We start from the raw sequence: 56,377 nt of genomic DNA, 5'->3' as shown, positions 1-56,377 counted from the left end.
GAGGACGAGCTCCGCGTTCGAGGCGTTCGCGATGACCGAGTACTCGCCGGGAGCGAGGTGGTAGACGATCAGGTCGTCGAGCACGCTGCCGTCCTCGGCGCAGATCATCGAGTAGCGCGCACCCATCTCGCGGACCTTGGAGATGTACCCGACGAGCGCATGGTCGAGGAACGCGGCGGCGTCGGGACCGGTCACGTTGATGTTGCCCATGTGCGACAGGTCGAACAGGCCCGCGGCCTCGCGCACGGCGCGGTGCTCGGCCAGGTCGGACGTGTACCGCAGCGGCATGAGCCAGCCGCCGAACGGCGTCATCGAAGCTCCGAGCGCTACGTGCTCGTGGTGAAGCGGGGTGGTCTTGTCAGCCACGGTCACTCCTTGGTTGTCGGTCACTCGGCGTACGCCTCGACCGGCGGGCACGAGCAGACCAGGTTGCGGTCGCCCTTGGCACCGTCGATGCGGCGCACCGGCGGCCAGTACTTCCCGGCCCGCAGGCTCGCCACGGGGAACGCCGCGAGCTCGCGCGAGTACTGCTTGTCCCACACGTCGGTCATGAGCGACGCCGCGGTGTGCGGCGCCCCGCGCAGCGGCGAGTCCTCGGCGCTCCACCGGCCCGCCGCGACGGCGTCGATCTCGCCGCGGATGGCGATCATCGCGGCGATGAAGCGGTCCAGCTCCGCCAGGTCCTCCGACTCGGTCGGCTCCACCATCAGCGTGCCGGGCACCGGGAACGCCAGGGTGGGCGCGTGGAAGCCGTAGTCCATGAGCCGCTTCGAGACGTCCTCCGCGGTCACGCCGGTCTCGGCGGTGATCTTGCGGAGGTCGAGGATGCACTCGTGCGCGACCAGGCCGTTCGGGCCCGTGTACAGCACTGGGAAGTACGGGTTCAGGCGGCTCGCCACGTAGTTGGCGGTGAGGACGGCGGCCTTGGTCGCCTCGGTCAGCCCGTCCGGCCCCATGAGCGCCACGTAGGCGTACGAGATCGGGAGGATGCCGGCGGAGCCGTACCGCGTCGAGGCCACGGGGATGCCCGCCACACCGCCGCTGGCACTGGTCGAGACCCCCGGCGTCGGGTCGCCGGGAAGGAACGGCACCAGGTGCTCCGCCACCGCGACCGGGCCCACGCCCGGACCGCCGCCGCCGTGCGGGATGCAGAACGTCTTGTGCAGGTTCAGGTGCGAGACGTCGCCGCCGAACTCGCCCGGCCGGGCGAGCCCCACCAGCGCGTTGAGGTTGGCGCCGTCGATGTACACCTGGCCGCCGGCGTCGTGCACCAGGTCGCAGACCTCGCGCACGTGCTCCTCGTACACGCCGTGCGTGGACGGGTACGTGATCATGATGCCCGCCACCTGGGGGCCGTGCTGGTCCAGCTTGGCGCGCAGGTCGTCGAGCAGGATCTCGCCGTCGTCCGCCGTCGACACCACCACGACCCGCAGGCCCGCGAGCGCCGCCGAGGCAGCGTTCGTGCCGTGGGCCGACGCCGGGATCAGCACGATGTCGCGACCCCCTTCGCCGCGCGACGCGTGGTAGCCCTTGATCGCGAGCAGGCCCGCGAACTCGCCCTGGCTGCCCGCGTTGGGCTGGAGGGAGACGGCCGCGTAGCCCGTGATCTCTGCGAGCTGCTGCTCCAGCGCGGTGACCAGCTCCGTGTAGCCCTGGGTCTGGTCGACGGGCGCGTACGGGTGGATGTCCGCGAAGCCGGGCCAGGAGATGGCCTCCATCTCGGCGGTGGCGTTGAGCTTCATGGTGCAGGAGCCCAGCGGGATCATCGTGCGGTCCAGTGCGAGGTCCTTGTCGGAGAGCTTGCGCAGGTACCGGAGCATGCTCGTCTCGGAGCGGTGGGTGTGGAAGATCGGGTGCTGGAGGAACTTGGTCGTCCGGGTCACGTCCGCGGGCAGGTCTGCACCGGTGGTCGAGCCTGTCGGGACTCCACCCAGCAGCTGAGCGACGGCGACGACGTCCTGGGCGGTCGTCGTCTCGTCGAAGCTGATCTGGAGGTGGTCCTCGTCCGGGACGAAGAGGTTGTAGCCCGCCTCTGCTGCGGCGCGCGCGAGCTCCTGGGCCTTGCCGGGGACGACCGCGCGGACCGTGTCGAAGAAGGTGTAGTGCTCTATCTCCACGCCCGCTGACCGCAGCGCTCCCGCCAGGCTGGCCGCGTGCTGGTGGACGCGGGTCGCTATCGCCTTCAGGCCGTCCGGGCCGTGGTAGACCGCGTACATGCTGGCCACGATGGCCAGCAGGGCCTGGGCCGTGCAGATGTTGCTCGTGGCCTTCTCGCGACGGATGTGCTGCTCGCGGGTGGCCAGGGCGAGTCGGTAGCCGGGGGCGCCGTCGACGTCGATCGAGACGCCGACGAGACGGCCGGGGAGCTGGCGTTCCAGACCCTTCTTGACCGCCATGTAGGCGGCGTGCGGGCCGCCGTAGAAGAGGGGGACGCCGAAGCGCTGCGCCGAACCGACCGAGATGTCGGCGCCGAGCTCACCCGGGCTCACCAGGAGCGTGAGGGCGAGCATGTCGGTCGCGACGGTCACGAGCGCACCGGCGGCCTTGGCCTCGGCGATCACGCCGCGCGCGTCGAGCACGCGGCCCGATGCACCGGCCTGCTGGACCACGAGACCGACCAGCTCGCCCGGCGGAAGCTCGGCCGGAAGGCCGGCGCGCAGGCCATCGGTGAGGTCGGCCACGACTACCGGGAGGCCTATCGCCTCGGCGCGACCCCGGGCCACCGCGAGCGACTGCCCGAACAGGTCGGCGTCGAGGACCACGTACCCCTCCTTGGCCCGCGACGCGCGCCACATCAGGGCGACGGCCTCGGCGACGGCGCTCGCCTCGTCGAGCAGGGAGGCGTTCGCGATCTCGAGCCCGGTGAGGTCCTCGACGGCGGTCTGGAAGTTGAGGAGCGCCTCGAGCCGGCCCTGGCTGATCTCCGGCTGGTAGGGCGTGTAGGCCGTGTACCAGGCGGGCGACTCGAGCACGTTGCGGCGGATGACGGCGGGCGTGTGCGTTCCGTAGAAGCCCTGGCCGATCATCTGGGTCTTCACCTGGTTCTTGCCGGCCAGCTCACGCAGGTGGGCGAGCACCTCGGGCTCCGTGCGGGCGGCCGGCAGGTTCAGCGGCACCTGGCTGCGGATCGCCTTGGGCACGGCCCGGTCGACGAGCGTGTCCATGGTGTCGATGCCCAGCTGGTCCAGCATGGTGCTGACCTCGCGGCCGCGAGGGCCGAGATGCCGGTCGGCAAAGACGTCGGGGTGGTAAGGCGTGCTCACGGCGGGCTCCTGGCTGTCCGAGGGCGTGGGGACGACTGCGGTCCCTCCCCGCTCTGTCATCCGACACCCTGCCCACCCGGGGCGTGCGTCTACCTGAGAGTTTTGCCGGTCCGTCGTGCTCCGCCCGGAATCCGGGAGGAGGGCGGGACGCGCCGGCTTGCACCGTCGGTGGAGCCCCTCTGCCTGACGGCGGAGCGGCTCGCTTTCCAGAGTTGCCTCACCGTGGCGGTACGGGGGCCTGAGAGATTCCCGGGGAGGAAATTGCTCCTTCGGCGCCGGTTCTCCGGAGGCACCTCTGCCCGACGGCGGAGGCGCACGCCCGGCCGGACTCTCCCGTCACGGTTCTGGCGGCACGGTCCTGGTGATCGAGCTCGTCGAGGCCCGGGACCGTTGAAGATCTTCAGTTATGCGGACATCCTAGCGGCGCGGATCGCGCCCCGGTATCGGCGTACGAGGCCGGGGCGCCCCGCGCAGCCGGCCCGCGGGACCTATCCCAGGTCGATCTCGCGTGCCGCCGCGACCATCTCGTCCACGACCGCCCCTACCGCGGGTCCCGGCTCGTGCCGGTTCTGGCGGTGCCGCACCACCATGCGCCGCGAGCCGAGACCAGGGAGCGCCACCACGGCGACGCTGTCGGGTATCTCCTGCTGCAGGGCCAGCGCGGGCAGCATGGCAACGCCCTGGCCCGCGGCGACGAGCGAGATCGCCGTGTCGAAGTCGTTGTAGGCGTGCCGGGTCTCGAAGGCCGTGCCGAGCTGGGCGGCGAGACGACCGAGCGCGCGGTCCGCGGCCGATCCCGCCTGCGGGCCCACCCACATGAGCCCGGCGAGATCGTCTATGCGTTCCGGCGCGGGCAGGCTGGTCGGCACGACTATGCGCCACGGTTCGTCGAGCAGCGGGACGTCATGGGCGCCACGCGGGGCAGGGGCGTCGACGTCGACGTCGCGCTCCAGGACTATCGCGTCCAGGTCGCCGGCACGCAGGCGACGGGTCGCGTCCGGAGGGTCGTACTCCTGCACGTCCACCTCGATGTGCGGGTGGCGTTCGGCGAGCGAGACGAGCATCGGCGCGACGACCGTGCGGATGGCGGTCTGGATGGACCCCACGGACACCCGGCCCGTGAGCTCTCCGCCCAGGGCGGCGATGGCCTGGCGCGCCTGGACCATCTCCGCCTCGATGCTCTCCGCGGCATCGGCGAGCACACGGCCGGCCGGTGTGAGAGTTACGCCACGAGGCCCCCGGTCCAGCACGTCGATACCCTCTTCGGCCTCCAGCCGGGAGATCTGCTGCGAGACGGCGGAGGGCGTGACATGCAAGAGATCAGCGGCCGCGAGCACTCCGCCTGCACGGTGCACGGCGAGGAGAAAAGCGAGTCTTCGCGGGTCCGTCGGCATGTAGCGATGCTACATCCCGGAGTCACGAACGTTCGATTGTGCTGAAGGCAAATCTGGCTCATGCTTGGTCATGGCGGCGGTCGTGCCCAGCTCTCCCGGGCCCCACGCCACACCCCCCGAAGGATTCCCGCGCACGGACTCCTCACCTCATCGAATCGTTTCGATTCTTTCTCGGACCTCAAGCACCAGATCTCAAGCACCAGGAGTATTGCCATGACCCTCATGATGGTTGCCACCGCTCTCGGCTGGGTTGGCGCAGTTGCCGGCCTCGTGGCCTACGCCATGGTCAGCCGCGGGCGTTGGGACGCCGACTCTCTCGCGTTCCAGGGCACCAACATGCTGGCCGGCGTGACCATGCTGACGGTCGCGGCGTCGAACGGCGTCTGGCCGTCCGCCGCCGCGAACATCGCCGCCATCCTGATCGGCGTGCACGCGGTGACGACCGTGCTCCGCGCGAAGAGGCGGAAGGCGCAGGGCACGCCGACCCTCGCGATCGTCGAGGACATCGCGCAGGACGACCGGGAGTCCGCGGCGCAGCCCGCCGTCAGCCACCGGGCGTACGCCGAAGCCGCCTGACGGTCCACTCCTCCTGGGATCCTCCGCGAGGTCCGGCGCTGCGTGCGCCGGGCCTCGCGGAGGTAGTTCACGGCCGAGCCCCGAGTTGCGGGTGACCCGACCTGTGATGCGCTGTCGTGATGAACCCGCGCATCCGACAGGTGGTGCTCGACACCACGGACGCCCGTGCCCTCGCAGAGTTCTACCGGCAGCTCTTCGGGCTCTCGTACGCCCCCGGCGACGAGCCGCCGCCGGCCGGCGAGCCGGACCCGAAGGGCCGCGACTGGCTGAACTTGCAGAACGACGGCGGCGTGCCCCTCGCGTTCCAGCAGGTCGATGAGCTACCCAGGTCGACCTGGCCGGAGCCCGGTGTACCGCAGCAGCTGCACCTGGACACCAGCGTGCCCGACGTCGCCACGCTCGCCGAGGCACGCGACCGCGCTCTCGAGCTCGGCGCGACCCTGCGCTACGACCGGTCGGACGACCCCGAAGAGCCGCTCTATGCGCTCGCCGACCCGGACGGCCACACGTTCTGCATCTTCGTGGGATAACCGGACGGACCGCTACCCGGCCGACCGTGTGAACGACAGGTCCACCAGGAGCGCCCGGTGATCCGAGACCCCGGTGTCCACCGCCCGGCCGACGGCCTCGGGCGGGCCGGCGTCCGCACCGCCGTCCCACAAGACGTGGTCGATCTGGAACCGCGGATCGTGCCGGGGGAAGGTGTCGTCGGTCGCGAGCGGGCGCCAGCCCGTGCGGTCGGCCGGCACCGACCCTCGAAGGTTGAAGTCCCCCAGCAGCACCAGCGGCCGGGGTAGCCCAGCGAGCCGACGCCGGAGGTGGTCGACCTGCCGTTCCGCATGCCGTTCCCCGGGCGTGCCACGGCGGTATCCGGCCGTACGCCGTGCGATCCCACCCGCCCAGGTCACCGTCGGGAACCGGTAGACGCTGAGGTGGGTGCACACGACGGTGAGCGGCCCCGACGGGGCGTCGACCTCGGCCACGAGCGCCACCCGGGGCTCGTCGGTGCCGAGCTGGACCCGGCCCCACACCCACGGGGTGGCGGGCGGCAGGAGCACCGTGTGCCAGCTCCGCACGGGATACCGGGAGAGCAGCGCGATGCCGTAGCCGGGAACGTCGGGCCGTTCCGCGCGGCGGGCACGACGCCGGACGCCGGGGTAGCGGAACGGTCCCGCCAACGCCGCCCGGAACCGGTGGTCGGCCGCACCCATCGCCTCCGCGCAGAGCCGCGCCTGGTCCGCGCCCCCGGACCGAGCCTGCCGCAGGTCGACCTCCTGCAGGCCCACGACATCGGCGTCGAGCGCCGCGACCGCGTCGGCCAGTCGGTGGTTGTCGACGCGGCCGTCGGGGCCGAGGCCGTGCTGGACGTTGAACGTGGCTATACGCACGTCCCGATCTTGGGCCCAACCGGCTCGCTGCCGCTACCGCACCGCGGTCATGACACCCCGGCCGACGTGCGTCAGAGGTCTTCCGGCAGGACCGGCTTCTGCAGGAACCCGTCGATCGCCTCGCGGGTCGGGAACACCGTGACGCCGGGCCCCGAGAACAGCTCCACCAGCGAGTAGGCGATGTCCCGCACCGCGACGTTCGCCAGGTTCGAGGCCTGCCGCAGCAGGTCGAACGCGGCCTCCTCGTCGATGCCGTAGATCACCATGAGCACGCCCTTGGCCTGCTCGATGACCGCCCGACGCTCGGCAGAGGCCTGGATGGAGGCCGTCGCGTCACGTGCCGCCGCCTCGCGGTGCGACTCGGTGACGTCGATGAAGTAGCCGAACAGCTCGGTCACCCGGCCTGTCGCGGGGTCGCGCCGCCCCTGGCCCGTGACGGCCAGCGTGCGGGTCTTGCCCTGGGCGTCGCGGATGCGGTGCACCGAGCTGAACGGCTGCCCGGTCTCCGCGGCCCGGCGCAGCAGGCCGTCGACCCGAGCCCGGTCGTCAGGGAGCTTGTGGGAGAGCATGAGCGGCGTCGTCGGCACGATCTGGCCCGGCTCGAAGCCGTGCATCACGTACACCTCGTCGGACCACGCCCACTGGCCGGTCGCCAGCTCCAGCCGGTATCGGCCGACAGGCGGGCGAGCGCCCCCTGCGAGCACTTGCTCCAGTGTTTCATCGAGCGGTGGCTCGCTGGGAGTCGTTGGGGAGGACACGACGCTCCTTCCAGAACGGATACGCAGGACCGGTGCTCCGAGCGTACGGGATATGCGACCCCCCAGCGCACGGACCAGCGCGTTCTGGTCGCCCGGGACGGCGTCCTACGTGACGGGCCGCGCCTGCAGGACGAACGGCCGGCCGTGGTCCACCGCCCACTCGACGTCCACCGGGGCCCCGTAAAGCTCCTCGATGCGGGCACCGACCGCGGCGAGGTGAGCGGCCTGCGCGTCGGTGAGTGACGGACGACGCCGCAGCTCGGCGGGAACCGGCTCGTTCCGGGTCCCGTCGTCGGTCCGCACCGTGCGCACCTCCTTGGTGCTCACCGTGGCCCGGACGGCGTCGCCCACACGGGCCACCAGAAAGGTGTCCGGGTTGACCTGCCCGCCGACGACGGCCTCCCCCAGCCCCCACGCCGAGTTGATCACCACCCAGTCGCGCGAGCCGGTCATCGGGTCGACGGTGAACAGGATGCCCGCGGCGTCGGCGAGGACCAGCAGCTGCACCACTACCGCGAGGCTCACCTCGTCGGCGGGGATGCCGTGCCTGGCGCGGTAGCCGATGGCGCGCGCCGTCCACAGGGAGGCCCAGCAGTCTCGGACCGCGCGCAGCAGCGCCTCCTCGCCGCTGATGTTGAGGTACGAGTCCTGCTGGCCCGCGAACGACATACCCGGCAGGTCCTCGGCGGTCGCCGAGGAGCGCACGGCGACGGCCGGGTCGCTCGCGCCGAGGCGGCTCGGGTCCGGGACGCGCAGGCTCGAGTAGCCGGCCCGGACGGCGTCGGCCACCTGCGTCGGGATCTCCAGGTCCGCGAACACCTCGGCGATACGGGCTGCTGCGGCTTCGTGAGTCTCGGGCCGGTCCGGGGCCACCTGCGCCGCGGCCTCGACGATCGCCCGCTGCGGGGCGCCTGTCACCGCGGCACGGTAGGCGCGGGTGGTGACGTGGAAGCCTTCGGGAACCGGCAGGCCGGCCGCAGCCAGGCGCGCCAAGGACGAGCCCTTGCCGCCGGTCGTCGCGAGGTCGGTGGCTGCGGGATCCGCCAGGTCGAGCACGAACGGCTGCGGGACATCAGTGCGCACGAGGTTCTCCTTCGTCCGGGGGCACCCAAGGCTGACACCGCGGGCCCCGAGTAGCTGACAGCAAAAGGTCCGCCTCTACCAAGCCCCTTCGCATGCTCTCTCGCAAGAATGCATGCCGGATGGCTTGGTAGAGGCGGACCTTTCCGCCAACGAGCTGGCTAGTTGACCGTGATGGCCACCGTCGCCTGCGACGAAGCCTGCAGGGTGGTGCCCGCGTACTTCGCGATCCACGTGCCAGAGGTGCTCGTCAGGGCCGTCGTCGAGTACGTCCCGTTCGCGCCGGTGGTGACGGTCTTCTGGAGGGTCGCCCCCGCTGATCCAGCCGGGTCGAAGTACAGACCCACCGACGTGTTGGGCGCCGGCTTGTCCGCAGCGCCGCCGCCGCTCACGAGCTGCACCTTGCGCACCTCACCGCTGAGCGTGATGGTCTTCGGTCCGGTGAACGACGTGTCCGAGGCCGCGATGGTGGTGGTGCTGGCCCGCTTCACCACGATGGTCGTGACTGTGTCGTCCTGGACCAGGACGTCGTGCGTGCAGTTGCTGATGCCGCTGGCTGCGTCGTTCGCGTCCCAGTCCGGTGCGGAACAGGCCTTCATCGCGTCCCGGATGCCGATGTCGTAGATGCCGGCAGGCATGGTCGGGTTGAAGACAAGGTTCACGGCGCTCGTGCCGACACCGGCGTGCGTCATCTCGCGCTCCACGCGGTACCCGTCGGGGAAGCTGCCCTCGCCACGACGGCTGTCGGCGCTGACGAAGCCCGACTTGCCGCCGACGGTGAAGCCCAGGCTGCCGACGTCTACCCGCCGCTGCACGGGGGCCAGGCCGACGACGACGTCGTGCGTCATCAGGTGGTCACCCGCGGTGTGGCCGTTCTGGGTAGCGCTGACCTGACCCTGGCGCAGCGTCGTGGTGCGCTCCCGCTCCGAGTAGGTGATCGTCCACACCGTCTTCGCGCCCGCGTCGGTCATCGGCATCTCGGCCCGCCACTTGCCGGACCCGACCGGCTTCTGGCGCGTCGTGAAGAAGCCCCGCGAGTCGGTGGTGAGGGTGGCGCGCAGGGTTTCCGGTGCGTCGCCGGTCGGGTCGAAGTACACCTTCACTTCCTGACCGGTCGCCGGGTGGTAGTCGCCGGTTGCCAGGCTTCGCATGTTCGCGGCGCCCGATACCGAGATCGTGGAGCCGGCGGGCGCGCTCGACGGGGACGTCCAGATCGCTGGGATGTTCCGCTGCGCCCGGAACGGCACCAGGGCCGGGTTCTCGGTGCGGATCGGCACGTTGACCACGCCGTTGGACGTGGTGACCGCGATCTCCGCGGCCACGCTGACCTGATAGATGCCCGACTTCGCGTCCGCGGACAGCGGCACCCTCGAGGTCCAGGTATTCGCCGCGCTGGTGGCGGCGAACTGCGCGCCCACGAGGCTCCGGCCGTCCGGGTCGACCATCGTCATGCGCCCCGACCGCATCGCCGCGGACGTCCCGTTGTGCGTGATGCTGAGGGTCCCGAGGATCGAGCCCTGCACCTCCGAACCCGGCGGCAAGGAGATCTTGGCGGTGACGACGACGTCAGCCACCCGCATGGTCATGGACTGGGTCTGCCCTGCGGAAGGTCCGGGCGAAGCCGCACCGTCAGGTGTCACGGCCCCGCTCGATGCCGCTACGCCGGTCATCATCAGTGCCGCGCCGAGCGCCATGCTCAGCGGCACACGCATCTTGGTTTTCATCAGTCCACGCCCCTCATCCCGGGGACGCGGACGCGTCCCGCCCCAGCCGCATGTTCTCCCGGGTGAAACTTGTGGGCCACGGGAGACAGTGATGTGAGCGGGTGAAATTTTTTCATCCGCTCCCACGTACCCGACAGTTGCGACAATGGGGTCGTGGAAGCCGACGGACGCAAGGAATCACCGAACGAACGCGCTGATCGGAACTGGAACGAGCTGCTCCAGGAACTGCGCGTGATGCAGACCGGCGTGCAGATCCTGACGGGGTTTCTGCTCACGCTGCCGTTCCAGCCGGCGTTCGCCGATCTCGACGACTACCAGCGCACGGTCTACCTGGCGCTGGTCGTGACCTCGGTGATCGCCACGGCGCTCATCGTGGCCCCGGTGAGCGTGCACCGGTCGCTGTTCCGCCGGCAGATGAAGCGCCACATCGTCACCCTGGCCGACCGGCTCACCCGGGTAGCGCTCGCCGTGCTCGCCCTCGTGATGACCGGCGCGAGCCTGCTGGTGTTCGACGTCGTCGTCGGGCGGACCGAGGGCATCGTCGTCGGCGCGAGCGTGCTCGTGGTGCTGGCGATCGTGTGGGTGGTCCTGCCGGAGGTACTGCGCCGGCGCCAGTGACGCCGCGGCGGTGCCTGGGACTGGTCAGAGCGTCTTGTGCCAGGCCACTATCCGGTCGACGGCTCGCGACACCGTGTCCAGGGAGGACGCGAACGACAGCCGGACCCAGTCGTGCCCCCGCACGCCGTCGAAGTCGGTGCCGGGCGTGATCGCCACGTCGGCCTCGGCGAGGAGCCGCGCGCAGTAGGTGACCGAGTCGAGCCCGAACTCGGCGACGTTGCCGTACAGGTAGAACGCGCCGTCGGCCGGTGCGACGGGTCGCCAGCCGAGCTCGCCCAGCCGCTCCAGGAGCAGGGTGCGCGACGCCGCGTACCGGGCCACGTTCTCCGCCGCAGCCGCGTACCCCTCGGGCGTGAACGCGGCGATACCGGCCTGCTGCGCGAGCGCGGGCGGCGAGAGCGCGACATTGCCGGCGAGCGCGTCGACCGGCCCGACCAGCTCGTCGGGCAGCACCAGCCAGCCGAGCCGCCAGCCGGTCATCGCCCAGTACTTCGAGAACGAGTTCACGACTATCGCGCCCTGGCCGACGAACGTCGCCGCCGTCGCCTGCGCCACCTCGTCCGAGTACGCGATGCCGTGGTAGATCTCGTCGCTGATCAGCCGCACGTCGTGGTCGGCGCACCACTCGGCGATCGCAGCGAGCTCGGCCGGAGTGATCATCGTGCCCGTCGGGTTCGCGGGCGAGGCGACCATGACGCCGTCGAGGCCCCCGCCGTAGTAGGCCTCGTTGAGCTGCGACACCGTGGGCTGGTAGCGGGTCTCGGGGCCGCAGTCGAGCTCCACGACCTCGCATCCCAGGGCCGAGAGGATGTTCTTGTAGGCCGGGTATCCGGGCCGGGCGAGGGCCACCCGGTCGCCGACGTCGAACGACGCGAGGAAAGCGAGCACGAACCCGCCGCTCGAGCCCGTGGTGACGGCGATCCGCGCGGGGTCGAGGTCGACGTCGTACCAGCGCTTGTAGTGGCCGGCGATCTCCGCGCGCAGAGCCGGGACGCCCATCGCCTCGGTGTAACCGAGGGTGCCGTCCTTCAGGATGGCGATGGCCCGGTCCCGCACGACGTCGGACGCGCCGGTGGACGGCTCCCCCGCGCAGAGGTTGAGCACGTCCGCCCCGGTGGCGCGCCGCGCGTTCGCGGCGGCGAGCACCTCCATGACGGCGAACGGGGGCACGTGAGACCGGCGAGAGACCTTCATGCGGCCATCATCGCCCACCAAGCCGCTCGGCGGGTGGAGCGAGGCTTCCCTTCCCGCCCGCTTGTGAAAGTTGTAACATGCTGCCATGGCGCCAGGTTCGCGCGATGACGCAGACAACGACCCTCTCCGTCGGGCCGCGCAGTACCGCGTGGACCGGGAGGCCGGGAGTGCCGAGGAACCGGCAGGCTCCCCCGGCAGCACCGACCCGGACGAGCGCGACGAAGCCAAGAAGTCGCCCGGCAGCATGACCGTCGAGGAGCGCTCCCGCTACGTCGACACGGTGGTCGACCAGGCGATGCGCCGCGGCGAGTTCGACAACCTGCCTCTGCAGGGCAAGCCGATCCCCGGCCTGACCGGGACGCACGACCCCGACTGGTGGATCAAGGGCCTGATCGAGCGCGAGAACATCACGGGCGTCCTGCCGTCCGCCCAGCTGCGCAAGGACGACGCCGAGCTGGACGCCAAGCTGGACCTCGAGGCGATGGAAGCCCGGGTCCGGGAGATCGTGACGGACTTCAACGCGCGCGTCATCGACGCCCGGCGTCAGCTCCAGGGCGGGCCGCCCGTCGTCACGCCCACCAGGGACGTGGAGGAGGAGGTCGCGCGGTGGCAGGCCCGGCGCATGGCGCGGCGGACGGCGGCGTCCGGTCCGTCACCGGCTCCGCGACGCGATCCGACGACGTCGGAGGGCCGCCCGTGGTGGAGGTTCTGGTGACCGACCCGCTACCGGTCAGAAGCCGTACGCGCCCACGATGACCACGGCGGTCACGAGCCAGTAGGGCACGGAACCGGCCACGAAGCCCAGCCCTCCCGCCACGGCCATGCGCCCCCAGCGGGCGCCGAACCTGCCGAACAGCGCTCCGGCTGCCATGGCGAGACAGCCGACGATCGTCACCCCCTCGGCGGCTCCCTGCGAGATGAGCATCCCGAGGATCAGCGCAGCGATCGCGACGGCGGTCTCGCTGCGAGCGAGATATGGCCCGCCCCGGCGAGCCCGGGGGTGGGTCTCCTGGTGCGTTGTCATGGCGCATCGCCCCTCGTGCCCGACGGCGGTATATGGGCACCTGCTCTCCAGGGTCTCACCATGGTTCCCGGCTCGCCAGATGCCGCCGGAACCGAGCGAACAGGCGGCCTCGGCGTCAGTCCCGCCTGGTCACGTAGCCGCGGAACCAGCGCCGCGTCTCGCGCCAGACCTGCTCACGTACGGGCTCCGCCGAGAGGGTCACGTCGTGCAGACCGCCGGCGATGCGGACGAGGGTGGTGAGGGAGCCGACGTCGGGCACCCGGCGGGCGATCCCGACCACGTCCAGGACCGAGTCCGTGCTCTTCATGTCCTCGCTCCACCGCGTCGGGATGGTGCTGCGCGTGCTGAGCAGCACCAGGACCGGCACCTCGATGCCGAGCCCGCGCGCCACCTGGTCCTGGCCGCGGAAGATCGCCGCGAGCCAGGCAGGGGTGGCGCGCCAGCCGGCATCGGGGCGCCAGGCGACGTCGTAGTCCCAGTCCCCGTCGAACCGTGCGGAGATGGCACGGGCGTACAGGCCGCGGTCCAGGTTGACGAGCTGGCTGCGCGGTACGAGCGCGGACTGCACCCGGATGCCGGGCTCCATGATCTTGCGCACCGCCTCGCGGGGCTGGAACTCCAGCCAGGGCGAGTTCAGCACGAGCCCGGCCACACGCTCCTGGTTGTGCGCCGTCCACAGGCTGACCGTGAGGCCACCGGTGGAGTGGCCCATGAGCACCAGCTTGCGCTCGGGCTCCGCGGCCCTGCCGTGCCCCATGGCCGTGAGCGCGGCCTCGATGTCCTCGTCGTAGGTGGTCAGGCTGCGCACGTAGCCGGGGGTCTGGCCCTCGCGCAGGCTCCGCCCGTAGCGCCGCAGGTCAAGGGCATGGAACCGGACACCGAGCGACTCCCAGAAGTCCGCGAGATGGGTCTGGAAGAAGTAGTCGAGCCAGCCGTGCACGTACAGCACGTCCACCCCGGCGTCGGGCACTACGGCCTGTTGCTCGTCGTCGGCCGCTGAGGGCGCATCGGGGTGTGCGCGTCCCGCGCCGCCCAGGTGCAGCCTCCGCCCCAGCTCGGACAGCTCGTCCCAGAGGCGCGCCACCTGTGGGTTGTCGGCGCCTACCCGGCGGATGCCCCGGCGGTGCTCGTCCCCGTGTCGGTCCCCCGGCGACTCGGGCGCCGCCGGCCGGATGCGACGCACCAGCGTCGCCACGACCTCGGACTCCTCCTCGTCGGGCTGCAGGGGCAGCGTCAGGCGTTCGAAGCCCGGCAGCACGTCCGGCTCCCACGCCTGCTCGGGCGTCGTTCCGTCTTCCACACCCAGGGAGAGGCTCGTCATCTGACCGACGGTAATCGCAGGTGCCCCCACTCCGTCGGATAGTCGTCGAGCCACGCCTCCAGCGACCGTGCCTCCCGCCCCGCCAGGTGCCTGACGTCCGGGCTCACCGTCGCGAGGACGCCCGCCTCGATCGCCTGGCACTGCGAGATCCAGTCCTCCACCTCTCCGGCTGTCGACCGGTAGAACAGGGCACGCGCCTGGTCCACGGTCTGCGGCGCGTACCTGATCGCCCGGCGCGCGGCGCCCGACAGCACCGCGGCCACCTCGTCGAGGCGCAGCGCCTCCGGCCCTGTCACGTGGTAGATCCGGCCCGCGTGGCGGTTCCGGTCCTCGTCGAGGAGGACCGCGGTGGCGACGTCGGCCACGTCGTCGTGCGACACGGAGGCGACCCGGCCGTCTCCCGCCGGCGCCCGGAGCACCGAGTCCCGCGCCGATCCGTACGACTCGTCGTAGACCGCGAGGGTAAGAGTGCGGTGGAACATGGCGATCCGCAGCATCGTCCACCTGAGGTCCGTGCCGCGCAGGTACTCCTCGGTGAGCCAGTCGTCACGGGCCGCCGACGAGATGGCGTCCGGGCCCGCGCCCACTGAAGACACGTAGACCACGTGCCGCACCCCGGCGAGCACCGCCGCGTCGATCGCCGCGCGGTGCTTGCCGACCCGCCACGGACGCTCCTTGCCAGGCACCAGGAAGACCGCGTAGGCACCGGCGAAGGCGCTGGTCAGCGCCCTGGAGTCGACGTCGGGCGGCACGGCGACGACCTCGGCCTCCGGCAACGGGGCGCCGTCGGGCAGGTGGGGCGCCGTACCCTCGCCGCTGACCAGCAGCCGCTGCCGACCGCCCGCCGCTGCCACGCGGAAGGCGAGCCTGGAACCCAGGCGGCCGTCGGCCCCGGTGAGGACCACCAGCCGGTCGGACGACGCGGAGGTCATCCCCTCACCGTAATCGGCAGACGGTCACCGGGCCGGGCGTGGTGGAGTGAAACGTCCGCCGGTCACGCACCGGAGGACACACCGAGCTCCCCCCGGACGAAGTCGACGACGCCGTCCGCGGCCGCCTCGATCTGGGCGAGGCAGACCTCGAAGTCGTGCGGACCGCCGTACCAGGGGTCGGCGATGTCGAGCTCGTTCTCCGGGAGCCCGTGGCCTGCCGGGTCGAACGAGCGGTACATCCGGATCACGGGGTCGCCCTGCTCGGCAAGGTCCCGCAGGCCGCGCGCGTGCCGGGTGGTCATGGCGAGCACCAGGTCCCGCGAGCCGACGTCGGCGGCGGTCACCTGGCGCGCGTGGTGTCCGCCACCAGTGAGGTAGCCGTGCTCGGCCAGGACCGCGCGGGCCCGCGGGTCCACCAGGTTGCCGTGCTCCTCGTCGCTCACGCCGGAGGAGTCGACGACCACGAAGTCTCCGAGGCCCGCGGCCTCGAAACGATCACGGAGCACGATCTCGGCCATCGGGGACCGGCAGATGTTTCCCGTGCAGACAGTCATCACGCGGTAGGCAGTCACGCGATCATTCTCCCCGGCCGGAGGCGCGGGAAAGCCCGCGGGGCGACTGTCGTCAGCCGTGCTGGACGAGGGCACGGCACCCGCGGGCTCCGGTGGTCGCGAGAAACTCGCCACCTTGTCCCGTGCGCCTAACAGATCAGGAAGCCCCGTGCTGAGCCCCCGACCTGCGTCGGCGCGAAACGCTTGCGCGTCACGCGACTAGCGCGCGACCACCTCATGGGTCCGATGTGAAATCACTGCGTCGGATCACCTCCTTTTCTCATGTGCCCACGAACTTACGCCTCTGGGCGGCGGCCGCCCAGGTTTTTTCCTCGCGGCGAAATCCGGCGCGAGATCGATAGCCTCGAGCATCTGCCGGAGCGACGACTTTTGGGGCGCCGATCCGTCTGCCCTGCATGACGACCATCACCGTCGACTCCTTCACGACGTCGGCAGACGGCACCCGCATCGCGTACGACCTGACCGGACCGACCCCCGGTCTGGCGCCCGCGATAGTGGTGGTCGACGGTGTGCTCGCCCACCGCCTGCCCGCCACGCTCGCCGTGGCGTCCGCACTGGGCGACCGGGCGACGACGCTGCGCTACGACCGCCGCGGGCGCGGCGGGAGCGGGGACACGCCCCCGTACAGCGTGGACCGGGAGATCGACGACATCGCCGCCCTGCTGGAAATCACAGGTCCGGCGGCACTGCTCGGTATCTCCACCGGCGCGTTCCTCGCGCTGCGCGCGGCGGCCGACCTGGGGGCCGGCGTCACGGGCGTGCTCTGCTACGAGCCGACGTACGACATCGCGAGCGGCGAGCCGCCCACCGATCCCCGGGTGATCGCCGGGGTCGAGATCTGCGTCGAGGTGGGCGACCCCGGCAGCGCCGTCGAGCTGTTCCTCGACGTGGTCGGGATGCCGTGCGGACTCCTGCCGCGCATGCGGGAGTCACCCTCATGGGCCGGCCTCGAGGCGATGGCTCCGACCATCGCCTACGACGGCCGGATACTCGCGGGCATCACCCTGGGCCACCGGGCCCTCATGGGCCGGTGGCACCAGATCATCCAGCCGGTCCTGGTGGCAGACGGCGCCGCGAGCGCCGCGTCCGTCAAACGCGCGGCGGAGTCGCTGGCGGAGGCGCTGCCGGCGGCACGTCGGGTGACCCTGCCCGGGCACGGGACGGACGTGCCACCGGAGGCGATGGCCGAGGCGATGTCGAGTCTGCTCAGAACGGCCGGCGCGCCGTGACCAGGATGCGCGGGGCCTCGTCGACGAGCTCGTTACCCGTCGCGAAGTGCATGTGCAGCGCACGCAGCCCTGCCTCGTGCCGCGCGACGGCGGACCGGCTGAGGCTCGCGAGATCCGGGACCTGCCATGCCGCGCTCCGCAGGTACCAGAGCACGGAGGACAGGTCGGTGAACGTGCGCGTGCCCGCGTACTCGGTGGCCTCGACGATCTCAAGACCCGAGGCGACCATCCCGTCGGAGATCACGTCGACGGTGACGGCGTCCGGGTCCCAGCCGAGCGGCACGCCGAGTGCCCGGTTGAGGACTATGCCGTCGCGCGTGTCCACCTGCTCGGTGAGGAACGTACCGCCGGGCTCCAGCACGCGGCCCACCTCGTCGGGGTCGATGGTGCTGAACCGGCTGAGCACCACGCTGTACTGACCGTCGAAGAAGGGCAGCAGCATGTCGCCGTTCCAGGACGCCTCCGCCCGGCGGACGTCGACGCCGAGCGGTTCCAGTCGGCGGCGCGCGGTGAGGAAGGCGGGGCCGGTCTCCGTGGCGGCCGAACCCCTCGGGAGCGGGCCGAGACCTGCGAAGAAGTCGCCACTTCCGGTGCCGATGTCGAGCACGGCACCTCGCGACCTGAGCACGACCTCGCGAGCGAGGGCCGGGTAGTCCCACTTCGGTGCGTCGATCGTGAGACGGTCGCCGACGGGGGTGTCGGCAAGCCCGTCGGTAAACAGCGCCGCGGGGGTCGAAGGAGTCGCAGGGGCGTTGCGCGCCCATTCGATGTGGTCCTCGAACGGCGCATCCGGCGCCGGAGCTGGGGCGATCGAGACGTCAAGCATGGTGGAGATTGTGACGCAAAGTGGGACCAAGGGGCTAACACGGGCGTAAACCCGACCGGAGGAGTCGATCTGATGGTGGAGCCGTTGCCTGAAAACCAGGTTTCACCTGGGGATACATCTACTGCTCTGCGCGTGGCCGGGCTCATGTGCGGCACGTCCCACGACGCGGTGGACGCCGCCGCGTGCGAGCTCCGGCTCGCCGGCGACACGCTGACGCTCACGCCGCTCGGACACCTCTCGGTGCCCTACCCGCCGGCCCTCCGAGCCGACCTCGTGGCGGCGCTTCCCCCGGCCCGCACCACGCTGGAGACGGTGTGCCCCCGCTGGTCGAGCCACTCGAGGCTCACACCTTCGACACCGGACCGGCCTGCGCCCTGCTGGACGCCGCGACGCGCCACGTCACGAACGGCCGGCTCACCTTCGACGCCGACGGCGCGCTCGCTGCCCGCGGGCAGGTGATCCCCGATCTCCTCGCACGCCTGCTCGACGAGCCGTACTACGCGCGCCCGGCACCGAAGTCGACGGGCAAGGAGCTGTTCCACCTCGACTACCTGCTGGCTCGACTCGGCCCCACACCGCCGACGCCGGAGGACCTGCTCGCCACCCTCGTCGCACTCACCGCTCGCACCGTGGCGGACGCCGTCCGGCACACCGCCACCGAGGTCGTCGCCTCGGGCGGCGGCACCCGCAACCCGGTTCTGCTGGCCGCGCTCCGGGCGGAGCTGCCCGGTGTCACCGTCCGCACGTCCGACGAGCTGGGCGTCCCGAGCCAGGCCAAGGAGGCGCTGGCGTTCGCGGTGCTGGGCTGGCACACCTGGCACGGGCTGCCCGGTGTGCTGCCCGGCGCCACGGGTGCGCGGCGGCCGAGCGTGCTGGGTTCGGTGACCCCGGGCGCGGACGGCCGCTACCCGCCGGGCCGGGCAGCCGCCGTCGGGCAGCCCAGGCAGCTGGAGATCTCCCACTCGGCCTGATTCCGCAGGCAACACCGGACAGGACGGCTCATCGCAGGGTGATAAACGGCTGAGCGCCCGATTTCTGGCGGAAACGCGAGTTTGACACCGATAAAGTCACGCGACTTGTCGTTCCGCGCATGGAGCATGCGCCACTTCTGCTGGAGCACTCGATGCCGACCTCAGTATCCCGACAGTTCCTTTCCTTCCTGCCCTCGGCCCGGCGGGCCTGCGTGACGCTGATGGCCTCCGGGCTCGCACTAGGTGTCACCATGACGACCGCCGGTGCCGCGCCCGCCTTGGGCGCGACGACGTCAGCAAGCCCTCCGGCTGCAGTGGCCGGGGCGGCCACCGAGTCCCTTGACCCCACCTTCGTCCAGGAGGGGATGCCGACACTGCACGGCGGTCAGGTGGCCGCATGGGGCTACCCGGGCGGCAGCGCGCCGCGGGCGCTCCCAGACGGGGTGTATGCCACAGCAATCGCCGCCGATACCTTTGACCTGGTGGTGCTCCGAAGCGACGGGCACGTCGATTCGCACGATTACATTTCTTCTGACGGATTGACGCATCACCTGCACGCCCCGCCAAACATGAAGTACACGGCAGTGTCGGCGGACGGCAAGGTGCTCCGCTCGGACGGCGTCGTCGTGTCCCTGACTGGTCGGCTCTTGATGACGCCTCCCGAGGGCTTGGCGTACACGGCGATCTCCCATGACCTCGCACTGCGGTCGGACGGTGTGCTCAGGTCCTCGGTGGGCGTGAACTGTCCTGACGCGCTTGATCCGGACACTGGGCTGCGTTACACGGCGGTCTCCTCCCCAGGCAGCTACCACCGCTGGGTTGCGCTCCGGAGCGACGGCGCGCTCGTGTATTGCTCAGCCGGTGTCGACGGGTCCAGTGCGTCGGTGATCGAGCCGCCGGCAGGCACTCGGTTCGTCGGTGCTCAGATGGGCTCGGGCGAAGCTGTCGCCGCCACTGCGGACGGCCGGGTGATCTCGGTGGAAGCCGGGCAGCTCGCGGTCGCGCCGACGGGACGGTCGATCGTCTCGCTTGCCACGATGGGCTACGGCCAGGGTGCCGCTGCCCTCGACGACGGAACGATCCTCAGCTGGGGTCTCAGCAGCAGAAACACGACACCGCCTGCGCTCCCTTCCGGCCGGGATGTCTTCTCGGTCGTCGCCAGCGGCGACTACGACGCCGCCCCGCACTGGGCGATCATGGTCGGCGACCCTGTCCCGGTGGAGGTGTCCGTGAAGCCGTCCTTGCCCGCGGACCGTCCGTTGCGCGTCACGGACACCGTCCGACTCGACGTGAGCGCCGCTCTGACGGACGAGACACCCGTCATCGGTCGAGCAGAGACCACGATGCGGGCACCCGACGGGCAGATACGCAAGCTCGAACCGAGGAGCACCTGGCCCGACTCCGCGGCGGTCCATCTGATGACCAACGACCACGAGCAGGCCGGAACTCACATCGCAGCCGTGACCTTTGCCGGGTCGCCGTATGTCACGACCACCATCAAGACCCCCTTCGATTTCACCGCGCCGAGCCCCGTCGCGCTCACCACCTCAGGTCCGATGACCTGGCACCGGGGCGCCGATGACACGCTCTGCTTCACGCTTGCCACGGAGGACGGCTCGCCCTACTGGTGGAGGGGGGACGGCCAGGCCACCATCAGTGTGGAAGGCGATTCGAGCCAGATCCACAAGCTGTACGGCTACTCGGGTGATACGCGAGATACATGGTGCATATCGGAGCTGTCTCCACTGCTACGGCCAGGGACCTACGCGGTCAGGTTCGACTACGAGGGCTGGGGCGAGGCCGACTCAGCAGTGTTGAGCAGTCAGATCGTCGTCCTCCCTGCGACCAGGACGCGTATCGAGAGCGACCTGCCGTCGTCGTGGCACTACGGGGAGATGCCTGTCTTCATCGAGGTCGATGTGCTGTCCGACTCCCGCGTCCCAGCCGGAGAGGTCGGGCTGTATCTGAATGAGCATTCGCTGTCCGCGTTTGGGTACCGCGATGATCTCGACGGGAACGGTCACGGCCGGATCGCGACCTACGACGAGGGCGAACTGGTACCTGGGACCTATCCCACGGTCCTGAGATTCCGCGCCGATGGCGGTTTCCTCGACTCCCGCCTCGACCGAACGGTCACTGTCAAGCCAGCCGTCTTCACCACGACGGAGGCGGCGATCACCGGAACCGCGAAGGTCGGCTCGACCCTGACCGCCGTGCCCGGTACGTGGTCGCCGGCGCCTACCAGCTACCGATACGTGTGGAAGGTCGACGACGTGGCCGTCCCGGATGCGACGTCGAGCACATTCACTGTTCCCGCATCGGCGGCGGGCAAGACGGTCACCGTCACGGTCACGGGACTCAAGCAGTACTACGAGTCGTCAGCGACCAGTGCTCCTACCGCCGCTGTCGCGCCCGGCACCTTCGTGGCCCCGCTGCCGGCGGTCACCGGCACGGCGAAGGTCGGCATGACGCTGACGGTAAACCGCGGGACGTGGTCGCCGGTGCCGTCGGCGGTGCAATACGTGTGGAAGGCGGACGGCGTCACGATCGCGACACAGGCAACCTCTGCGTTCGTGGTGCCGGCGTCGGCGAGCGGAAAGCGGCTGACGGTCACGGTCGTCGGTTCCGGGACGGGCTACACGACCAAGTCGGTGACGAGCGGTCAGACGGCGACGATCGCTCCGGGGACGTTCACGGCCCCGCGCCCGACGATCAGCGGGACGACACGGGTCGGTTCGACGCTGACGGTCAGCCGTGGCACATGGTCACCCGCGCCGTCGTCGGTCAACTACGTATGGAAGGCGGACGGCGCGTACCTCGAGACGCGGAGGGACAACCGTTTCGTCATCCCGTCGGGAGCACGGGGCAAGCACCTGACGGTCACGGTCGTCGGTTCCCGGACCGGCTACACGACGAAGTCGGCGGCGAGCTACCGAACGGCCGCGATCCGCTGATCGGCGGGACGCCACCGCCACGAATCTCCCGTCCGGATCGCCCCGGGCGGGAGATTCGGTGGTTCATGACGAACCGGCCCGGGGAGAAGTGCCCATGTCAGACGCCCGGAACGGCCCTGGTCCGGACATGACGAAGGCCCCGACTCGATGAGCCGGGGCCTTTCGTAACAACGTGCGCGAGGGGGGAGTTGAACCCCCACGCCCTTTCGGGCACACGGACCTGAACCGTGCGCGTCTGCCTATTCCGCCACTCGCGCGCTGCTGGATGAGAGGCTAGCACGGCACGGACGTCGGCTCCGAATCCAATAACCGTGAAGTGGTTCACGTCCTGCCGCAGGTCCGGTAGCGTGCGGATCCGCCCACGCCTCTCTTCACCGCGCCACCTGAGGGAAGATCGGAGAAGATCCGCAGGACATCCACAGTAATGGAGTCTGCGGGGACCGACCGGTCTATACGATCTAGGTAGTCTGCCCGGCGCAGACCCGGAAGGAGGTGGCATGGGCGCCCTGGACCGCTTCGAGAAGAGCGTGGAGCGCATGATGAACAACGCGTTCGCCAAGGTGGGACGTGGCGAGGTGAAGCCCGTCGAACTGGCGAGCAGGCTTCGTCGCGAGCTGGACGACCGTGCCGCGGTCGTCGGTCGTGACCGTACCGTTGCCCCGAACGAGTTCACCATCGAGCTCGCTCCCGACGACTTCGCCCAGATCGAGGCGTGGGGTGCACAGACCCTGGCCGACGAGCTCGCGTCAAACATCACGGCGTACGCCGCGACGCAGCACTATGCGTTCGTGGGCCCCGTCAGCGTGACGTTCGACGAGCAGTACGAGCTGGTACCCGGCCGCTTCACCGTGCGGTCGCGCAGCGTGCAGGGAAGCGTCGCTCCGGCGACGTCCGGCGCGCCTACCGGCCGGCACCCGCTGATCGACATCGATGGTCAGCGGTACCTGCTCACCGGACCGGTGACCGTCATCGGGCGTGACGCCGAGGCGGACATCGTCGTGGACGACCCGGGAGTCTCCCGCCGTCACCTCGAGATCCGCGTGACGCCGGACGGCGTCGTCGCGACCGACATGGGCTCGACCAACGGCCTGTACGTCGAGGGCCACCAGGTCCCGGCGGCGACCCTGCTCGATGGCAACACCATGACCATCGGCCGTACCCGCATCATGTTCTGGACCGGCAGTGCTTCCGGTGCAGACAACGAGGACTGGTGAAGAACCCGACATGAGCGAGCTGACGTTCACCCTGCTCCGGCTGGGCTACCTCGTGCTGCTGTGGGTGTTCGTGCTCTCCGCCGTCGCCGTGCTCCGGCGCGACCTGGCCGGACCACGTACGCCGAGCGGCCGACGGCGCCGGCCGGAGCTCGCGGGGCCGGCCCCGACGCCGACCCCGGCCGGTGGCGCGCCCCGCGCTCCTCAGCGCGGCGGCCCTTCGCGGCTCGTCGTGGTGGCAGGCCCGCTCACGGGGACCACCATCCCGCTCACCTCGTCCGGCGTGCTGATCGGACGCGCGCCGAGCTGCACGCTCGTGCTCGACGACGACTACTCGTCGTCCCGTCACGCACGGATCTTCCCCCAGGGCGGCCAGTGGTTCGTGGAGGACCTCGGCTCCACGAACGGCACGTACATCGGTGAGGAGCGGGTGCAGGGTGTCCTGCCGCTCGCCCCCGGTGTGGGTGTGCAGATCGGACAGTCCGTCGTCGAGCTCCAGGGATGACCATCACGTGACCGTCACCTTGCGGTATGCCGCGCGCTCCGACGTCGGCCTCGTCCGCTCCAACAACCAGGACTCCGCCTACGCGGGCCCCAACCTCCTTGTCGTCGCCGACGGGATGGGCGGGCACGCGGGCGGCGACGTCGCGTCCGCGCTGACCATCGCGGCCCTGGTGGCCCTCGACCGGCCCGACCACAGCTCCGACCAGTCGATGTCCGAGCTGGAACGCTCGATCGACCGCGCCAGGCAGGACCTCGTCGACGCGACGACGGCCGACCCGGACCTGGCCGGCATGGGTACCACCGTCACAGCGCTGCTGAAGTCCGGCAACACGCTGGCCATGGCACACCTCGGTGACTCGCGTGCGTACCTGCTGCGCGACGGCACCCTCGCCCAGGTGACGGTGGACCACACCTTCGTGCAGCACCTGGTCGACACCGGCCGCATCACGCCTGACGAGGCAGAGACCCACCCGCAGCGCAACGTCGTGATGCGGGTGCTGGGCGACTTCGACCTCGACCTCACACCTGACCTCTCGATCCGCGAGGCGGTACCCGGCGACCGCTGGATGCTCTGCTCGGACGGCCTGTCCGGCTTCGTGCCCGACAGCGAGATCGCAGAGGTCCTCATCTCGGTCACCACCCCGCAGGACGCCGTCGAGCGGCTCATCTCGATGTCCATGCGCGCGGGCAGCACCGACAACATCACCGTCGTCGTGGCCGACATCCTGGACGAGGCAGCGGCGGCCACCACCGCCGCCACCGTCACGCCGGAGATCGTCGGCTCGGCGGCACTCGCCGGGGTGACCGCGGCGGATGACCCTGGGTCCCCCACCGTCCTGCCCGGGTCGGGCTCCGGCATCGACGGCGACACCGTGACCAGCTTCACCCGCTCCACGGTCCCGTCGGGCGGCCAGCCCGCACCCTCACCGGTCGCCGTCGGCGTCTTGCCCGACGACGCGGCGCGCGACGGCCTCGCCGACACCCTCGAGCAGGCGATGATCGCCGGCGCCCCCGACGAGGAGCAGTACCAGCCGGACATCCAGCCCGACGAGGACCTCGAGGAAGAGGCCCGCGAGGACGAGATCCCGCCGAGAAAGCGGGTCTGGCTGACCGTGCTCGGTGCGCTGCTCCTGATCGTGGGCCTCGCCCTGGCGGGCTGGGGCGGCTACCGCTGGACCCAGACCCAGTACTACGTGGGGGAGGCGGACGGCCAGGTCGCCGTCTTCCGGGGCATTCCGGCGACGGCGGGCCCCCTGACCTTCTCGACCCCGGTCGAGCTCACCGGCACCCGCGTCGACGAGCTGCCCGGGTTCGTCGCCGACCGCGTGCAGGAGACCATCCGCGCCACGTCGCTCGAGGACGCCCGCGGACGCGCCGACCGCCTCATCGCGGACGCCGCCGAGGAGACCGAGCCGTCGCCGTCACCCAGCCCTTCGACGAGCGACGAGCCGGGCGAGAGCTCCTCGTCGACGTCCAGGTCGACCACCACGAACGGCTCCGGCCAGGGGGCGAACGGATGAGCGGCCTCCAGCTCGAGGAGAAGGCGCCGACCCGCATCGCGGAGGCGATACTGCTCCTCGTCGCGCTTGCCCTCGGCATGGGCGGCATGTGGATGGTCGGCTACGCGCTCGATGACGCTCTGCCCGAGGGCTTCTGGACCTACTCGATAGTCCTGGCCGCGCTGGCGTTCACCACGCACATCGTGCTCCGCCTGCGCGCACCGTACGCGGACCAGGTGATCCTGCCGGCCGTGGTGCTGCTGAACAGCGTCAGCATGGCCATGGTCCTGCGGCTGGACATGTCGCCGGCGACCATGATGGTCGGCGCCAACGCACCCCGCCACATCATGTGGTCGTCGATCGGCATCCTCCTCGCCTGCGTCATCATCTTCGTCATCCGCGACCACCGCAGTCTGCGTCGCCTTACCTACACCGCGATGGTCGTGGGCGTCGTCCTGGTCGTCCTCCCACTGGTCCCCGGGCTCGGCAAGGAGATCAACGGCGCCCAGATCTGGATCTTCATCGGCCCGTTCTCGCTACAACCTGCTGAGTTCGCCAAGATCGCCTTCGCGGTGTTCTTCGCCGGCTATCTGGTCGCGAACAGGGACACCCTGGCGCTGGCCGGCAAGAAGTTCTTGGGCCTGCAGCTGCCCCGGCTGCGCGATCTGGGCCCGATCCTGATCGTCTGGGCCGTGTCACTCGCGGTCCTCATCGGCGAGAAGGACCTCGGGACGTCGCTCCTGTTCTTCGGCCTGTTCGTCGGCATGCTGTACCTCGCCACCGACCGGGTGGGCTGGATCGTCATCGGCCTCACCATGTTCGCCGGGGGCGCCCTCGTCGCCTGGTCGTTCTTCGCCCACGTGCAGGCCCGCGTGGACGTCTGGCTCGACCCGCTCAACCCGGATCTGTACGAGCGCCAGTTCGGCAGCTCGTACCAGATCGTCCAGGGCATGTTCGGCATGGCGCACGGCGGCATGTTCGGAGCAGGCTGGGGCGAGGGCTACTCGGACCGGGTGCCGTTCGCCTTCTCCGACTTCATCTACGCGGCGCTCGGGGAGGAGCTCGGCCTCACCGGCCTGCTCGCGCTCCTGCTGGTCTACCTGGTGATCGTGCAGCGTGGCCTGCGGCACGCGGTCGGCGTGCGGGACGGATTCGGCAAGCTGCTCGCGGGCGGCCTCGCGTTCGTCATGGCGCTGCAGCTCTTCGTGGTGGTGGGCGGCATCACCCGCATCATCCCGCTCACCGGCCTGACCCTGCCGTTCATGGCGCAGGGCGGATCCTCCCTGCTCGCGAACTGGATAGTCATCGCCCTCATGCTGCGCATCTCCGACGCCGCTCGACGCCCCTCGGCCCTGCCCACCCGCGGCGCGCTGGCCGACCCGGCGCCCGCACTGGTGGGCGGCGACGCCATCGCGGTGGGTGGCCCCGGTGTGGGCCCGGTGCAGGCGGGAACCGAGGCCGGCGTCGGCCGGGGGGCAACGCCCGACGACGCGACCCAGATCGTCCGGGGGGTGGAGCGGTGAACACGACCCTGCGTCGCCTCTCGACCGTCGTGATGGCCATGTTCCTGTCCCTCATGGTCGCGACGACCTGGATCCAGTTCGTCACCGCGGGCGACCTGAACGAGGATCCGCGCAACTTCCGGAACATCTACAGCGAGCTGGGCCGGGACCGCGGGCCGATCGTCGTCGTCGGTGGCGAGCCGATCGCGACGTCCGAGAAGGTCGACGACGACTACAAGTACCAGCGCACCTACTCGGGCGGGAACGCGGGCGCTGCCAGCCTGTACGCGCCGCTGACCGGCTTCTTCGCGGTCACCGGTACCTACACGGGACTCGAGCGCTTCGCGAACGGGTACCTCGGCGGCGAGGACGACTCGCTCTGGCTCGACCGGCTGCAGAACCTCATCACCGGTGAGGAGGCGCAGGGCTCTTCCGTCGAGCTCACCATCGAACCCAAGGTCCAGCAGGCGGCCTGGGACGCCCTCGGGGACTACACCGGCGCGGCCGTGGCCATGGACCCGAAGACCGGCGCCATCCTCGCGATGGTCTCCAAGCCGTCGTTCGACCCGAACTCCATCGCGGTGCACGACGCCGGGGACGCGACCGCGGCCTACAACGCGCTCCTGAACCAGAAACCGCGGGTCAACGCGGAGGACGGCAAGGAGCGGTTCAGCACCTACGGGCCGACGATCAACCGCACCATCAACGCCACGTACCCACCCGGGTCCGCGTTCAAGCTGCTCACCTCGGCCGCCGCCATCGAGTACAACGGCGTGAACCCCGACACCGAGGTCCCTGCGGTAGACCTCTATCAGCTCCCCGGCACGACGGGCCCCAGCGGCCAGGTCGGGAACTTCGGCGGCGAGTCCTGCGACCCCTCGGGCAAGATGACGCTCAAGAGGGCGCTGGCGATCTCCTGCAACACAGCGTTCCTCGACCTGGCCAACGAGGTCGGCAAGGACGGGATGCAGCGGATGTTCAAGGACTTCGGGTTCAACGAGTCGCTGGACATCCCGATGTCGACCACGATCGGTGAATACCCGGGCCTCATCGGCGGCGAGAACGATTCGGACTCGGCCGACCGCATCGCGGTCTCCGGCATCGGCCAGGGCAGCGTCCGCATGACGCCGCTCCAGGTCGCCATGATCTCGGCAGCCATCGCGAACGACGGCGACCTCATGGAGCCCTACCTCATCCAGAGCGTGCGGGACAGCGACCTCGAGCTGGTCAGCCAGACGAAGCCGAGCCGCTACAAGAGCCCGTTCTCGTCGTCCACGGCGGACGCGCTCACCGAGATGATGGTCGAGGTCGTCAACGACGGCTCGGGTGAGGGAGCGCAGATCCCAGGCGTCCAGGTGGCGGGCAAGACCGGCACCGCCGAGGACTACCCGCGGTCGCCCACGCTGTGGTTCACGTCGTTCGCCCCGGCCGACGACCCGCAGGTAGTGGTAGCGGTCGTGCTGGAGAACGGGGGCCAGTCCACCAACGAGACCACCGGTGGCGCGCTGGCCGCGCCCATCGCCCGACAGATCCTGCAGGCGGCGATCTCGAGATGAGACCGGTCGAGGGTCTGACGCTCGGTGAGCGCTACACGCTCGTTCGGCGCATCGCCATGGGCGGTATGGGCGAGGTCTGGGTGGCGCGCGACGAGAAGCTCGCGCGCGAGATCGCCGTGAAGGTGCTCCGCGAGGAGTACACGGGCAACGAGGACTTTCTTCGTCGCCTGCGCACGGAGGCCCGGAACTCGTCGACCCTCGTTCACCCCAACATCGCGCAGATGTTCGACTACGGCGAGGAGAACGGCGCAGGCTACCTCGTCATGGAGCTGGTCCTGGGCGAGCCCCTCGCCGACCTGCTCGAACGCGAGCCGGTGCTTCCGCCGGCCCGGCTCCTGCCGATCCTGGCCCAGACGGCCCGCGGCCTGCACGCCGCCCACCTCGCGGGTGTGGTCCACCGCGACGTAAAACCGGGCAACATCCTGCTGGAGCATTCCGGCACGGTGAAGATCACCGACTTCGGTGTCTCCGTGGCGCAGAACCAGGTGCCCATGACTGCCACCGGCATGGTCATGGGCACCGCGCAGTATCTGTCGCCCGAGCAGGCGGTGGGGCAGTCGGCCACCGGCGCGTCCGACATCTACGCACTCGGCGTGGTCGCCTACGAGGCCACGGCGGGCCGCCGTCCGTTCACCGGCAGGACTCCCGTCGACATCGCCATCGCACACGTCAACGCGCCGGTTCCGCTCCTGCCGACGTCGGTCCACCCCGGGCTCTCCGAGACCATCACGCAGATGCTCGAGAAGGATCCGGCGCAGCGCATCTCCTCTGCGGACCAGCTCGCGCGGCACCTCGACGTGCTCGCCGCCGAGATCGCGGAGGACCCGTTCGGCAGCTCGCGCTACGCGCGCCGGGCCCGCCGCGACGGACAGCCTTCGGGACCGCCGCAGCGGTCGGGCAACGGCCGCAGCGGCGCAGGGGCGCAGCCCGGTCCGTCCCACGCACGCAGGCAGACGCCGTTCGGCCAGACCAGCGGCGGTCGGCACACCACCGTCACGAACGCGCAGTCCGCGCCGCCCAGCCCGGACCGCGGCACCCCGGCCGGCGGATACGGCTCGGGCACGCCCGCGGGCGGATACGGCTCAGGACCCTTCGGTTCGGGAGCCCACGGTTCCGACCCGGCCGGATACGGCACGACGTCGGGCACGCACGGGACCGACGCCTACGGGCGGCCTTACTCGCCCGCGCCGGGAACCCCTGCCGGCGCCCCGGGCTCGGGACAGTACGGCACGGACTCGGCCGGCTACGGCGCGGACTCCGCGGGCTACGGCACGACGTCGGGCACCTACGGGACCGACGCCTACGGCCGGCCGCACGGTTCGGGCTACGTCCCGCCGTCGATCGGCAACGGCGCGGGGAACGGTGGGCGGTCCTACCCGTCGCGCCGCGATCTGCACTCGACACGCCAGGACGGGCGGAGGGTCCCCCAGCAGGGACGGTCCGGGGGGCACCCTGGGAAGCGCCGAAGTCTGTCGTCGGACCTCCAGCGGTGGCTCGGCGGGATCGAGGATCGCATAGGGGTCCGCGTATCCTGGCCGCTCGTCGCGCTGGTCGCACTGCTGCTGGTGGTCCTCATCATCACGCTGGTCTCCGGAGGCGGCGACAACAGCGCTCTGCAGGAGCCGTCGGGTTCCTCCGAAATCCACGGTGAAACGCTGAATCGCCCCGCAGCCGCGGCAGTCGCCGCTTCTGGGATGATGTTTTTCAACGAGTCGTACGCCCTGAGGCAGACGGCCATGACATCTAAGGACGTATGAGTGGTGGAGAACACGCCCCGCGTACTCGCCGGCCGTTACGAGGTCGGCGAGCTTGTCGGCCGTGGCGGCATGGCCGAGGTCCACATCGGCCATGACACCCGTCTCGGTCGTACCGTCGCGATCAAGGTGCTGCGTTCCGACCTCGCTCGTGATCCGTCCTTCCTGGTGCGCTTCCGGCGCGAGGCGCAGTCGGCCGCCGCGCTGAACCACCCCGCTGTCGTCGCCGTGTACGACACGGGCGAGGACATCCACCAGAACGCCGCCGGCGAGGACGTGCACGTCCCGTTCATCGTCATGGAGTACGTGGAGGGCCACACGGTCCGCGACATCCTGACCGACGGCGCCGCGGTGCCCATCGAGGAGGCCGTCGAGATCACCGTCGGCGTGCTGAGCGCGCTGGAGTACTCGCACCACGCGGGCATCGTGCACCGCGACATCAAGCCCGCCAACGTCATGATCACGCCCACAGGTGCGGTCAAGGTGATGGACTTCGGCATCGCCCGGGCCATGGCCGACTCCGCCGCGACCATGACGCAGACGAACGCCGTCATCGGCACCGCGCAGTACCTCTCCCCCGAGCAGGCCCGCGGCGAACAGGTCGACACCCGCTCCGACCTGTACTCGACCGGCTGCATGCTGTTCGAGCTCCTCACCGGCCGTCCGCCGTTCCAGGGCGACTCGCCCGTGGCCGTCGCGTACCAGCATGTCGGCCAGGAGCCGCAGCGTCCGTCGGAGGTCGCCACGGATGTCCCCGACGTCCTGGACCGCATCACGCTCAAGGCGCTGACGAAGGACCGCGAGCAGCGGTACAGCACCGCCGCCGAGTTCCGGCGCGACCTGGAGTCCGCGATGCGCGGCGGCCAGATCAGCGCGCCGATGGTGGGCGCCATGATGGGTGCGACGCAGGTAGCGGGCCAGCCCGCGTACGGCGCCACGCAGGTCATGTCCCCGACCCCGAGCTGGGGCCCGGCGACGGCGCAGCAGAGCCCGGTCACGCCCGGCGGGGGATACCCCGGCCAGCCGAACCGGGCCGACCAGGAGCCCGAGAAGAAGAGCAAGGCCCTCATGTGGTGGCTGCTCGGGATCGCCCTGGCTGCGGTCGCGGCCATCGCAATCGCCATGGCGGTGGATGACGCGAACAACAACCGGGCGCCGACGGCGCTTCCCGTGCCGGTGATCGCGGAGGGCCTCACCGCCGAAGCAGCCAGGGCACAGATCGAGGCGGCCGGTCTAACGTTCGAGCAGGCCATCGACCAGGACTCCGAGCTCGACGAGGGGCTGACCACCGGGACGACCGACCCGGCAGCGGGCGAGGATGTCGAACCCAACTCGACAGTCACCGTCTTCGTTGCCGGCGCGCCCGGCCAGGTCACGGTCCCCGACCTGAAGAACCTGTCCGAGGCTGACGCCCGGGCCGAGCTCGAGAAGCTCAACCTCACCGTCGGCACGTCCCAGACGGAGAACAGCCCGGACATCGCCGAGGGCACGGTGACCAAGAGCGAGCCCGGCGCCGGCCAGCCCGCGCAGGAAGGCGACGAGGTCACCCTGTACCTCTCGACCGGCAACACGACGCTCCCGAACGTCGTCGGCCAGTCCAAGGACGGGGCCAGCGCGCAGCTGGCGAACCTCGGCCTCGGCACCATCGAGTACAGAGACGAAGAGAGCGAAGAGGCGGCGCCGGGCACTGTGGTCCGCACCGACCCGGAGGCCGGTGACGTACCGCAGGGCCAGGCCGTCACCGTCTACCTCGCGGTGGCGCCAGAGGTCCAGGAGGCAACGGTCCCCGCGGGCCTCTTCGGAAAGACCGTCGAGGAAGCCCAGCTGCTGTGCACGGGCGAACAGATCACCTGCCAGGAGGGGCCTGCTCGGGAGCCCTCCAGCACGTTCCCGGTCGGTACGGTGATCACGTCGGACCCCGCGCCGGGTTCCAAGGTCGAGGTGGGCGCCGTCATCAACCTGGTGGTCTCCTCCGGCCCGGCAGAGGGCGAAGGCAACGGCAACGGCGAGGGAGAAGGCGGGGGAGAGGGAGAGGGCGAGCCCGTCATCCCGTAGCACGACTGCGCTGACCGGGTGGTACCCGGTCAGCGCAGGACAGGTTCAGCGCAGGACAGGCATGGCGTCGTCGGTCACGTGGTGACCAGCGGCGCCATTCCCTTTGCCCGCTCCACTGCGCCCTCGAGCCCGCAGGTCTCCAGCCAGTTCGCGAGCAGCCGGTGTCCGCCCTCGGTGAGGACGGACTCCGGGTGGAACTGCACGCCATGCAGCGGCAGCTCCCGGTGCTGCAGTCCCATGACGATGCCCGACGCCGTCGTGCACGTCACCTCGAGCTCCGTCGGCACGCTGTCCGGCGTCACGGCGAGCGAGTGGTACCGCGTGGCGGTGAACGGCATGGGCAGGCCGGCAAGGACGCCGCTGCCGGTGTGCTCGACGAGACTGGTCTTGCCGTGCATGAGCTCCGGGGCGTGGGTCACCTTGCCGCCGTACACCTCCGCGAGGGCTTGGTGCCCGAGGCAGACCCCGAGCATCGGGGTACGGGACCGGGCGCAGGCACGGATGACGTCCTCGGAGGCACCGGCCTCCGCGGGGGTACCGGGTCCGGGGGACACGAGCACGCCGTCGTAGGGCTCGCGGGAGCCGTCGCCGTCGTCGTACCAGTAGCGGCCGTCGGCGTCGGGGGAGGGTACGGCGTCGTTCCGGACCACCACGGTCCGGGCGCCGATCTGGTCGAGGTAGCCGACGATCGTATAGACGAACGAGTCGTAGTTGTCGACGACGAGGATGCGCGTCATGGTCAAATGCTACGGCGAGGACCGCTACGCGCCGACCGTCGTGTCGTTGAACGGCATGTACTCGCTGAGCCACGGGAAGAACTCGGTGAAGCACACGGCGACCACGCCGAAGATGAGCACGAGGCACACCAGGAACTTGAACCAGCCGGGCCCGGGGATGGCCCGCCACAACAGCCCGTACATCAGCTCATCAGCTCCTTCGGCTTGCCTTCGCCCACAGGGGACCAGTAGTCGAGCTCGCCGTGCACGATGTACCGCTCGGTGGCGGAGAACATCGGGTGGCAGGACGTCAGCGTGATGAACCGCTTGGTCAGCTCCGGCATGGGCTGGTCCTTGGTCACCCCGGGTACCGGCGCGATCACCTCCACGTTCTGCGGGAGGACGATCTTCGACTCGGTCACCTTGTAGACGTACCAGTTCTCCTTGGTCCGGACCACTACGGCGTCACCCGCCTTGAGCTCCGCGATCTGGTTGAACGGCTTGCCGTAGGTGGTGCGGTGCGCGGCGACGGCGAAGTTCCCGAGATCGCCCGGCATCGCCGTGCCGTTGTAGTGCCCGATGCCGATGGTGTCGAGCACCGTCGCCTTGTCCGTGCCCTCGGCGACGGGCTTGACGTAGTCGTCCCCGAACCGGGGGATGAACATCTGCGCGAAGAGGGTCCCGGCCTCCGGCGGTTCCTTCATGACCGGCGGCGGGTCGCGGTGTTCTGTGGCGGTTGCCGGACCGGTCTGGGCGCCCTCCCAGTCCATCTCGGCGATGATCTCGCTCTGTGCCCGCGCGCCCTCGACGTCGGTCCACCAGAGCTGCCACACGACGAAGAGACCGAGCACGACGCCGGCGGTCACCAGGAGCTCGCCCAGGACGCCGATCAGCCAGGCGACCGGCCGCATGGGCGCCGCCGACCCGCGCGGGCGCCGCGCGTTGCGCGGACCCATGCCGGAGGGGCCGCGCTCATACGCGATGGGGAAGACCTCCTGTGGCAGCGGCACATTGTGGCCGGCCTGCGCGTGGGTCATCCAAAGACCTCCGTACCGTCGGGAACCGTCGCATACTGCAGACCTCCGCCGTCGTACGCGGGGAGGTCGAGGTTGTCGCTGCGTCGCACGTCCCAGCCCAGGTGCACCCAGTCGACGTACTCGAGATACGTCTGCACACCCTCGGAGCTCATCAGCGACGACTCCATCTTCGCCGGGTTGCCGACCGCCGTCACCTTGTAGGGGGGTGAGAACACCTTGCCGTGCAGCAACAGGATGTTTCCGGAGCAACGGAACGCTGAAGTCGAGGTCACACGCTCACCCTGCAGCGTCATGGCCTCCGCGCCGCCGGCCCACAGCGCGTTGATCACATGCTGCAGGTCCTGCTGGTGCACCACCAGGTCGTCGGGCTGCGGCTCCACCCCGCCGGGCCCCGCACCGACCGACGTCGACGGCGCGTCGTCGAGCGTCACCGTGAGCCCGGCACCGCCGACGGGCTCGGAGCCGGACACCACGCCCTCCCGCTCGACCAGGTCGCCGTCCAGCCTGGGGACGGTGGTGTCGGCGCGGGCGCTCAGCGTCTCGATCTCGCGGTCCAGCTCGCCGGCCCGGTCAGTGAGCTCGGAGACCCGGCCCGTCTCGGCGCCCACCAGCTGGGCGAGATCCTGCGGGTCACGGGTGTCGGCACCGCCGCCGTCGGCCAGCCGAGCGCTCGCGCTGAACATGAGTCCGGCCAGTACGGCCACGGCGCCCACGCTCAACCAGGACCGCCATCCCGCATGCATCGAGGCGCGGAAGAAGCCCGTCGCACTGCCCTTCGCGGACGGCGCGGGGGTCGGTTCGGCTCCGGTCACCGCGTCCCTCCTGCAACAATCGACAAACCCACTGACGCGTCTGGTCACGCCTGCGGCCTGTGGAGCACTACGCTAGTCCAAGAGAAAGCAGACGTCGGCTCGGCACACCCGTCGGGCAGACCACCCCAGGACAGGAGCCCGCCTCGTGCCCGAGTCGAAGTCCCGCAACAAGAAGAAGGTCACGCCCAAGGCTGAGAAGTCCGAGGCGAAGATCTCGCTGCCCGGAGAGGCGACCAACCCACGCTGGCTCGCTCCGGTGATGCTGACCCTGATGATCCTCGGCCTCGTCTGGATCGTGACGTTCTACCTCACGAGCTCCGGGCTCGGCCTGCCGATCCCGCAGATCGGGCAGTGGAACCTCGCGGTCGGCTTCGGCCTGATCATCGTGGGTTTCGGCCTGACCACGCGCTGGAAGTGAGCGTTCCGCGGCCGCGCTGAGGCGGCCGCGGAACTGTATCCCTATTTATCCACAGCTGTGGGTAAAGCTGGGGAAAAGAGAGTGGTGACGCATCGCCGGGTGTCGGGAACGGCCCAGTTACTCGGGTCGGGCCGAACACGCGCAGGTGTCGCCGCACTCGTTCACAGGAAGCCGACCGAGGTGTAGCGCCATACCGCGAGCGCTACCAGCAGCGCGATGCCGGCGACCGGAACCACCCATGCGACGGCGACCCTGCGGTCCTTCGGTGCGTACGCGTAGGCCGCCGCGACCAGCGCTCCGGTGACGAGACCACCCAGGTGCGCCTGCCAGGAGATGTTCGGCACGAAGAAGCCGATGGCACCGTTGATCGCGAGCAGGACGAGCACCTGGCCCATGCTCCGGCCGAGCCGCCGCATCACGGGAAGCATCGCCCCGAACAGGCCGAACACCAAGCCGGACGCGCCGACCACAGGGATCTGCCAGGCGGCGGACGTCGCCGGGTCACCGGCGAGGAGCAGCACTCCGACCGATCCGCCCACGGCGGAGAGCAGGCACAGGACCCCGAAGCGGAACCGCCCGAGCAACGGCTCGAGGAACTGCCCGGTTATCCACAGGGCATACATGTTGAACAGGATGTGCAGCGGCGACGTCGAGTGCAGGAACGACGCCGTGAGGAAGCGCCACGGCTCGACCGCTCCACCCCAGGGCCAGAACCACAGCAACCGCGTCCATTCGCCCGCCGTCACCAGCTGCAGCAGCCAGCTCACGACACAGATCCCGATGATCGTGAGCGTGACGACCGGCCGGCCGTTGACCGCGGCGCTGTCGGCGGAGCCGCCGAAGACGGTCCGGACGCGCGGCGCGGCGCGCTTCGCATCCCGGACGCAGTCGACGCACTGCACGCCGACGGCCGCCGGCCGCTGACACTCAGGGCACGCGGGCCGGCCGCACCGCTGGCAACGCACGTAGGCCACCCGGTCCGGGTGGCGCGGGCATACGGGAGCCTCGGCCTCGGTCGGCTCTTCGGCGGCCGGGTCGTTCATCGCGATACGTCCTCAGTCCCCTCGGTCCTCGCTGGTCGTGCCTGTTCCTGCCGGAGCGGCCGTGTCTGGTCCCGCCGGAGCGGAGCGGTCGCCGCCGTCCCTCAGGGTTCGATGGTGACCGACGTGATCGTGATGTCGTCGACCGGGCGGTCGCCAGGACGCGTACGGGTCTTGCCGACCTCGTCGACGACCGTGCGCGACGCGTCGTCCGCCACCTTGCCGAAGATGGTGTGCTTGCCGTTGAGCCACGGGGTCTCCGCGGTGGTGAGGAAGAACTGCGAACCGTTGGTGCCCTCGATCTCGCCGGTCACCGGGTTGCGACGCTTGCCGGCGTTGGCCATCGCGAGGATGTACTTCTCGTTGAACTGAAGCTCGGGGTGGATCTCGTCGTTGAACGTGTACCCGGGGCCGCCGGTTCCCGTCCCGAGCGGGCAGCCGCCCTGGATCATGAAGTCTTCGATGACACGGTGGAAGATCAGGCCGTCGTAGAACGGGTCCTTGCGCTCCTCGCCCGTCCGCGGGTCCGTCCATGCCTTCTCGCCGGTCGCGAGGCCGACGAAGTTCTCGACAGTCTTGGGCGCGTGGTTCGGGAAGAGCTCGATACGGATGTCACCGGAGGTGGTGTGCAGGATTGCGAACATGTATCAATCCTCCCACGGAGCGGCCCGCTGGTGCTGCACCGACGTCGCTCGCCCTCGCCAGCAGGCCCGTCCGGTGGCAGAGTGGCATCTTGAGGACTATTTGAACAGTTCGAGGGGAGCTTCATGACCCGCAAGAAGGTGACCGACTACGTGGACACGAGCAAGATCGACACCGAGAAGGTCAAGGAGAGGGCCGCGGAGGCGGCAGCTCTGCTTTCCGACGTCAGCTCCAAGGCCGCAACGCAGGCTGGGGCCGTGGCGGCCCAGGCCAAGGACCGGGCTTCGAACGCCAAGGACTGGGCTCAGCCTCGTGTGAACGACTTCATCGCGTGGCTGACGCCGCGTGCGGAGAAGGCGTGGCAGGACAGCCTCCAGGCTGCCGCCCCCCAGGTCGAGAAGGCCGCAGGCAAGGCAGCGCCACTCATCGACTCCGCGCACGACAAGCTCGTGGACGACCTGCTGCCGAAGATGGTCTCCGCGTTCAACGGAGCGGCCGCCAATGCGGCGACTGCACAGAACAAGGCCGCGCTCGCCGAGTCCGTCGCCAAGGCGGCGGACGAGGCCGGCAAGAAGGGCTCCAAGAAGGGCTGGGTCGTGGCAGTGGCGGCCGGTGGCGCGGCCGTCGCCGGCTACGTGTTCTGGAAGCGCGCGCAGCCCCAGACCGACCCGTGGGCCGAACCCTGGGAGCAGGGCACGGGTGCCGACTACTCGAACGGCGCCGCGCGGCACTCGTCCGGCGTCGGTGCTGCGGCAGGTTCTGCCGTCGCCAAGGGCAAGGAGGCGGGGGCCAAGGCCGCACAGACGGCCAAGGACCTCGGCGCTCGGGCCTACTCGGCGGCGAGCCCCGCGTTCGAGGCGGCCAAGGAGAAGGCCGCACCTGTGCTGGAGAAGGCGGCGCCTGTGCTGGACGCCGCGAAGGAGAAGGCCGCTCCGGTCCTGGACGCGGCATGGGCGACGGCGCAGAAGGCGAGTACCGCCGCACAGAAGCGCGGCGGTAACGACCCCGCGGCGCCGGCGTCGGGGGAGTCGGACCTCGGTTCCAGCGAGACGGCTGCACCCATCGAGAGCCCGATCTTCGACGAGGCCGTTCCGGCCGAATCCGCGGAGGATCTGCCCCTGGTGGACGAGGTTCCGCCCGCGAAGCCGAAGTCCGCGGGGGAGGGCAAGCAGGAGGGCTGACCTCCGCTTCCCCGTGAGCATGACAGGAGGGCCTGGCCAGAGCGGCCAGGCCCTCCTTTCATGCCGGAGCCGGCGACTCCTGGTGCTACCTCGACGCGATCATCGCTTCTGCCAGGATCGCCACCGCAAGCGCGAGGTAGACGGCGGCTGCGATGTAGTGCAGCACAGCGCCTGCCCTGTGCGATTCCGAGTAACGGGTGTGGAAGGCTCCGGCGCCCACACCGATCGCACCGTAGAGCAGCACCTCCATCCCGACGTTCACGGCACCGAGCATCGCCAGCTGCAGCTCTGCTTGTTCCGCACTGCCCATGAACTGCGGAAGGACCGCGATGAAGAAGAGGATCACCTTCGGGTTGGTCAGGCTGACCAGTACACCTCGGGCGTAGGGGCGCGCTGCGGTGACGTCACTCGAGCTGTGGGGTGAGCGGCGGGCGCTGCGGACGGTCGTGTAAGCGAGCCAGAGCAGGTAGATCGCGCCCAGCACCTTCACGGCGTCGAGCAGCAGCGGATAGGCCTGCGCGAACCGTCCGATGCCAACGACCACCGCGACGACGTAGACGGCCATACCGGTGCCGATCCCGAGGATCGCCTTCACCGCGGCACCGCGACCGCCCGCAAGGCCGACGGCGAGCATGTAGGCCATGTCCGGGCCCGGTGGGACGAGGAACAGCAGGATCACCGCTGCGAACCCCGGCAGCACTGTCACGTCAACCATCGGCCCACGTCCTCGATCCGAGACCGGGACACGAAAATGACCTGCGGCGAGAATATCGTCGCAGGTCATAGTGGGTGGAGCCAGGGGGACTCGAACCCCCAACCCCCTGCTTGCAAAGCAGGTGCGCTACCAATTGCGCCATGGCCCCTCTGCCGGCTGCTCAGTCGAGCGAATCGGTGACCTCGGACCACAGGTCGCGTCCCGCAGCGTCCTCGCTCAGCTTGCGCCAGAGAACGTAGCCGGCTCCAGCAGCGAGCAGCACTATAAGCAGCTTCTTCACGAGTTCCTCCTGGGGAGCCTCTGCAGGTCCGGGAGTGGGGCTAGGAGGACTTGAACCTCCGACCTCTTCCTTATCAGGGAAGCGCTCTAACCGTCTGAGCTATAGCCCCGGGCGAGCGTTCCGCACGCTGCCGCGACACTGGAGATTACCCCAGGTCGGGACGATGTCCCAAACCGAAAACGCGGTTCGCGGTGTGACGTGCATCGAGTCGTGCGCGGCGGCGCACGAGAACGCTCTGGGTGACGTCGAGGAGACGTCAGTCGTCGGTCAGCGTCATGTGCACGCCGCCGACGAGTGCTGCAGTGATGTTGTAGAGGAAAGCCATGATCGTGGCGATCGCCGTCAACAAGACAATGTTACAGATGCTGATCAGGGTCGCCAGCGAGATGACGCGGGGGAACTCCACGAACTGCGTGAGGTTCACGTTGCTCTGCGGCCCGACGGCATCCTTCACGAAGTCCTGGATGGTGGTGAACACGCCGAGGCTGTTCAGCACGGACCAGAACACCGCGGTGGCGACCACCGTCATGATCGCGATCGCCACGGCCAGCAGGAACGCCAGCTTCATGACGGACCACGGGTCCACACGAGAGATGGCGAGGCGTACCCGGCGCGGCCCGGCGGGAGCAGAGCGAGGTGCCTCAGGGGTCGGGGCCGAAGCCGGCTCCGACGGCGCCTGAGGCGTCGTACCCGCGGCCTGCGCCGCGGCCGGAGTGGCAGTTCCGCGAACTCCGCCTGCCGTGTAGTGCATCTCCGGCCGAGCCGGAGCCTCGTTCGCGGGCGTTGCCGACCGCGCATCGTCGTCGGGCATTATCGACGTCACCTTCTTGGCTGCGCTGCGTGCCGCGTCGAGGGCAGCTTGAGCTGCCTTCATCGCGCCGGCTCGAACCCCGTCCGTACCCTCCGACGTCGCGGCGGGAGGTGCCGGCGGGGTGTTCGGTGCCGGGACGCGGTTCCACGACTTCGCGGTGGCGTCGGACGCCGGAGCTGAGACATCGGACCTGGCCGAGACGAGGCCAGGCCCGGCTACGGGCTCGCTGCTCGTCGGCGTGGCCGGCGTGGGTGGTGCCGGCGGGGTGGCCGGCCTGGGCGACGTGGCCGGCTTGGAATCCCTGGCTGGGCGGCCAGCCTCGTACGCGGAACGCCAGACCCCGCCCGTGGTGGGAATGCTCGACTCCTCCGGTGCCGGCGGCACGGGTGCCTCCGCGCCGGGCCTGGGACGCGCCTGCGTCGTCGGCGGGGCGGGAACCACGACCGGCTCGGACGGCAGGTCAGCGTTTCCGCTCGCCCCGCCGGAACCGCTCTTGGGGGCGGCGGACTCGGCGGCATCAGCCTTCGCCGACGCCGAGCTCTTGCTCGAGCTCGCCTCCGCCTGCTTCGAGTCGGGGGTCTCGGCCGCAGCCTGCTCCCCGTTCACGTTCTTGCGATCCCGGGTGATCTCCAGGTCCTCATCGAGCTCGGGCGACGCCGTGCGCACGGGCCCGCTCTTGTCACTCGTCATCAGCTGTCCTCGCGTCCGGTGCTGTCCTGCTCAGGGGTGCTCGGAACTTCATCAGGGGTCGGAATCTCTTCCACGGTAACCCGCTCTGCGGATTCGCCGTCGGAGATCTCTTCCACAGCACCTGTCGCATCGCCCGCGTCCTCACGCTCCGCGTTGCGCGCGACGGCGATAATCCTGTCGCCCTTGTCCGGCTTTGCGAAGGTTACCCCCTGAGTGTTCCGGCCGGTGAGGTTAACTTCGGCAACCGCGGAACGCACGATCTTGCCGCGCTCCATGATGACCAGCACCTCGTCGTCGGCATACGTGACCAGCGCGCCAACGAGATCGCCGCGCGCCTCCACGAGGTTGGCGACCTTGATACCGAGGCCACCACGGCCCTGGACCCGGTACTCCGAGATGCGGGTGCGCTTCGCGAAACCACCCTCGGTGACCACGAAGAGGTCGGCTCCGTCGATGACCACGGCGGCGGAGAGCAGCTCGTCGTCCTCCCGGAACTTCATCCCCGTGACACCCGACGTGGCACGGCCCAGCGGGCGGATCGACTCGTCGTCCGCGTGAAAGCGGATCGACTGGCCCTTGCGCGAGACGAGGATGAGGTCGTCGTCCGCGTTCACGAGACGGGCCGAGACCAGCTCGTCCGCGGCGCCGGCCTCGTCCTCCCGCAGGTTGATCGCGATGAGGCCGCCGGACCGCGGCGAGTTGTACTCGCTCAGACGAGTCTTCTTCACGAGCCCGCGCCGCGTGGCGAGGACCAGGTACTCAGCAGCCTCGTAGTCGGGGATGTCGAGGACCTGAGCGATCTTCTCGCCGGGCTGGAAGGCCAGCAGGTTCGCGACGTGCTGCCCCTTGGAGTCACGGCTGCCCTCGGGCAGCTCGTAGCCCTTGGCCCGGTAGACCCTGCCGAGGTTGGTGAAGAACAGCATCCAGTGGTGGGTCGTCGTCGTGAAGAAGTGGTCCACGATGTCGTCCTCGCGCAGCTGCGTGCCGCGCACACCCTTGCCGCCGCGCTTCTGCGAGCGGTAGTTGTCCGTCCGGGTCCGCTTGGCGTAGCCGCCACGCGTGATGGTGACGACCACGTCCTCCTCGGGGATGAGGTCCTCCATCGACATGTCGCCGTCGTACGGAAGGATCGTGGTGCGGCGCTCGTCGCCCCAGCGGTCGGTCACGTCGTTGAGCTCGTCGCCCACGATGGCCCGCTGGCGCTCCGGCTTGGCGAGGATGTCCAGGTAGTCGTCGATCGCGAGCCGCAGCTTGGCGTGCTCGTCGAGGATCTTCTGCCGTTCGAGGGCCGCCAGCCGGCGCAGCTGCAGCGCCAGGATCGCGTTCGCCTGCAGCTCGTCGATCGTGAGCAGGTCCATCAGGCCCGTCCGCGCTTCGTCCGCGTCGGGGGAGCGGCGGATCAGCGCGATGACCTCGTCGAGCGCGTCGAGGGCCTTCAGGTAGCCCTCGTAGATGTGGATCTGGTCCTGCGCCTCCTTGAGGAGGTACTCGGTGCGCCGGCGCACGACCTCGATCTGGTGCGTGGTCCAGTGGCGCACGAACGCGTCGATGCTGAGCGTGCGGGGCACCTCGTCGACCAGCGCGAGCATGTTCGCGCTGAAGTTCTCCTGCAGCGGCGTGTGCTTGTAGAGGTTGTTCAGCACCACCTTCGCCACGGCGTCGCGCTTGAGGACGATCACCAGGCGCTGGCCGGTGCGGCCGGACGTCTCGTCGCGGATGTCCGCGATGCCGCTGATACGGCCGTCGTTGACGAGGTCGGCGATCTTCGACGCCAGGTTGTCCGGGTTCACCATGTACGGCAGCTCGGTCACGACCAGGCAGATCCGGTTCTGGATCTCCTCGACGCTGACGACCGCGCGCATCGTGATGGAGCCGCGACCAGTGCGGTAGGCGTCCTCGATGCCCTTGTGCCCAAGGATCAGGGCCCCTGACGGGAAGTCCGGGCCCTTGATGCGCTCCAGGAGCGCCTCGAGCAGTTCCTCGCGGGTGGCGTCGGGATGGGCCAGGTGCCACCGCACGCCGTCGACGACCTCGCGTAGGTTGTGCGGCGGGATGTTCGTCGCCATCCCGACGGCGATGCCGGCCGACCCGTTGACCAGGAGGTTCGGGATGCGCGACGGCAGGACCACCGGCTCCTGGGTCCGCCCGTCGTAGTTCGGCCGGAAGTCGACGGTGCCCTTCTCGATGTCCCGCACCATCTCGAGCGCGAGCGGCGCCATCTTGCACTCGGTGTACCGCGGGGCGGCCGCCGGGTCGTTGCCCGGCGAGCCGAAGTTGCCCTGGCCCGCGACCAGCGGGTAGCGCAGCACCCAGTCCTGGACCAGGCGCACCAGGGTGTCGTAGATGGAGGTGTCGCCGTGGGGGTGGTACTTACCCATGACGTCACCCACGACACGCGAGCACTTGGAGTACGCGCGGTCCGGGCGGTAGCCGCCGTCGTACATCGCGTAGATGACGCGGCGGTGCACCGGCTTGAGGCCGTCCCGCACGTCGGGCAGCGCGCGGCCAACGATCACGCTCATCGCGTAGTCGAGGTACGACCGCTGCATCTCGAGCTGGAGGTCAACCTGCTCGACACGGCCGTGGTGCACCGCTACTCGCGCGTCCTCCATCGGAATACCGTCGTCGGAGTTCTCTACGCCGGGGGTCTCGTCCGTCACCGTCTGTACTTCCTTTCCACGCCGGTGGGCGTGTCACTTCGTCTCCTGGGCCGCCAAATTTCATGCCCGACGCCGCACGCCCGGCTGGGCGGTCGGCGTCGGGGCTCACGCGCTCGCTCCTCGGACATCCCTAGATGTCGAGGAACCGCACGTCCTTGGCGTTGCGCTGGATGAACGTACGGCGGGACTCGACGTCCTCGCCCATGAGCACCGAGAAGATCTCGTCGGCCGCGGCCGCGTCGTCCATGGTCACCTGCAGCAGCGTCCGGTGGTCCGGGTCCATCGTGGTGTCCCAGAGCTCGGAATAGTCCATCTCACCCAGGCCCTTGTAGCGCTGGATGCCGTTGTCCTTGGGGATCCGCTTGCCCTGCGCGGCGCCGGCCTCGAGGAACGCGTCGCGCTCCCGGTCCGAGTACACGTAGTCGTGCGGGGCGTTGCTCCACTTGATCCGGTACAGCGGCGGCTGCGCGAGGTACACGTGACCATGCTCGATGAGCGGGCGCATGTAGCGGAACAGCAGGGTGAGCAGCAGGGTGCAGATGTGCTGGCCGTCGACGTCGGCGTCGGCCATGAGCACGATCTTGTGGTACTTGAGCTTCGAGAGGTCGAAGTCCTCGCCGATACCCGTGCCGAACGAGGTGATCAGCGCCTGCACCTCGGCGTTGGAGAGCGCCTTGTCGAGCCGCGCGCGCTCCACGTTCAGGATCTTGCCGCGCAGCGGGAGGATCGCCTGGTTGTGCGGGTTGCGCCCGCGCACCGCGGAACCGCCGGCCGAGTCACCCTCGACGACGTAGATCTCGCACTCGTCGGGGAAGCGCGACTGGCAGTCCCTGAGCTTGCCCGGCATACCGCCGCCGTTCAGGACACCCTTGCGGCGGGTCGCCTCGCGCGCCTTGCGCGCCGCGATGCGGGCCTGCGAGGCGGAGATCGCCTTGCGGATGACGTCACGTGCCTCGTTCGGATGAGCGTCGAACCAGTCGACGAGCTGCTCGCGCACCACGCGCTGCACAAAGGTCTTGGCCTCCGTGTTGCCCAGCTTCGTCTTGGTCTGCCCCTCGAACTGCGGCTCACCGAGCTTCACGGAGATGACGGCGGTGAGGCCCTCGCGGATGTCGTCACCCGTGAGGTTCTCGTCCTTCTCCTTGATGATGTTCTTGTCCCGCGCGTAGCTGTTGACCAGCGTGGTCATGGCAGCGCGGAAACCCTCTTCGTGCGTCCCGCCCTCGGTGGTCGAGATCGTGTTCGCGAACGTGTGCACCGACTCGCTGTAGGCGCTGGTCCACTGCAGCGCGATCTCGACGGCGATCTTGCGCTCCGTGTCCTCGCTCTCGAACCAGATCACGTCCGGGTGGACGAGCTCCACCCGCTTCGCGGAGTTGAGGTGGTGCACGTAGTCCATCAGGCCGTTCTCGTACTTGAACGTGACGGTGCGCCAGGCGTCCGACTCCGAGCCGGGCTCTTGCCCGTCGGTCGACGGCTTGCTCTCGGCAGCGACCACGTCGTCCGCGGCGGCCTCGCGCTCGACACCGGTCACCTCGTCGGTGGCGGAGGAATGACCCGCACGCTCGTCGGTGAGCGTGATCTTCAGGCCCTTGTTGAGGAACGCGTACTGCTGAAACCGGGCACGGAGCGTCTCGAAGTCGTACTCGGTGGTCTCGAAGATCGTCCCGTCGGCCCAGAACGTCTGGGTGGTCCCGGTGCCCTCGTCGGGACCCAGCGGCTCCAGCCGGTCGACGCCGGTGACCGGGGTGCCGCCGTCGGCGTACTCCTGGCGCCAGTTGTACCCGTCGCGGCGTACCTCGGAGACGAAGCGGTAGCTCAGTGCGTTGACCACGGACATACCGACACCGTGCAGCCCGCCGGAGACGGCGTAGCCGCCGCCGCCGAACTTGCCGCCGGCGTGCAGGATCGTCATGACGACCTCGAGCGTCGGCTTGCCCTCGGTGGGGTGCATCGCGACCGGGATGCCTCGACCGTCGTCGGTGACGCGTACGCCACCGTCAGCCAGGAGCCGTATGTCGATCTCTGTGGCGTGGCCCGCAAGGGCTTCATCCACAGCGTTATCCACAATCTCGGTCACCAGGTGGTGGAGCCCACGCTCACCGGTCGATCCGATATACATGCCCGGTCGCTTACGAACGGCCTCGAGACCTTCCAGGACTGTGATGTTCCCGGCGTCGTAGCCGCCGTCGATTCGCTCTGTCACGGGCGGGGTTGCTCCTCGTCTTTCAGGCACACGATGTGCACGACGACGGACGTACCAGCGGCTGCACGAGCGGCTCGGACCCACAAGGGTCCATGCCGTGCTCGGGTGCTGACGTACGATCCGACGGCTCGTCGGTGCTCAGCGTTCCGGGCCTCAGGACGATCCTGGGACCCGGCGCGGTTGACCCCCTCATACTACCTTCTGAGCGGCGAAAACCCGGGATCTGAGGCCGTTTGTAGCCACTCCTCCACAACCTTTCTCCACAGGGTGATTTTTGCGCTCCTGGAGGGGTTCCCGACCGGCCCTCGGACCCCGGATCTGGGTGCTGTCCGAGCGCTCGGGAGAGGGTTCGCACGAGTCGTCGGCCGTGGCTCGTGGAAAGGCGCGGTCCGACCACCGTGAGACGCATGTTCGAGCACCGTCCGGGAGGTGTCGACACCGTCCGGCCACCGCATGTTCGTCACGCCTCCACCGACACGACGCTGCGAAAGTCTGCGAAGCGTCACGCTCTGGCCAATCGAAGGTCAGAAACTTTTCGCGCAGAAGGTGACATTTCGTTGATTTGTCGTTTTCTGCTCTAATAGCGCCGACCGGTCATATGCGCAACTCGCGCACACACTTCGAAGGGCTTACAGAGTGAAGAAGCTTCTCGCCGGCGGAACCCTCGCCGTACTGGCGTTCGGTGGCATGGTCGCCTCGGCCGCGCCCGCGTCCGCCCACACCCCGAACGTCTCCGCCGACTGCGGGTTCGTGAACGTGGACCTCAAGTACTACTACGGGGCCACCGTCACGGTCGTCATCGACGGCGAGACCGTTGAGGAAACCAAGTTCACCGATGGCTTCCAGGGCCACTACGACGGGCTCGCGCTCGATGCAGCGCACGAGTGGACCGTCACCGTCGATGCTCACGACAACGACAAGTACGACTGGTCGGACTCGGGCTCGATCGGCGCCTGCGAGACGACCCCGCCCGCCGAGGTCGTCTCGCCGGTCATGCCTGAGGTCGTCTCCGGCTGTGCCGCGAGCCTCGACGACGTCACGCTGCCGCCGAACACCGAGGCGATCACGTATTCCAAGACCGACGCCGGTGTCGTCGCCACCCTCAACTCCGACGACTACGTCTTCCCCGAGGACCTCGGGGCCTACCAGCCCCAGGCCGACGGTACGGCGCTGCTCCCGGTCGAGCTCATCGTCTTCGAGGAAGAGTGCGCGGAGCCGACACCTGAGCCCACGCCCGTGCCCTCCGAGCCGGTCGTCGAGCCCACCGACGACGCGTCGGTCCCGCCGGCCACCGAGCCGTCCCCGTCGGCCAGCCCTGCTGCTGAGAAGCCGGACGAGCTGGCCGCTACCGGTGCGACCGTCGGTGGCGCCATCGCGTTCGCCGCACTTCTCGCCGCCGGTGGCGTCGCCCTGGTCTGGGCCCGCAAGCGCATGCAGAACGCGTGACCGAATAGCTACTGGCTGACGCTACGGCCCAGCTGATCCAAGAAGGGCCCTCGGCTTCCGGCCGGGGGCCCTTCTTGCTCGTGCTGCCGGCCGGATACGAGCAGCACCCGGCCCAAGGGGTACGGCTCAGCCCCAGGTGTCCCGCGGACCCGGGCCGCGTACGGACCGCGGGCCCTTGCGGAACCCGGGGCCGGCCGGACCGAGCACGGTGACCTCCTCGACCACGCCCTCGCCGATCTCCTCGGCCATGCGCCTGCGCAGCGTGGGCACGAGCAGCCGGAGCTGGGTCGCCCACGCCGTCGAGTCCGCGCGAACCACGAGCACCTTGTCCTCGAAGGTCTCCGGTGTGCAGTGATCGGCGATCTCGGGACCCACCACCTCGCGCCACCGGCCCATCACCCCGCCCACCGAAACGTCCTCGGTCCAGCCCTTCTCGCGCAGCAGCCGGCCGACGAGCGCGCCGAGCAGCTGGGGGTCGCGGGCTCCTGGGCCCGATCCGCTCGACCGCGGTTCAGCCAGGGGGGACCTGCGTGACGGCGACCCGGGCCGCAGACCACGTGCTCGAGCCGCGGCCTTGGCCCGGTTCAGAGCGGCGCGCGCCACCTCGGAGGGCGGCGTCAAAGGGGGCTCAGAGTTATCCACAGGCCCCTGTGGAGAGTTGTCAGTCACGAGTCACCGTCCCGGGTTCCACGTGAAACCGTACGCCGTTGAGGACAGCGGGAATGTCCTCGGCCACGGCTGCCGTCACAAGCACCTGGCGAGCCGGTAGCACCAGGTCGGCGAGCCGTTGCCTCCGCCTGACGTCGAGCTCGGCGAACACGTCGTCGAGGATCAGTACGGGATCAGCATCAGTGCCGAAATCCGGGTCCCAGAAAGCGGGTGAATCCGCCGAATTCTGCGGATCTCCGCCGAGGAGTCGGAATGATGCGAGGCGCAGCGCGAGCGCGAACGACCAGGACTCGCCGTGGCTCGCGTAGCCCTTGGCCGGCAACCCGCCGAGCGTCAGGATGAGGTCGTCACGGTGCGGGCCGACGAGGCTCACTCCCCGCTCCAGCTCCTGCGGTCGCGCTGTGACCAGGGCCTCCAGCAGCAGGTCGCGCAGCCGTCCCACGTCGGCAAAGTTATCCCCAGGCCCTGTGGACAACCCCGGTGGATTACCCGTCGAGAGGGCAGGGAGCGATGACCGGTACGCGATCTCCGCATCGCTGTCGGCATCGCTCACCTGCTCGTACGCGGCGGCGACCGCCGGCCGCAGCACCTCGACCAGCTGGATCCGCAGCGACAGGATCTCCGCGCCGAGCTCGGCGAGCCGTGCATCCCAGACGTCCAGAGTCGCAAGCTCTGCCGCAGCGCTCTCTGCTCGCGACGAGCCACCAGACCTTCGTGACGACCGGGCCGACTTGAGCAGTGCGGAACGCTGCCTGAGCACCCGCTCGTAGTCCGAGAGCACCGCGGACACCCTCGGCATCATCAGGACGAGCAGCTGGTCCATGAACCGCCGTCGGCCGTCCGGCTCTCCCTTGACCAAGGAGAGGTCCTCCGGCGCGAAGAGCACCGTGCGCAACACCCCCAGCACATCCCGAGCCCGCACCGCCTGGCCACGGTTGATACGCGCGCGGTTCGCCTTGCCCTGGGTGATCTCCAACTCGACGGTGCTCGCCCGGTCCCCGCGGACGATCCGCGTCCGCACGACGGCGCGGTCGGCGCCCGACCGGATGAGCGGCGCGTCGGTGGCGACCCGGTGCGAACCGAGCGTCGCGACATAGCCGATCGCCTCGACGAGGTTGGTCTTGCCCCGGCCGTTGCGCCCTACGAACGCGTTGACCCCGGGTTCGAGCTCCACGTCGGCCGAGGCATACGACCGGAAGTCCAGCAGGGAGAGGTGGGAGACGTACATCGGTAGGAGATCGTACGTCCCGCGCGCTACTCGGCCGACTTCACCGCGTGCCCACCGAACTGCTGACGCAGCGCGGCCACCGCCTTCATGGCAGGCGACTGCTCCTGGCGGGAGGCGAAGCGGGCGAACAGCGCAGCGGAGATGACGGGCAGCGGAACTGCCATGTCGATTCCCTCGTCCACGGTCCACCGGCCCTCGCCGGAGTCGTCGACCCAGTCGTCCAGCAGGGCGAGCTTCGGGTCCTGCTCGAGCGCCTTGACCATGAGGTCGAGCAGCCAGGAGCGCACGACGGTGCCGCGGCTCCACGCCTTCATCGTGCCGTGCACGTCGGTGATGATGTCGGACTTGGCCGCGAGCAGCTCGTAACCCTCGGCGTACGCCTGCATGAGGCCGTACTCGATGCCGTTGTGGACCATCTTGGCGTAGTGACCGGCGCCGACGCCGCCCGCGTGGACGAAGCCCTCCTCGCGGGGGCCCTCCGGGCGCAGCGCGTCGAAGACCGGCATGACCGACTCGACGTCGGCGGCAGCGCCTCCGACCATCAGGCCGTAGCCGTTCTCCAGCCCCCAGACGCCACCGCTCACACCGACATCGAGGTAGCCGATGCCGTTCTTGGCGAGCTCGGCGGCACGCTCCTGGTCCTCGACGTAGTGCGAGTTGCCGCCCTCGATCACGATGTCGCCCTCGTTGAGGATCTCAGCGAGTTGGTCGAGCACACCGCGCGTCGGCTCTCCGGCGGGAACCATCACCCAGACGACCCGCTTGTCCTTCGGAAGGGCGGCCGCCAGGTCTGCGAGCGTCGGGACGTCCGAGACCTCCGGCCGCGGGTCGAACCCGGTGACTTCGATGCCGCCCTTGCGCAGGCGGGACCGCATGTTGTTGCCCATCTTGCCCAGGCCGACCAGGCCGATGTGGGTGACCATGTGCGTGCTTCCTCCAGGGTCGATCAACGGACTCGCTCGTGGCGGCCGTCCTTGGTGCAGGCTGGCTGTCCAGACTGACGGTTGTGGGCTGTGGACAACGGGGCCGTCCGCTGGAGAGCCCCGAGCCGTCAGCCCGTGAAGCGGATCGGGACCAGCAGGTACCGGTAGGCGGAGTCGTCCTCGCCGTCCAGGCTGCCCTGACCTGTGAACTCGACCGGCTTGTTGGGGTGCGTGAACGAGAGCCGGACGAAGTCGGTGCCCAGCGCACCGAGCCCGTCGAGCAGGAACTGCGGGTTGAACGCCACAGCGATGTCCTCGCCCACCAGCACCGCCTCCAGCGCCTCGGATGCCTGAGCGTCGTCACCGTGGCCGGCGTCGAGCACGACCTGGCCGTCACTGAACGAGAGACGGATCGGCGTGTTGCGCTCCGCGACCAGGCTCACGCGCTTGGCGGCCTCGATCAGGGGCGCTGTCGCGACCACGGCATGGATCGGCGTGCTGTCCGGGAAGAGCCGGCGAACGGCCGGGTAGTCGCCCTCGACGAGCTGCGAGGTCGTCTGGCGGCCGCCGGCCTCGAAACCCACAAGGTCGAGACCCTGGCCTGTGGACAACCCGACGTTCACGAGCCCACCCGAGCCGAGCGACTTTGCGACGTCGTTCAGCGTGCGAGCTCGGATGAGGGCCACTGCGGAGAAGCCCGGGGTGGCTGGGGTCCAGGTGAGCTCGCGAAGCGCGAGGCGGTAGCGGTCCGTGGAGAGCAGCGTGATGCGTTCGCCCTCGATCTCCACGCGCACACCGGTCAGCAGCGGCAGCGTGTCGTCGCGGCTCGCCGCGACGGTCACCTGGGCGACGGCATGCGTGAACGCGTCGCCCGAGACCGTCCCGCTGACCTCAGGGAGGCCGGGCAGCGCGGGGTACTCGTCCACAGGCATGGTGAGGAGCGTGAACCGGCTGGCGCCGCACGTGACGACGACCTTGTTGCCCTCGAGTGCGACATCCACCGGCTTGTTGGGGAGCGCCCGGGAGATCTCGGCCAGGAGCCGGCCAGAGACGAGGACCGTGCCCGGTTCGGCGACCTCGGCGGGAATCACGGACCGCGCGGATGTCTCGTAGTCAAAGCTCGCCAGGTTGATGACGCCCTGAGCATCTGCCTCGATGCGGACGCCGGCAAGTACGGGAGCCGGCGGACGCGTGGGGAGCGTGCGAGCGGTCCACGTCACGGCATCGGCGAGGACATCGCGCTCGACCCTGAACTTCATGCCGTTGCATCTCCTCTTGTTCCTGGACTGTCGAGGGAAACCCTACGCGAGTTGCTGACCACGTGGCACTCGAGCGGCACAGGTTGTGGATGGACTTCTTCCGGGGCTTAGTACTAATGTTCGAAGAGGTGCGCCGAACGCTCGGACCGCCTTATGAAGGCGTGTGGATTCCCTCTTAGAGATAGATGTCGTAGTAGTAGTAGGGGTTGTGGATACTGGGGATATCCGGTCTTCGTGCAGGTCAGGGGCTGTTTTCTCCTGTGGAGGAGCTGTGGGCCAAACTGTGCAAGAACTGGGCACACCTGTGGACGGCCAGTTTGTGCACACAGGCTGTCCACCGATCGGGGGGTCGCCGCCCACAGAAAATGGCCCGTCGTCCACAGCCGTCCACAGGCTTGTCCCCAGGTGTGTATTGGCAGGTCAGGGTCTTGAGCCGAGTTCTGCACAGCGGGCGTGCACAGGGCTGGGGACGACCTGAGGGAAACCGCGGCAACCTGCCGTTCCGCATGTGGATAGACCTGTGGAGGTGCGGATATGCAACACCCCTGCGCACCGGTCAGGCTGTGCACAGGGGTGTGGATAGGTGCGAATAGGGGCGCGCTGTCCGATTTCGGGGCGCCGCGCGAGATCTTTCGGATCAGCCGCGCTGCTGCTGCTTGATCCGGCTCGTGAGCTCGGTGACCTGGTTGTAGGTCGAGCGACGCTCCGCCATCTGGCCCGCGATCTTCTTGTTCGCGTGCATGACGGTGGTGTGGTCACGCCCGCCGAACTGCTGGCCGATCTTGGGCAGTGACAGGTCCGTGAGCTCGCGGCACAGGTACATGGCTATCTGCCGGGCGGTCACCAGCACCCGGGACCGGGACGAGCCGCACAGGTCGTCGATGGTGAGCCCGAAGTACGCGGCGGTCTGCGCGATGACGACGGCCGGTGTGATCTCCGTGGTGTCGTCGTCGTCGGTGATCAGGTCCTTGAGGACTATCTCCGCGAGAGCCAGGTCGACCTGCTGGCGGTTGAGGTTCGCGAACGCGGTGACGCGGATCAGCGCGCCCTCGAGCTCACGGATGTTCGTCGAGATGCGCGAGCCGATGTAGGAGAGGACGTCCGCCGGCACGTCCAGGTGCTCGCTCGCTGCCTTCTTCCGCATGATCGCGATGCGGGTCTCGAGGTCAGGGGGCTGGACATCGGTGATGAGGCCCCACTCGAAGCGGGAGCGCAGGCGGTCCTCGAAGCCGTTGAGCTGCTTCGGGGGGACGTCGGACGTGATGACTACCTGCTTGTTGGCGTTGTGCAGCGCGTTGAAGGTGTGGAAGAACTCCTCCATCGTCTGTTCCTTGCCCTGCAGGAACTGGATGTCGTCGATGAGGAGCACGTCGACGTCGCGGTACCGGCGCTGGAACGCACCCGCCTTGCCCTCACCGATGCTGTTGATGAAGTCGTTGGTGAACTCCTCGGAGTTCACGTACCGCACCCGGATGTGCGGGTACAGGTTGTGGACGTAGTGCCCGATGGCGTGCATCAGGTGCGTCTTGCCCAGTCCCGAGTCGCCGTAGATGAAGAGCGGGTTGTACGCCTTGGCGGGTGCCTCGGCCACGGCGACGGCGGCCGCGTGGGCGAACCGGTTGGAGGAACCGATGACGAACGTCTCGAAGATGTACTTCGGGTTCAGCCGGGTTGGCTCGGCCGACGGCTTCGGCGCTGGCTGCGGAGCGATAGGCATCTGCGCCTGCTCGGGCTCCGGCGGCTCGTGCTCGAGCGAGAGAGTGGCCGGCCCTGAGATCTGCGAGGGTCCGGCGAGCGTCCGGCTGCTCAGCTCGGGATCCACGGTGATGCCGAAGCGCACGTCCCGGCCGAGCACTGAAGACATCGCGGACACGAGGTCGTCGCGGACCGCGGTCTCCAGATAGGTACGTGTCTGTTCGTGAGGGACGGCGATGAAGACCATGTCGTCCAGCACTGCCATCGGCTTGGCCAGGCGGATGAAGGCGAGCTGCCGGGGGCTCATATCGGGCCGGGCCTCGAGTGCCGTCAGGGTCTGTGCCCAGACGTCACCGATGTTCTCGTCCGGGTTGGCCACTGGCTTTCCTTCGTCTTGTGCGCGGGGTCCTGCGAGTGCTGGGGGTGTCTTGGAGTCTGCCATGATGGAGCACCGCCCACACAGTTGTCCACAGGTTGTGGATTGCCAGGATCGCCGCTGGACAGGTGGTACAGGGGCAGGTCACAGAGCCGCCCACGCGGCCCGTCGCGACCCCCGATGTGGCGCGTCCGACACGCACGATCTCGCCGTTCTGGTTTGACCCGGAGGGCATGGGCGGCGTAACGTCATATAGCCGTTCCTGGTACTTCTGCGCGCCCACATACGGATTCGGGTCACGTCCTTCGACGTCGGCCACGACCAGTGGAGCGGGCCCCGGGGTCGGCTAGGCCAATCGCTGTATGGATCGGCCAACTTTCACTGCATCGTCGAGGACAGACGGTGTGCCTACCCCGACGTTCTTGGAGTACCTCGTGAGCAAGCGGACCTTCCAGCCGAACACCCGCCGGCGTGCAAAGACCCACGGTTTCCGGCTGCGCATGCGCACCCGCGCCGGCCGCGCCATCCTGGCGGACCGTCGCCGCAAGGGTCGCGCCGAGCTCTCAGCCTGAGCCATGTTGCCCGCGGCGCACCGACTGCGCCGTTCCGTCGACTTTGAGCGGACGGTGCGCCGCGGCACGCGTGCAGGTCGATCGACCGTGGTGGTTCACCTCCTGGTACCAGACGAAAATGTCTCGGACCCAGGATCGGGAACTCCACAGGTCGGTTTTGTCGTTTCCAAGGCTGTGGGCAACTCCGTGCAGCGCAATCTGGTGAAGCGTCGGCTCCGCGCTGCCGCGGCCGAGCAGCTCTCGGCCCTGCCGAGCACTGCTCGAGCTGTCGTGCGCGCACTTCCGCCGTCGTCGGCCGCAACGTATGCGGATCTTGAACGTGACCTCGACTCCTGCTTGCGTCGTGCGGTCGCACGCGCCACCGGAGACGGGAAGAGATGACCACCGCCCCCGCACCCGAGGGTGAGGCGCCGCCGCGCGAGCCCTCGTTGATCGGCAGGCTCCCGGTGACCCTCCTCGTGGGGATGGTGCGCTTCTACCAGGCGTTCATCAGCCCGATGAGCCCCCCGAGCTGTAAGTACTACCCGTCCTGTTCGCAGTACACCCTGATCGCCCTGCGGCGTCACGGTGTAGTGCGCGGGCTGGGTCTCGCGCTGTGGCGCCTGCTGCGGTGCAACCCGTGGAGTCTCGGTGGCGTCGACGACGTGCCGCCCGTGCGCGGCGCGCACACCCACGCCGAGGGCTGACCTGCCCCGGCCCCTGTCGCCGGCACGACACCCGCAGCCACTGCAGACTTTGCGTCACCGACTCTGGAGCTTCTTGACCGATGGACTTCTTCGCTTTCCTCTACCCGATCGAATGGGTCGTGGCCTGGATCATCTACGGGTCGCACTGGCTCTTCACGACGCTCGGCATGTCGGCAGGTCCTGGTACGGCGTGGGTCCTGTCGATCGTCGCTCTGGTGATCGTCATCCGCATCGTGCTGATCCCGCTCTTCTTCAAGCAGATCAAGGCTTCGCGCGGGATGCAGATGATCCAGCCCGAGCTGCAGGCCGTGCAGAAGAAGTACAAGGGCAAGACCGACCCGGCGTCTCGCGAGAACATGACGCGAGAGACCATGGAGCTGTACCGGAAGCACGGGACCAACCCGTTCGCGTCCTGCATGCCGATCCTGCTGCAGTCGCCGATCTTCTTCGCGCTGTTCCGCGTGCTGAACGGTCTGAAGGCGATCTCAGAGGGCAATGCCGATCCCATCGGACCGATCACCCGGGACGTCGCTGGTGACATCGAGTCGTCGACCCTGTTCGGTGCGCAGCTGAGCGACGTCTTCCTGCAGACCGACTCGATGGTCTCCCGCGTCGTCGTCATCGCGCTGATCGTCGCGATGAGCGTCACGACCTTCACGACGCAGCGCCAGCTCACGATGAAGAACATGCCCCCGTCGGCCCTTGAGGGTCCGATGGCGCAGACGCAGAAGCTCATGCTCTACATGCTGCCGATCGTCTTCGCGATCTCGGGCGTGAACTTCCCCGTCGGTGTCCTCATCTACTGGACGGTGACCAACCTCTGGTCGATGGGTCAGCAGTACTACACGATCAAGCGCATGCCGACGCCTGGTTCCATCGCAGAGAAGCAGATGAAGGAGCGCCAGGCCGCGAAGGCTGCCAAGCGTGCCGCCAAGTCGGGCGCGGTCATCGAGGACGCGACCCCCGTGGTGGAGCAGCCCAAGAGCGGTCAGCGTGTGCAGCCCAAGCGCAAGGACAGGCAGAAGGGCGCGGTGCCTCCGCGTCCCGCCGTCGCGCAGTCGGCGCCGCAGGACGCCACCCCCGAGACGGCGCCTGAGGCGGCTCCTGAGACGACACCTGAGCCGGCCCCGGGGAAGCAGTCTAGCTCCAAGCCCAAGCCGAGCGGCACGACGTCGGCGAAGCAGCCGGGCTCGAAGCCGAAGCCGTCCGGCACGACGCCCGGGTCGACCCCGGCCGCGTCGAGCAAGCGCAAGCAGAAGAAGTAGGAGGAAGGCACGATGAACGCGAGCACAGGTACGGCTACACCCGATCCCGAGGCTCCGGTCGTGGATCCCGAGGACCGGACCAAGCGCCTCGAAGAAGAGGGCGAGATCGCAGCCGACTACCTCGAGGAGTTCCTCGACATCGCGGACCTCGACGGCGACATCGACCTCGACATCAAGCACGACCGCGCCGCGGTCGAGGTGGTGGCTGACGACCCCAAGTCGCTGGCACACCTCATCGGCAGCGAAGGCGAGGTGCTCGACGCGATGCAGGAGCTCACGCGCCTGGCTGTGCAGACCCGCACAGGGGAGCGCAGCCGGCTGATGCTCGACATAGGCGGCTACCGGGCCGCTCGTCGCGTCGACCTCACGCGTGTCGCGGAGGTTGCGGTGGAGCAGGTGCGGAGCTCTGGCGAGGAGGTCGAGCTCGAGCCGCTCAATGCGTTTGAGCGCAAGGTAGTGCACGATGCGGTAGCGGCTGCCGGGCTGGTCAGCGACTCGCGTGGAGTCGAGCCCGAGCGATACGTGGTGGTCCAGCCGGCGGGGACGCCGGCAGCGGTCACCGACTGAACTATCGGCCTCGACCGAGGGCCGGTGTGCGTCCCGAGGACGTGCGCCGGCCCTCGGTGTGTTTGGCTACTTTCGACAGCGACTGGAGGACGAGACGTGGAGGGTTCGGACGTGGCGGCACAGGAGATGCCTGGCGAGGACACTGTGGTGCCCGACGGCGACACGATCGGCACGAGCGACAGCGTCAAGGCGTTCCTGGGCGATGCGTACGACGGCGTCGCGCACTACGCGGAGATGCTCCGTGACCAGGGTGAGCTCCGTGGTCTGATCGGGCCTCGCGAGGTGCCACGTATCTGGGAGCGGCACATCCTGAACTCCGCTGCGCTCGTTCCATACCTTCCGACGTCCGGGTCAGTGGCCGACATCGGATCTGGGGCAGGGCTGCCAGGCGTGGTGCTCGCGGTGATGCGCCCGCAGCTCGAGGTGATCCTGGTCGAGCCGATGGAGCGACGGACGACGTGGCTGTCCGAGGTGGTGGCCGAGCTCGGACTGACGAACGTCCAGGTGAAGCGCGGGCGGGCGGAGGAGTACCACGGGGCGCTCGAGGTCGACGCCGTGACGTCCCGGGCGGTGGCCGC

General features: G+C 69.4%; 52 protein-coding genes, 3 tRNA genes, 1 pseudogene and 1 riboswitch (2 of these 57 only partly in view). Of the genes and pseudogenes, 24 read left to right on the top strand and 32 right to left on the bottom strand.

Features of this window, described 5'->3' with window-relative positions:
• The 3 genes from gcvT to AB0F70_RS12345 all read right to left on the bottom strand — a co-directional run.
• Positions 1 to 366 carry the start of a glycine cleavage system aminomethyltransferase GcvT gene (gcvT, locus tag AB0F70_RS12355; RefSeq protein WP_357448236.1) on the bottom strand. The gene continues 801 nt to the left of window position 1, outside the view, so only the first 366 of its 1,167 coding nucleotides appear in the window; it begins with the start codon at positions 364 to 366; its stop codon lies beyond the left edge, outside the window.
• A gap of 20 nt (positions 367 to 386) precedes the next feature.
• Positions 387 to 3,263, bottom strand: coding sequence for an aminomethyl-transferring glycine dehydrogenase (gene gcvP, locus AB0F70_RS12350; RefSeq protein WP_357448234.1), 2,877 nt, complete (start codon positions 3,261 to 3,263; stop codon positions 387 to 389).
• Positions 3,264 to 3,479: 216 nt separating this feature from the next.
• Positions 3,480 to 3,609, bottom strand: a riboswitch (glycine riboswitch).
• A 142-nt stretch (positions 3,610 to 3,751) separates the two neighbouring features.
• Positions 3,752 to 4,657: a LysR family transcriptional regulator gene (locus AB0F70_RS12345; protein WP_116673055.1), complete on the bottom strand. Its 906-nt coding sequence runs from the start codon at positions 4,655 to 4,657 to the stop codon at positions 3,752 to 3,754.
• A gap of 213 nt (positions 4,658 to 4,870) precedes the next feature.
• Between AB0F70_RS12345 and AB0F70_RS12340 the strand changes: the two genes are divergently transcribed.
• Both AB0F70_RS12340 and AB0F70_RS12335 read left to right on the top strand, forming a co-directional pair.
• Positions 4,871 to 5,233, top strand: a complete 363-nt coding sequence (locus tag AB0F70_RS12340; protein ID WP_357448231.1) for a hypothetical protein — start codon at positions 4,871 to 4,873, stop codon at positions 5,231 to 5,233.
• 119 nt (positions 5,234 to 5,352) lie between these two features.
• Positions 5,353 to 5,763 carry a VOC family protein gene (locus tag AB0F70_RS12335; protein WP_357448229.1) on the top strand — a complete coding sequence of 137 codons (411 nt, stop codon included), beginning with the start codon at positions 5,353 to 5,355 and terminating at the stop codon, positions 5,761 to 5,763.
• 12 nt (positions 5,764 to 5,775) lie between these two features.
• Here the strand turns inward: AB0F70_RS12335 and AB0F70_RS12330 are convergent, their stop codons facing one another.
• The 4 genes from AB0F70_RS12330 to AB0F70_RS12315 form a co-directional block, all read right to left on the bottom strand.
• Positions 5,776 to 6,621: an endonuclease/exonuclease/phosphatase family protein gene (locus AB0F70_RS12330; protein WP_357448227.1), complete on the bottom strand. Its 846-nt coding sequence runs from the start codon at positions 6,619 to 6,621 to the stop codon at positions 5,776 to 5,778.
• 71 nt (positions 6,622 to 6,692) lie between these two features.
• Positions 6,693 to 7,325: a PAS and ANTAR domain-containing protein gene (locus tag AB0F70_RS12325; protein WP_357448225.1), complete on the bottom strand. Its 633-nt coding sequence runs from the start codon at positions 7,323 to 7,325 to the stop codon at positions 6,693 to 6,695.
• 159 nt (positions 7,326 to 7,484) lie between these two features.
• Positions 7,485 to 8,462 carry a PEP/pyruvate-binding domain-containing protein gene (locus AB0F70_RS12320; RefSeq protein WP_357448223.1) on the bottom strand — a complete coding sequence of 326 codons (978 nt, stop codon included), beginning with the start codon at positions 8,460 to 8,462 and terminating at the stop codon, positions 7,485 to 7,487.
• 158 nt (positions 8,463 to 8,620) lie between these two features.
• Entirely contained in the window at positions 8,621 to 10,183 is a 1,563-nt protein-coding gene (locus AB0F70_RS12315; protein WP_357448221.1) for a hypothetical protein, read from the bottom strand.
• A 153-nt stretch (positions 10,184 to 10,336) separates the two neighbouring features.
• Between AB0F70_RS12315 and AB0F70_RS12310 the strand changes: the two genes are divergently transcribed.
• On the top strand, positions 10,337 to 10,801 hold the full coding sequence (locus tag AB0F70_RS12310; RefSeq protein ID WP_357448218.1) for a DUF6328 family protein: 465 nt from the start codon (positions 10,337 to 10,339) through the stop codon (positions 10,799 to 10,801).
• A 24-nt stretch (positions 10,802 to 10,825) separates the two neighbouring features.
• Here the strand turns inward: AB0F70_RS12310 and AB0F70_RS12305 are convergent, their stop codons facing one another.
• Positions 10,826 to 11,995, bottom strand: a complete 1,170-nt coding sequence (locus AB0F70_RS12305; RefSeq protein ID WP_357448216.1) for an aminotransferase class I/II-fold pyridoxal phosphate-dependent enzyme — start codon at positions 11,993 to 11,995, stop codon at positions 10,826 to 10,828.
• A gap of 85 nt (positions 11,996 to 12,080) precedes the next feature.
• Between AB0F70_RS12305 and AB0F70_RS12300 the strand changes: the two genes are divergently transcribed.
• Entirely contained in the window at positions 12,081 to 12,710 is a 630-nt protein-coding gene (locus AB0F70_RS12300) for a DUF1992 domain-containing protein (protein ID WP_357448214.1), read from the top strand.
• A 15-nt stretch (positions 12,711 to 12,725) separates the two neighbouring features.
• Here AB0F70_RS12300 and AB0F70_RS12295 read toward each other — a convergent pair whose 3' ends face one another.
• From AB0F70_RS12295 to AB0F70_RS12280, 4 genes are all read right to left on the bottom strand, one after another.
• Positions 12,726 to 13,019: a hypothetical protein gene (locus AB0F70_RS12295; RefSeq protein ID WP_357448212.1), complete on the bottom strand. Its 294-nt coding sequence runs from the start codon at positions 13,017 to 13,019 to the stop codon at positions 12,726 to 12,728.
• A 115-nt stretch (positions 13,020 to 13,134) separates the two neighbouring features.
• Complete coding sequence (locus AB0F70_RS12290; protein WP_357448210.1) at positions 13,135 to 14,340, bottom strand: alpha/beta hydrolase; 1,206 nt, start codon at positions 14,338 to 14,340, stop codon at positions 13,135 to 13,137.
• Positions 14,337 to 15,272, bottom strand: a complete 936-nt coding sequence (locus AB0F70_RS12285) for an NAD(P)H-binding protein (RefSeq protein WP_357448208.1) — start codon at positions 15,270 to 15,272, stop codon at positions 14,337 to 14,339. The genes AB0F70_RS12290 and AB0F70_RS12285 overlap by 4 nt, the downstream gene beginning before the upstream one ends.
• 62 nt (positions 15,273 to 15,334) lie before the next feature.
• Entirely contained in the window at positions 15,335 to 15,826 is a 492-nt protein-coding gene (locus AB0F70_RS12280) for a low molecular weight protein-tyrosine-phosphatase (RefSeq protein ID WP_357448363.1), read from the bottom strand.
• Positions 15,827 to 16,239: 413 nt separating this feature from the next.
• Here AB0F70_RS12280 and AB0F70_RS12275 point away from each other — a divergent pair, with 413 nt between their 5' ends.
• A complete protein-coding gene (locus tag AB0F70_RS12275; protein WP_357448206.1) occupies positions 16,240 to 17,073 on the top strand; it encodes an alpha/beta hydrolase in 834 nt (277 codons plus the stop codon).
• Here AB0F70_RS12275 and AB0F70_RS12270 read toward each other — a convergent pair.
• Positions 17,051 to 17,899 carry a class I SAM-dependent methyltransferase gene (locus tag AB0F70_RS12270; protein WP_357448204.1) on the bottom strand — a complete coding sequence of 283 codons (849 nt, stop codon included), beginning with the start codon at positions 17,897 to 17,899 and terminating at the stop codon, positions 17,051 to 17,053. The two genes, AB0F70_RS12275 and AB0F70_RS12270, sit on opposite strands and share 23 nt — an antisense overlap.
• Before the next feature lie 72 nt (positions 17,900 to 17,971).
• On the opposite strand from AB0F70_RS12270, the pseudogene AB0F70_RS12265 reads away from it, so the two are divergent.
• The 3 genes and pseudogenes from AB0F70_RS12265 to AB0F70_RS12255 form a co-directional block, all read left to right on the top strand.
• Positions 17,972 to 18,154, top strand: a pseudogene (locus AB0F70_RS12265) (hypothetical protein); the annotation flags it as partial.
• A gap of 59 nt (positions 18,155 to 18,213) precedes the next feature.
• On the top strand, positions 18,214 to 18,870 hold the full coding sequence (locus tag AB0F70_RS12260; RefSeq protein WP_357448202.1) for an anhydro-N-acetylmuramic acid kinase: 657 nt from the start codon (positions 18,214 to 18,216) through the stop codon (positions 18,868 to 18,870).
• A gap of 569 nt (positions 18,871 to 19,439) precedes the next feature.
• Positions 19,440 to 21,824 carry a hypothetical protein gene (locus AB0F70_RS12255; RefSeq protein ID WP_357448200.1) on the top strand — a complete coding sequence of 795 codons (2,385 nt, stop codon included), beginning with the start codon at positions 19,440 to 19,442 and terminating at the stop codon, positions 21,822 to 21,824.
• Positions 21,825 to 21,997: 173 nt separating this feature from the next.
• On the opposite strand, the gene AB0F70_RS12250 is transcribed toward AB0F70_RS12255, so the two are convergent.
• Positions 21,998 to 22,081 (bottom strand) — tRNA-Leu (locus tag AB0F70_RS12250).
• Between the two features lie 240 nt (positions 22,082 to 22,321).
• Between AB0F70_RS12250 and AB0F70_RS12245 the strand changes: the two genes are divergently transcribed.
• From AB0F70_RS12245 to pknB, 7 genes are read left to right on the top strand one after another with little or no spacing between them, the layout of a single operon-like run.
• Complete coding sequence (locus tag AB0F70_RS12245) at positions 22,322 to 23,038, top strand: DUF3662 and FHA domain-containing protein (RefSeq protein WP_020017306.1); 717 nt, start codon at positions 22,322 to 22,324, stop codon at positions 23,036 to 23,038.
• Between the two features lie 10 nt (positions 23,039 to 23,048).
• Complete coding sequence (locus AB0F70_RS12240) at positions 23,049 to 23,540, top strand: FHA domain-containing protein (RefSeq protein ID WP_357448197.1); 492 nt, start codon at positions 23,049 to 23,051, stop codon at positions 23,538 to 23,540.
• Positions 23,541 to 23,547: 7 nt separating this feature from the next.
• The gene (locus tag AB0F70_RS12235) at positions 23,548 to 25,059 is read left to right on the top strand and encodes a PP2C family serine/threonine-protein phosphatase (protein WP_357448195.1); all 1,512 of its coding nucleotides are present in this window, start codon (positions 23,548 to 23,550) and stop codon (positions 25,057 to 25,059) included.
• Positions 25,056 to 26,561, top strand: coding sequence for an FtsW/RodA/SpoVE family cell cycle protein (locus tag AB0F70_RS12230; RefSeq protein WP_357448192.1), 1,506 nt, complete (start codon positions 25,056 to 25,058; stop codon positions 26,559 to 26,561). Before AB0F70_RS12235 ends, AB0F70_RS12230 begins: the two co-directional genes overlap by 4 nt.
• Positions 26,558 to 28,096 carry a penicillin-binding transpeptidase domain-containing protein gene (locus tag AB0F70_RS12225; protein WP_357448190.1) on the top strand — a complete coding sequence of 513 codons (1,539 nt, stop codon included), beginning with the start codon at positions 26,558 to 26,560 and terminating at the stop codon, positions 28,094 to 28,096. The genes AB0F70_RS12230 and AB0F70_RS12225 overlap by 4 nt, the downstream gene beginning before the upstream one ends.
• Positions 28,093 to 29,853, top strand: coding sequence for a protein kinase (locus tag AB0F70_RS12220; RefSeq protein WP_357448188.1), 1,761 nt, complete (start codon positions 28,093 to 28,095; stop codon positions 29,851 to 29,853). Before AB0F70_RS12225 ends, AB0F70_RS12220 begins: the two co-directional genes overlap by 4 nt.
• On the top strand, positions 29,854 to 31,905 hold the full coding sequence (gene pknB / locus AB0F70_RS12215) for a Stk1 family PASTA domain-containing Ser/Thr kinase (protein WP_357448186.1): 2,052 nt from the start codon (positions 29,854 to 29,856) through the stop codon (positions 31,903 to 31,905).
• Between the two features lie 74 nt (positions 31,906 to 31,979).
• Here the strand turns inward: pknB and AB0F70_RS12210 are convergent, their stop codons facing one another.
• The 4 genes from AB0F70_RS12210 to AB0F70_RS12195 are packed head-to-tail and all read right to left on the bottom strand — an operon-like array spanning position 31,980 to position 34,470.
• A complete protein-coding gene (locus tag AB0F70_RS12210) occupies positions 31,980 to 32,642 on the bottom strand; it encodes an aminodeoxychorismate/anthranilate synthase component II (protein WP_357448184.1) in 663 nt (220 codons plus the stop codon).
• Between the two features lie 24 nt (positions 32,643 to 32,666).
• Complete coding sequence (locus AB0F70_RS12205) at positions 32,667 to 32,825, bottom strand: hypothetical protein (RefSeq protein ID WP_357448182.1); 159 nt, start codon at positions 32,823 to 32,825, stop codon at positions 32,667 to 32,669.
• Positions 32,825 to 33,658: a class E sortase gene (locus tag AB0F70_RS12200; RefSeq protein WP_357448180.1), complete on the bottom strand. Its 834-nt coding sequence runs from the start codon at positions 33,656 to 33,658 to the stop codon at positions 32,825 to 32,827. The genes AB0F70_RS12205 and AB0F70_RS12200 overlap by 1 nt, the downstream gene beginning before the upstream one ends.
• Positions 33,655 to 34,470, bottom strand: a complete 816-nt coding sequence (locus AB0F70_RS12195; RefSeq protein WP_357448178.1) for a DUF881 domain-containing protein — start codon at positions 34,468 to 34,470, stop codon at positions 33,655 to 33,657. The genes AB0F70_RS12200 and AB0F70_RS12195 overlap by 4 nt, the downstream gene beginning before the upstream one ends.
• A 145-nt stretch (positions 34,471 to 34,615) precedes the next feature.
• Between AB0F70_RS12195 and AB0F70_RS12190 the strand changes: the two genes are divergently transcribed.
• Positions 34,616 to 34,888, top strand: a complete 273-nt coding sequence (locus tag AB0F70_RS12190) for a cell division protein CrgA (RefSeq protein WP_357448176.1) — start codon at positions 34,616 to 34,618, stop codon at positions 34,886 to 34,888.
• Positions 34,889 to 35,049: 161 nt separating this feature from the next.
• Here AB0F70_RS12190 and AB0F70_RS12185 read toward each other — a convergent pair whose 3' ends face one another.
• The gene (locus tag AB0F70_RS12185) at positions 35,050 to 35,931 is read right to left on the bottom strand and encodes a rhomboid family intramembrane serine protease (RefSeq protein WP_357448174.1); all 882 of its coding nucleotides are present in this window, start codon (positions 35,929 to 35,931) and stop codon (positions 35,050 to 35,052) included.
• Between the two features lie 101 nt (positions 35,932 to 36,032).
• Positions 36,033 to 36,572 carry a peptidylprolyl isomerase gene (locus AB0F70_RS12180; RefSeq protein ID WP_357448172.1) on the bottom strand — a complete coding sequence of 180 codons (540 nt, stop codon included), beginning with the start codon at positions 36,570 to 36,572 and terminating at the stop codon, positions 36,033 to 36,035.
• Positions 36,573 to 36,695: 123 nt separating this feature from the next.
• Here AB0F70_RS12180 and AB0F70_RS12175 point away from each other — a divergent pair, with 123 nt between their 5' ends.
• Complete coding sequence (locus tag AB0F70_RS12175) at positions 36,696 to 37,751, top strand: hypothetical protein (protein WP_357448170.1); 1,056 nt, start codon at positions 36,696 to 36,698, stop codon at positions 37,749 to 37,751.
• 85 nt (positions 37,752 to 37,836) lie between these two features.
• Here the strand turns inward: AB0F70_RS12175 and AB0F70_RS12170 are convergent, their stop codons facing one another.
• From AB0F70_RS12170 to gyrB, 7 genes are all read right to left on the bottom strand, one after another.
• A complete protein-coding gene (locus AB0F70_RS12170) occupies positions 37,837 to 38,466 on the bottom strand; it encodes a LysE family translocator (RefSeq protein WP_357448168.1) in 630 nt (209 codons plus the stop codon).
• A gap of 75 nt (positions 38,467 to 38,541) precedes the next feature.
• Positions 38,542 to 38,614, bottom strand: a tRNA-Ala gene (locus AB0F70_RS12165).
• A 12-nt stretch (positions 38,615 to 38,626) separates the two neighbouring features.
• Positions 38,627 to 38,746, bottom strand: coding sequence for a DLW-39 family protein (locus AB0F70_RS12160; protein WP_274994665.1), 120 nt, complete (start codon positions 38,744 to 38,746; stop codon positions 38,627 to 38,629).
• A 35-nt stretch (positions 38,747 to 38,781) separates the two neighbouring features.
• Positions 38,782 to 38,855 (bottom strand) — tRNA-Ile (locus tag AB0F70_RS12155).
• Positions 38,856 to 39,002: 147 nt separating this feature from the next.
• A complete protein-coding gene (locus AB0F70_RS12150) occupies positions 39,003 to 40,247 on the bottom strand; it encodes a DUF3566 domain-containing protein (RefSeq protein ID WP_357448166.1) in 1,245 nt (414 codons plus the stop codon).
• Positions 40,247 to 42,859 carry a DNA gyrase subunit A gene (gene gyrA, locus AB0F70_RS12145; RefSeq protein WP_357448361.1) on the bottom strand — a complete coding sequence of 871 codons (2,613 nt, stop codon included), beginning with the start codon at positions 42,857 to 42,859 and terminating at the stop codon, positions 40,247 to 40,249. The genes AB0F70_RS12150 and gyrA overlap by 1 nt, the downstream gene beginning before the upstream one ends.
• A gap of 178 nt (positions 42,860 to 43,037) precedes the next feature.
• A complete protein-coding gene (gene gyrB, locus AB0F70_RS12140) occupies positions 43,038 to 45,113 on the bottom strand; it encodes a DNA topoisomerase (ATP-hydrolyzing) subunit B (RefSeq protein ID WP_357448164.1) in 2,076 nt (691 codons plus the stop codon).
• 636 nt (positions 45,114 to 45,749) lie between these two features.
• On the opposite strand from gyrB, the gene AB0F70_RS12135 reads away from it, so the two are divergent.
• Positions 45,750 to 46,559: a hypothetical protein gene (locus AB0F70_RS12135; RefSeq protein ID WP_357448162.1), complete on the top strand. Its 810-nt coding sequence runs from the start codon at positions 45,750 to 45,752 to the stop codon at positions 46,557 to 46,559.
• 126 nt (positions 46,560 to 46,685) lie between these two features.
• Here AB0F70_RS12135 and AB0F70_RS12130 read toward each other — a convergent pair whose 3' ends face one another.
• From AB0F70_RS12130 to dnaA, 5 genes are all read right to left on the bottom strand, one after another.
• Positions 46,686 to 47,180, bottom strand: coding sequence for a DciA family protein (locus AB0F70_RS12130; protein WP_357448160.1), 495 nt, complete (start codon positions 47,178 to 47,180; stop codon positions 46,686 to 46,688).
• A gap of 40 nt (positions 47,181 to 47,220) precedes the next feature.
• Positions 47,221 to 48,456 carry a DNA replication/repair protein RecF gene (gene recF / locus AB0F70_RS12125; RefSeq protein ID WP_357448158.1) on the bottom strand — a complete coding sequence of 412 codons (1,236 nt, stop codon included), beginning with the start codon at positions 48,454 to 48,456 and terminating at the stop codon, positions 47,221 to 47,223.
• A gap of 26 nt (positions 48,457 to 48,482) precedes the next feature.
• Entirely contained in the window at positions 48,483 to 49,379 is an 897-nt protein-coding gene (gene gnd / locus AB0F70_RS12120; protein WP_357448156.1) for a phosphogluconate dehydrogenase (NAD(+)-dependent, decarboxylating), read from the bottom strand.
• 128 nt (positions 49,380 to 49,507) lie between these two features.
• The gene (gene dnaN / locus AB0F70_RS12115) at positions 49,508 to 50,638 is read right to left on the bottom strand and encodes a DNA polymerase III subunit beta (protein WP_357448154.1); all 1,131 of its coding nucleotides are present in this window, start codon (positions 50,636 to 50,638) and stop codon (positions 49,508 to 49,510) included.
• A gap of 637 nt (positions 50,639 to 51,275) precedes the next feature.
• Positions 51,276 to 52,712 carry a chromosomal replication initiator protein DnaA gene (gene dnaA, locus AB0F70_RS12110; protein ID WP_357448152.1) on the bottom strand — a complete coding sequence of 479 codons (1,437 nt, stop codon included), beginning with the start codon at positions 52,710 to 52,712 and terminating at the stop codon, positions 51,276 to 51,278.
• A gap of 431 nt (positions 52,713 to 53,143) precedes the next feature.
• Between dnaA and rpmH the strand changes: the two genes are divergently transcribed.
• From rpmH to rsmG, 6 genes are all read left to right on the top strand, one after another.
• Positions 53,144 to 53,281 (top strand): 50S ribosomal protein L34, encoded by a 138-nt coding sequence (gene rpmH / locus AB0F70_RS12105; protein ID WP_108493057.1) that lies wholly within the window; start codon positions 53,144 to 53,146, stop codon positions 53,279 to 53,281.
• 3 nt (positions 53,282 to 53,284) lie between these two features.
• Complete coding sequence (rnpA, locus tag AB0F70_RS12100) at positions 53,285 to 53,662, top strand: ribonuclease P protein component (RefSeq protein ID WP_357448150.1); 378 nt, start codon at positions 53,285 to 53,287, stop codon at positions 53,660 to 53,662.
• On the top strand, positions 53,659 to 53,967 hold the full coding sequence (yidD, locus tag AB0F70_RS12095; RefSeq protein WP_357448148.1) for a membrane protein insertion efficiency factor YidD: 309 nt from the start codon (positions 53,659 to 53,661) through the stop codon (positions 53,965 to 53,967). The genes rnpA and yidD overlap by 4 nt, the downstream gene beginning before the upstream one ends.
• Before the next feature lie 80 nt (positions 53,968 to 54,047).
• The gene (gene yidC / locus AB0F70_RS12090) at positions 54,048 to 55,232 is read left to right on the top strand and encodes a membrane protein insertase YidC (RefSeq protein ID WP_357448146.1); all 1,185 of its coding nucleotides are present in this window, start codon (positions 54,048 to 54,050) and stop codon (positions 55,230 to 55,232) included.
• 12 nt (positions 55,233 to 55,244) lie between these two features.
• Positions 55,245 to 55,799, top strand: coding sequence for a R3H domain-containing nucleic acid-binding protein (locus AB0F70_RS12085; RefSeq protein WP_357448144.1), 555 nt, complete (start codon positions 55,245 to 55,247; stop codon positions 55,797 to 55,799).
• A 111-nt stretch (positions 55,800 to 55,910) separates the two neighbouring features.
• Positions 55,911 to 56,377 carry the 5' portion of a 16S rRNA (guanine(527)-N(7))-methyltransferase RsmG gene (gene rsmG / locus AB0F70_RS12080; protein ID WP_357448142.1) on the top strand. Its footprint extends 208 nt past the window's final position, so 467 of the gene's 675 nt are visible here — the first part of the coding sequence; its start codon is at positions 55,911 to 55,913; the stop codon falls past the right edge of the window.

This window comes from Promicromonospora sp. NPDC023805 (assembly GCF_040639635.1).
Taxonomy (GTDB): domain Bacteria; phylum Actinomycetota; class Actinomycetes; order Actinomycetales; family Cellulomonadaceae; genus Promicromonospora.
Note: the sequence above shows the minus strand (reverse complement) of the source record. Positions and strands in the feature narration are given on the sequence as shown.

Bases quoted from the DNA above. Each gene is read 5' to 3' on its own strand.
- AB0F70_RS12345 (WP_116673055.1), bottom strand. From the start codon at position 4,657: ATGCCGACGGACCCGCGAAGACTCGCTTTTCTCCTCGCCGTGCACCGT.
- AB0F70_RS12340 (WP_357448231.1), top strand. From the start codon at position 4,871: ATGACCCTCATGATGGTTGCCACCGCTCTCGGCTGGGTTGGCGCAGTT.
- AB0F70_RS12335 (WP_357448229.1), top strand. From the start codon at position 5,353: ATGAACCCGCGCATCCGACAGGTGGTGCTCGACACCACGGACGCCCGT.
- AB0F70_RS12315 (WP_357448221.1), bottom strand. From the start codon at position 10,183: ATGAAAACCAAGATGCGTGTGCCGCTGAGCATGGCGCTCGGCGCGGCA.
- AB0F70_RS12305 (WP_357448216.1), bottom strand. From the start codon at position 11,995: ATGAAGGTCTCTCGCCGGTCTCACGTGCCCCCGTTCGCCGTCATGGAG.
- AB0F70_RS12300 (WP_357448214.1), top strand. From the start codon at position 12,081: ATGGCGCCAGGTTCGCGCGATGACGCAGACAACGACCCTCTCCGTCGG.
- AB0F70_RS12295 (WP_357448212.1), bottom strand. From the start codon at position 13,019: ATGACAACGCACCAGGAGACCCACCCCCGGGCTCGCCGGGGCGGGCCA.
- AB0F70_RS12290 (WP_357448210.1), bottom strand. From the start codon at position 14,340: ATGACGAGCCTCTCCCTGGGTGTGGAAGACGGAACGACGCCCGAGCAG.
- AB0F70_RS12285 (WP_357448208.1), bottom strand. From the start codon at position 15,272: ATGACCTCCGCGTCGTCCGACCGGCTGGTGGTCCTCACCGGGGCCGAC.
- AB0F70_RS12280 (WP_357448363.1), bottom strand. From the start codon at position 15,826: ATGACTGTCTGCACGGGAAACATCTGCCGGTCCCCGATGGCCGAGATC.
- AB0F70_RS12275 (WP_357448206.1), top strand. From the start codon at position 16,240: ATGACGACCATCACCGTCGACTCCTTCACGACGTCGGCAGACGGCACC.
- AB0F70_RS12270 (WP_357448204.1), bottom strand. From the start codon at position 17,899: ATGCTTGACGTCTCGATCGCCCCAGCTCCGGCGCCGGATGCGCCGTTC.
- AB0F70_RS12255 (WP_357448200.1), top strand. From the start codon at position 19,440: ATGAAGTACACGGCAGTGTCGGCGGACGGCAAGGTGCTCCGCTCGGAC.
- AB0F70_RS12245 (WP_020017306.1), top strand. From the start codon at position 22,322: ATGGGCGCCCTGGACCGCTTCGAGAAGAGCGTGGAGCGCATGATGAAC.
- AB0F70_RS12240 (WP_357448197.1), top strand. From the start codon at position 23,049: ATGAGCGAGCTGACGTTCACCCTGCTCCGGCTGGGCTACCTCGTGCTG.
- AB0F70_RS12230 (WP_357448192.1), top strand. From the start codon at position 25,056: ATGAGCGGCCTCCAGCTCGAGGAGAAGGCGCCGACCCGCATCGCGGAG.
- AB0F70_RS12220 (WP_357448188.1), top strand. From the start codon at position 28,093: ATGAGACCGGTCGAGGGTCTGACGCTCGGTGAGCGCTACACGCTCGTT.
- AB0F70_RS12210 (WP_357448184.1), bottom strand. From the start codon at position 32,642: ATGACGCGCATCCTCGTCGTCGACAACTACGACTCGTTCGTCTATACG.
- AB0F70_RS12205 (WP_357448182.1), bottom strand. From the start codon at position 32,825: ATGTACGGGCTGTTGTGGCGGGCCATCCCCGGGCCCGGCTGGTTCAAG.
- AB0F70_RS12200 (WP_357448180.1), bottom strand. From the start codon at position 33,658: ATGACCCACGCGCAGGCCGGCCACAATGTGCCGCTGCCACAGGAGGTC.
- AB0F70_RS12185 (WP_357448174.1), bottom strand. From the start codon at position 35,931: ATGAACGACCCGGCCGCCGAAGAGCCGACCGAGGCCGAGGCTCCCGTA.
- AB0F70_RS12180 (WP_357448172.1), bottom strand. From the start codon at position 36,572: ATGTTCGCAATCCTGCACACCACCTCCGGTGACATCCGTATCGAGCTC.
- AB0F70_RS12175 (WP_357448170.1), top strand. From the start codon at position 36,696: ATGACCCGCAAGAAGGTGACCGACTACGTGGACACGAGCAAGATCGAC.
- AB0F70_RS12170 (WP_357448168.1), bottom strand. From the start codon at position 38,466: ATGGTTGACGTGACAGTGCTGCCGGGGTTCGCAGCGGTGATCCTGCTG.
- AB0F70_RS12150 (WP_357448166.1), bottom strand. From the start codon at position 40,247: ATGACGAGTGACAAGAGCGGGCCCGTGCGCACGGCGTCGCCCGAGCTC.
- gyrA (WP_357448361.1), bottom strand. From the start codon at position 42,859: ATGGAGGACGCGCGAGTAGCGGTGCACCACGGCCGTGTCGAGCAGGTT.
- recF (WP_357448158.1), bottom strand. From the start codon at position 48,456: ATGTACGTCTCCCACCTCTCCCTGCTGGACTTCCGGTCGTATGCCTCG.
- gnd (WP_357448156.1), bottom strand. From the start codon at position 49,379: ATGGTCACCCACATCGGCCTGGTCGGCCTGGGCAAGATGGGCAACAAC.
- dnaN (WP_357448154.1), bottom strand. From the start codon at position 50,638: ATGAAGTTCAGGGTCGAGCGCGATGTCCTCGCCGATGCCGTGACGTGG.
- rnpA (WP_357448150.1), top strand. From the start codon at position 53,285: ATGTTGCCCGCGGCGCACCGACTGCGCCGTTCCGTCGACTTTGAGCGG.
- yidD (WP_357448148.1), top strand. From the start codon at position 53,659: ATGACCACCGCCCCCGCACCCGAGGGTGAGGCGCCGCCGCGCGAGCCC.
- yidC (WP_357448146.1), top strand. From the start codon at position 54,048: ATGGACTTCTTCGCTTTCCTCTACCCGATCGAATGGGTCGTGGCCTGG.
- AB0F70_RS12085 (WP_357448144.1), top strand. From the start codon at position 55,245: ATGAACGCGAGCACAGGTACGGCTACACCCGATCCCGAGGCTCCGGTC.